Annotated in this window: 56 protein-coding genes and 1 pseudogene; 32 read left to right on the forward strand and 25 right to left on the reverse strand. The window is 73.6% G+C overall.

Annotation, left to right across the window (positions count from 1 at the left end; genetic code table 11):
* The 5 genes and pseudogenes from ACGFX4_RS36175 to ACGFX4_RS36195 all read right to left on the reverse strand — a co-directional run.
* Nucleotides 1-539: PAS domain-containing protein (locus ACGFX4_RS36175; protein WP_393084088.1), on the reverse strand; the 539-nt coding region annotated here is incomplete at its 3' end.
* A gap of 179 nt (nt 540-718) precedes the next feature.
* Nucleotides 719-2,377, reverse strand: a complete 1,659-nt coding sequence (locus ACGFX4_RS36180) for a penicillin-binding transpeptidase domain-containing protein (RefSeq protein ID WP_393084091.1) — start codon at nt 2,375-2,377, stop codon at nt 719-721.
* A 253-nt stretch (nt 2,378-2,630) separates the two neighbouring features.
* Nucleotides 2,631-3,077: a prealbumin-like fold domain-containing protein gene (locus ACGFX4_RS36185; protein ID WP_393084094.1), complete on the reverse strand. Its 447-nt coding sequence runs from the start codon at nt 3,075-3,077 to the stop codon at nt 2,631-2,633.
* Nucleotides 3,066-3,209, reverse strand: a pseudogene (locus ACGFX4_RS36190) (prealbumin-like fold domain-containing protein); the annotation flags it as partial. The gene ACGFX4_RS36185 and the pseudogene ACGFX4_RS36190, both read right to left, overlap by 12 nt.
* A 24-nt stretch (nt 3,210-3,233) precedes the next feature.
* Nucleotides 3,234-4,226: a HEAT repeat domain-containing protein gene (locus ACGFX4_RS36195; protein WP_393084096.1), complete on the reverse strand. Its 993-nt coding sequence runs from the start codon at nt 4,224-4,226 to the stop codon at nt 3,234-3,236.
* Between the two features lie 336 nt (nt 4,227-4,562).
* Between ACGFX4_RS36195 and ACGFX4_RS36200 the strand changes: the two genes are divergently transcribed.
* Entirely contained in the window at nt 4,563-5,225 is a 663-nt protein-coding gene (locus ACGFX4_RS36200) for a DUF6000 family protein (RefSeq protein WP_393084099.1), read from the forward strand.
* On the opposite strand, the gene ACGFX4_RS36205 is transcribed toward ACGFX4_RS36200, so the two are convergent.
* The 4 genes from ACGFX4_RS36205 to ACGFX4_RS36220 form a co-directional block, all read right to left on the reverse strand.
* Nucleotides 5,203-5,649, reverse strand: a complete 447-nt coding sequence (locus tag ACGFX4_RS36205; RefSeq protein ID WP_393084102.1) for a hypothetical protein — start codon at nt 5,647-5,649, stop codon at nt 5,203-5,205. The two genes, ACGFX4_RS36200 and ACGFX4_RS36205, sit on opposite strands and share 23 nt — an antisense overlap.
* A 320-nt stretch (nt 5,650-5,969) precedes the next feature.
* On the reverse strand, nt 5,970-6,494 hold the full coding sequence (locus ACGFX4_RS36210; protein WP_393084105.1) for an SMI1/KNR4 family protein: 525 nt from the start codon (nt 6,492-6,494) through the stop codon (nt 5,970-5,972).
* Between the two features lie 33 nt (nt 6,495-6,527).
* On the reverse strand, nt 6,528-6,992 hold the full coding sequence (locus tag ACGFX4_RS36215; protein ID WP_393084248.1) for a nuclear transport factor 2 family protein: 465 nt from the start codon (nt 6,990-6,992) through the stop codon (nt 6,528-6,530).
* A gap of 48 nt (nt 6,993-7,040) precedes the next feature.
* On the reverse strand, nt 7,041-7,685 hold the full coding sequence (locus tag ACGFX4_RS36220; RefSeq protein ID WP_393084108.1) for a hypothetical protein: 645 nt from the start codon (nt 7,683-7,685) through the stop codon (nt 7,041-7,043).
* A 173-nt stretch (nt 7,686-7,858) separates the two neighbouring features.
* Here ACGFX4_RS36220 and ACGFX4_RS36225 point away from each other — a divergent pair, with 173 nt between their 5' ends.
* The 3 genes from ACGFX4_RS36225 (at nt 7,859) to ACGFX4_RS36235 (ending at nt 10,254) form a co-directional block, all read left to right on the forward strand.
* Nucleotides 7,859-8,254, forward strand: coding sequence for a hypothetical protein (locus tag ACGFX4_RS36225; protein ID WP_393084111.1), 396 nt, complete (start codon nt 7,859-7,861; stop codon nt 8,252-8,254).
* Complete coding sequence (locus tag ACGFX4_RS36230) at nt 8,251-9,477, forward strand: hypothetical protein (protein WP_393084114.1); 1,227 nt, start codon at nt 8,251-8,253, stop codon at nt 9,475-9,477. Before ACGFX4_RS36225 ends, ACGFX4_RS36230 begins: the two co-directional genes overlap by 4 nt.
* A 198-nt stretch (nt 9,478-9,675) precedes the next feature.
* On the forward strand, nt 9,676-10,254 hold the full coding sequence (locus tag ACGFX4_RS36235; RefSeq protein ID WP_393084117.1) for a hypothetical protein: 579 nt from the start codon (nt 9,676-9,678) through the stop codon (nt 10,252-10,254).
* Between the two features lie 48 nt (nt 10,255-10,302).
* Here the strand turns inward: ACGFX4_RS36235 and ACGFX4_RS36240 are convergent, their stop codons facing one another.
* Nucleotides 10,303-11,064 (reverse strand): DeoR/GlpR family DNA-binding transcription regulator, encoded by a 762-nt coding sequence (locus ACGFX4_RS36240; protein WP_393084120.1) that lies wholly within the window; start codon nt 11,062-11,064, stop codon nt 10,303-10,305.
* An 89-nt stretch (nt 11,065-11,153) separates the two neighbouring features.
* On the opposite strand from ACGFX4_RS36240, the gene ACGFX4_RS36245 reads away from it, so the two are divergent.
* Nucleotides 11,154-12,419, forward strand: a complete 1,266-nt coding sequence (locus ACGFX4_RS36245) for an MFS transporter (protein ID WP_393084123.1) — start codon at nt 11,154-11,156, stop codon at nt 12,417-12,419.
* Here the strand turns inward: ACGFX4_RS36245 and ACGFX4_RS36250 are convergent.
* On the reverse strand, nt 12,406-13,272 hold the full coding sequence (locus ACGFX4_RS36250) for a DUF697 domain-containing protein (RefSeq protein ID WP_393084126.1): 867 nt from the start codon (nt 13,270-13,272) through the stop codon (nt 12,406-12,408). The two genes, ACGFX4_RS36245 and ACGFX4_RS36250, sit on opposite strands and share 14 nt — an antisense overlap.
* A 204-nt stretch (nt 13,273-13,476) precedes the next feature.
* Here ACGFX4_RS36250 and ACGFX4_RS36255 point away from each other — a divergent pair, with 204 nt between their 5' ends.
* Entirely contained in the window at nt 13,477-13,944 is a 468-nt protein-coding gene (locus ACGFX4_RS36255) for a MarR family transcriptional regulator (RefSeq protein WP_393084129.1), read from the forward strand.
* Between the two features lie 23 nt (nt 13,945-13,967).
* On the opposite strand, the gene ACGFX4_RS36260 is transcribed toward ACGFX4_RS36255, so the two are convergent.
* On the reverse strand, nt 13,968-14,945 hold the full coding sequence (locus tag ACGFX4_RS36260; RefSeq protein WP_393084132.1) for a hypothetical protein: 978 nt from the start codon (nt 14,943-14,945) through the stop codon (nt 13,968-13,970).
* A gap of 183 nt (nt 14,946-15,128) precedes the next feature.
* Between ACGFX4_RS36260 and ACGFX4_RS36265 the strand changes: the two genes are divergently transcribed.
* Both ACGFX4_RS36265 and ACGFX4_RS36270 read left to right on the forward strand, forming a co-directional pair.
* The gene (locus ACGFX4_RS36265) at nt 15,129-15,743 is read left to right on the forward strand and encodes a hypothetical protein (RefSeq protein WP_393084135.1); all 615 of its coding nucleotides are present in this window, start codon (nt 15,129-15,131) and stop codon (nt 15,741-15,743) included.
* A 53-nt stretch (nt 15,744-15,796) separates the two neighbouring features.
* Complete coding sequence (locus ACGFX4_RS36270; protein ID WP_393084137.1) at nt 15,797-16,486, forward strand: hypothetical protein; 690 nt, start codon at nt 15,797-15,799, stop codon at nt 16,484-16,486.
* 27 nt (nt 16,487-16,513) lie between these two features.
* Here the strand turns inward: ACGFX4_RS36270 and ACGFX4_RS36275 are convergent, their stop codons facing one another.
* Entirely contained in the window at nt 16,514-17,062 is a 549-nt protein-coding gene (locus ACGFX4_RS36275) for a GNAT family N-acetyltransferase (RefSeq protein WP_393084140.1), read from the reverse strand.
* Between the two features lie 130 nt (nt 17,063-17,192).
* On the opposite strand from ACGFX4_RS36275, the gene ACGFX4_RS36280 reads away from it, so the two are divergent.
* Nucleotides 17,193-17,654: a cupin domain-containing protein gene (locus ACGFX4_RS36280; RefSeq protein WP_393084143.1), complete on the forward strand. Its 462-nt coding sequence runs from the start codon at nt 17,193-17,195 to the stop codon at nt 17,652-17,654.
* Between the two features lie 141 nt (nt 17,655-17,795).
* Nucleotides 17,796-18,353 carry a DUF3291 domain-containing protein gene (locus ACGFX4_RS36285; protein ID WP_393084146.1) on the forward strand — a complete coding sequence of 186 codons (558 nt, stop codon included), beginning with the start codon at nt 17,796-17,798 and terminating at the stop codon, nt 18,351-18,353.
* 27 nt (nt 18,354-18,380) lie between these two features.
* Here ACGFX4_RS36285 and ACGFX4_RS36290 read toward each other — a convergent pair whose 3' ends face one another.
* Nucleotides 18,381-19,232 (reverse strand): SDR family NAD(P)-dependent oxidoreductase, encoded by an 852-nt coding sequence (locus tag ACGFX4_RS36290; RefSeq protein ID WP_393084149.1) that lies wholly within the window; start codon nt 19,230-19,232, stop codon nt 18,381-18,383.
* Nucleotides 19,233-19,336: 104 nt separating this feature from the next.
* On the opposite strand from ACGFX4_RS36290, the gene ACGFX4_RS36295 reads away from it, so the two are divergent.
* The 5 genes from ACGFX4_RS36295 (at nt 19,337) to ACGFX4_RS36315 (ending at nt 24,813) form a co-directional block, all read left to right on the forward strand.
* Complete coding sequence (locus tag ACGFX4_RS36295; protein ID WP_393084152.1) at nt 19,337-19,951, forward strand: CGNR zinc finger domain-containing protein; 615 nt, start codon at nt 19,337-19,339, stop codon at nt 19,949-19,951.
* Nucleotides 19,952-20,012: 61 nt separating this feature from the next.
* Entirely contained in the window at nt 20,013-20,285 is a 273-nt protein-coding gene (locus tag ACGFX4_RS36300) for a hypothetical protein (RefSeq protein WP_393084155.1), read from the forward strand.
* A 127-nt stretch (nt 20,286-20,412) separates the two neighbouring features.
* Nucleotides 20,413-20,937, forward strand: coding sequence for a hypothetical protein (locus tag ACGFX4_RS36305; RefSeq protein ID WP_393084158.1), 525 nt, complete (start codon nt 20,413-20,415; stop codon nt 20,935-20,937).
* A 159-nt stretch (nt 20,938-21,096) separates the two neighbouring features.
* Nucleotides 21,097-22,473, forward strand: coding sequence for a S8 family serine peptidase (locus ACGFX4_RS36310; protein WP_393084160.1), 1,377 nt, complete (start codon nt 21,097-21,099; stop codon nt 22,471-22,473).
* A 192-nt stretch (nt 22,474-22,665) separates the two neighbouring features.
* Complete coding sequence (locus ACGFX4_RS36315) at nt 22,666-24,813, forward strand: SpoIIE family protein phosphatase (protein ID WP_393084163.1); 2,148 nt, start codon at nt 22,666-22,668, stop codon at nt 24,811-24,813.
* Nucleotides 24,814-24,873: 60 nt separating this feature from the next.
* Here ACGFX4_RS36315 and ACGFX4_RS36320 read toward each other — a convergent pair whose 3' ends face one another.
* Both ACGFX4_RS36320 and ACGFX4_RS36325 read right to left on the reverse strand, forming a co-directional pair.
* The gene (locus ACGFX4_RS36320) at nt 24,874-25,326 is read right to left on the reverse strand and encodes a heme-degrading domain-containing protein (RefSeq protein WP_393084166.1); all 453 of its coding nucleotides are present in this window, start codon (nt 25,324-25,326) and stop codon (nt 24,874-24,876) included.
* On the reverse strand, nt 25,323-26,396 hold the full coding sequence (locus ACGFX4_RS36325) for a Gfo/Idh/MocA family oxidoreductase (protein WP_393084169.1): 1,074 nt from the start codon (nt 26,394-26,396) through the stop codon (nt 25,323-25,325). Before ACGFX4_RS36325 ends, ACGFX4_RS36320 begins: the two co-directional genes overlap by 4 nt.
* Nucleotides 26,397-26,451: 55 nt before the next feature.
* On the opposite strand from ACGFX4_RS36325, the gene ACGFX4_RS36330 reads away from it, so the two are divergent.
* Together ACGFX4_RS36330 and ACGFX4_RS36335 are read left to right on the forward strand one after the other, a co-directional pair.
* Entirely contained in the window at nt 26,452-27,528 is a 1,077-nt protein-coding gene (locus ACGFX4_RS36330) for an ROK family protein (RefSeq protein ID WP_393084172.1), read from the forward strand.
* Between the two features lie 125 nt (nt 27,529-27,653).
* Nucleotides 27,654-28,538: a dioxygenase gene (locus ACGFX4_RS36335; RefSeq protein ID WP_393084175.1), complete on the forward strand. Its 885-nt coding sequence runs from the start codon at nt 27,654-27,656 to the stop codon at nt 28,536-28,538.
* An 18-nt stretch (nt 28,539-28,556) separates the two neighbouring features.
* Here ACGFX4_RS36335 and ACGFX4_RS36340 read toward each other — a convergent pair whose 3' ends face one another.
* From ACGFX4_RS36340 to ACGFX4_RS36360, 5 genes are all read right to left on the reverse strand, one after another.
* Nucleotides 28,557-30,314 (reverse strand): alpha/beta fold hydrolase, encoded by a 1,758-nt coding sequence (locus ACGFX4_RS36340; RefSeq protein ID WP_393084178.1) that lies wholly within the window; start codon nt 30,312-30,314, stop codon nt 28,557-28,559.
* A 214-nt stretch (nt 30,315-30,528) separates the two neighbouring features.
* Nucleotides 30,529-31,776 (reverse strand): peptidase S8, encoded by a 1,248-nt coding sequence (locus tag ACGFX4_RS36345; RefSeq protein WP_393084181.1) that lies wholly within the window; start codon nt 31,774-31,776, stop codon nt 30,529-30,531.
* Between the two features lie 339 nt (nt 31,777-32,115).
* Entirely contained in the window at nt 32,116-32,550 is a 435-nt protein-coding gene (locus ACGFX4_RS36350) for a YdeI/OmpD-associated family protein (protein WP_393084184.1), read from the reverse strand.
* Between the two features lie 63 nt (nt 32,551-32,613).
* A complete protein-coding gene (locus tag ACGFX4_RS36355; protein ID WP_393084187.1) occupies nt 32,614-33,027 on the reverse strand; it encodes a VOC family protein in 414 nt (137 codons plus the stop codon).
* 133 nt (nt 33,028-33,160) lie between these two features.
* Nucleotides 33,161-33,751 carry a TetR/AcrR family transcriptional regulator gene (locus ACGFX4_RS36360; RefSeq protein ID WP_393084190.1) on the reverse strand — a complete coding sequence of 197 codons (591 nt, stop codon included), beginning with the start codon at nt 33,749-33,751 and terminating at the stop codon, nt 33,161-33,163.
* A gap of 104 nt (nt 33,752-33,855) precedes the next feature.
* On the opposite strand from ACGFX4_RS36360, the gene ACGFX4_RS36365 reads away from it, so the two are divergent.
* Both ACGFX4_RS36365 and ACGFX4_RS36370 read left to right on the forward strand, forming a co-directional pair.
* Nucleotides 33,856-34,737, forward strand: a complete 882-nt coding sequence (locus ACGFX4_RS36365; protein ID WP_393084193.1) for an NAD(P)H-binding protein — start codon at nt 33,856-33,858, stop codon at nt 34,735-34,737.
* 138 nt (nt 34,738-34,875) lie between these two features.
* Nucleotides 34,876-35,073 (forward strand): hypothetical protein, encoded by a 198-nt coding sequence (locus tag ACGFX4_RS36370; RefSeq protein ID WP_393084195.1) that lies wholly within the window; start codon nt 34,876-34,878, stop codon nt 35,071-35,073.
* A 6-nt stretch (nt 35,074-35,079) separates the two neighbouring features.
* On the opposite strand, the gene ACGFX4_RS36375 is transcribed toward ACGFX4_RS36370, so the two are convergent.
* Nucleotides 35,080-35,916, reverse strand: a complete 837-nt coding sequence (locus ACGFX4_RS36375; protein ID WP_393084198.1) for a glycerophosphodiester phosphodiesterase — start codon at nt 35,914-35,916, stop codon at nt 35,080-35,082.
* Nucleotides 35,917-36,112: 196 nt separating this feature from the next.
* On the opposite strand from ACGFX4_RS36375, the gene ACGFX4_RS36380 reads away from it, so the two are divergent.
* Entirely contained in the window at nt 36,113-37,012 is a 900-nt protein-coding gene (locus tag ACGFX4_RS36380) for a CAP domain-containing protein (RefSeq protein WP_393084202.1), read from the forward strand.
* 191 nt (nt 37,013-37,203) lie between these two features.
* Here ACGFX4_RS36380 and ACGFX4_RS36385 read toward each other — a convergent pair whose 3' ends face one another.
* Nucleotides 37,204-38,025 (reverse strand): class I SAM-dependent methyltransferase, encoded by an 822-nt coding sequence (locus ACGFX4_RS36385; protein WP_393084205.1) that lies wholly within the window; start codon nt 38,023-38,025, stop codon nt 37,204-37,206.
* The gene (locus ACGFX4_RS36390) at nt 38,022-39,038 is read right to left on the reverse strand and encodes a tellurite resistance/C4-dicarboxylate transporter family protein (protein ID WP_393084209.1); all 1,017 of its coding nucleotides are present in this window, start codon (nt 39,036-39,038) and stop codon (nt 38,022-38,024) included. The genes ACGFX4_RS36385 and ACGFX4_RS36390 overlap by 4 nt, the downstream gene beginning before the upstream one ends.
* 119 nt (nt 39,039-39,157) lie before the next feature.
* On the opposite strand from ACGFX4_RS36390, the gene ACGFX4_RS36395 reads away from it, so the two are divergent.
* The 3 genes from ACGFX4_RS36395 to ACGFX4_RS36405 are packed head-to-tail and all read left to right on the forward strand — an operon-like array spanning nt 39,158 to nt 40,677.
* Nucleotides 39,158-39,598 (forward strand): hypothetical protein, encoded by a 441-nt coding sequence (locus ACGFX4_RS36395; protein WP_393084211.1) that lies wholly within the window; start codon nt 39,158-39,160, stop codon nt 39,596-39,598.
* Between the two features lie 39 nt (nt 39,599-39,637).
* A complete protein-coding gene (locus tag ACGFX4_RS36400) occupies nt 39,638-40,270 on the forward strand; it encodes a GNAT family N-acetyltransferase (RefSeq protein WP_393084213.1) in 633 nt (210 codons plus the stop codon).
* Nucleotides 40,270-40,677, forward strand: a complete 408-nt coding sequence (locus ACGFX4_RS36405) for a DUF6193 family natural product biosynthesis protein (RefSeq protein ID WP_393084216.1) — start codon at nt 40,270-40,272, stop codon at nt 40,675-40,677. The genes ACGFX4_RS36400 and ACGFX4_RS36405 overlap by 1 nt, the downstream gene beginning before the upstream one ends.
* A gap of 17 nt (nt 40,678-40,694) precedes the next feature.
* Here ACGFX4_RS36405 and ACGFX4_RS36410 read toward each other — a convergent pair whose 3' ends face one another.
* The gene (locus tag ACGFX4_RS36410) at nt 40,695-41,189 is read right to left on the reverse strand and encodes a MarR family winged helix-turn-helix transcriptional regulator (RefSeq protein WP_393084219.1); all 495 of its coding nucleotides are present in this window, start codon (nt 41,187-41,189) and stop codon (nt 40,695-40,697) included.
* Between the two features lie 83 nt (nt 41,190-41,272).
* Here ACGFX4_RS36410 and ACGFX4_RS36415 point away from each other — a divergent pair, with 83 nt between their 5' ends.
* The 9 genes from ACGFX4_RS36415 to ACGFX4_RS36455 all read left to right on the forward strand — a co-directional run bounded on the left by ACGFX4_RS36415 (nt 41,273) and on the right by ACGFX4_RS36455 (nt 52,228).
* Entirely contained in the window at nt 41,273-41,773 is a 501-nt protein-coding gene (locus ACGFX4_RS36415) for a cupin domain-containing protein (RefSeq protein ID WP_393084222.1), read from the forward strand.
* A 159-nt stretch (nt 41,774-41,932) separates the two neighbouring features.
* The gene (locus tag ACGFX4_RS36420; RefSeq protein WP_393084225.1) at nt 41,933-42,535 is read left to right on the forward strand and encodes an SUKH-4 family immunity protein; all 603 of its coding nucleotides are present in this window, start codon (nt 41,933-41,935) and stop codon (nt 42,533-42,535) included.
* An 83-nt stretch (nt 42,536-42,618) separates the two neighbouring features.
* Nucleotides 42,619-43,641, forward strand: coding sequence for a LacI family DNA-binding transcriptional regulator (locus tag ACGFX4_RS36425; protein WP_393084228.1), 1,023 nt, complete (start codon nt 42,619-42,621; stop codon nt 43,639-43,641).
* A gap of 191 nt (nt 43,642-43,832) precedes the next feature.
* Complete coding sequence (locus ACGFX4_RS36430; protein ID WP_393084231.1) at nt 43,833-45,197, forward strand: ABC transporter substrate-binding protein; 1,365 nt, start codon at nt 43,833-43,835, stop codon at nt 45,195-45,197.
* A 117-nt stretch (nt 45,198-45,314) separates the two neighbouring features.
* Complete coding sequence (locus tag ACGFX4_RS36435) at nt 45,315-46,274, forward strand: carbohydrate ABC transporter permease (RefSeq protein ID WP_393084234.1); 960 nt, start codon at nt 45,315-45,317, stop codon at nt 46,272-46,274.
* Between the two features lie 12 nt (nt 46,275-46,286).
* Complete coding sequence (locus tag ACGFX4_RS36440) at nt 46,287-47,177, forward strand: carbohydrate ABC transporter permease (RefSeq protein WP_393084237.1); 891 nt, start codon at nt 46,287-46,289, stop codon at nt 47,175-47,177.
* Between the two features lie 185 nt (nt 47,178-47,362).
* Nucleotides 47,363-49,930 (forward strand): carbohydrate-binding protein, encoded by a 2,568-nt coding sequence (locus ACGFX4_RS36445; RefSeq protein ID WP_393084240.1) that lies wholly within the window; start codon nt 47,363-47,365, stop codon nt 49,928-49,930.
* Between the two features lie 140 nt (nt 49,931-50,070).
* A complete protein-coding gene (locus tag ACGFX4_RS36450; RefSeq protein ID WP_393084243.1) occupies nt 50,071-51,720 on the forward strand; it encodes a glycoside hydrolase family 13 protein in 1,650 nt (549 codons plus the stop codon).
* A gap of 70 nt (nt 51,721-51,790) precedes the next feature.
* Entirely contained in the window at nt 51,791-52,228 is a 438-nt protein-coding gene (locus ACGFX4_RS36455; protein ID WP_393084245.1) for a VOC family protein, read from the forward strand.
* Nucleotides 52,229-52,371: the final 143 nt, after the last annotated feature.

Below are 52,371 nucleotides of genomic sequence, written 5' to 3' on the forward strand. Positions count from 1 at the left end.
CCCCCCCCCCCCCGCCCCCCCCGCCGGCGCGCCGGGGCCCCCCCCCCCCCCCCCCCCCCCCCCGCCCCCCCCCCCCCCCCCCCCCCCCCCCCCCCCCCCCCCGGTGCGTGGTTGCTCCGCAGCACGGCCAGGTCGGTGTCGCGCAGGACGAACCCGATCCGGTCCTGGTCGAGCAGGGCCCGCAGCAGGGCGGTGCCGTCCGCGGCCTCGTCGGCCCGGTCGGCGGGGACGGCCAGGACGACGGAGCGGGCGGGCGAGGCCGTGGGTACGACGCGGTACCGCACGGTGACGGCGCCGCCCGAGCCGTGGGTCAGCCGTGCCGTGCCGTCGAGGGGCGGTCCGTCCGGCGTCGGGAGGGCCGGTATCCGGGCGTCACGGTCGGTGACCAGCCGCAGGACCGACCGGCCGCGGACCTCGGCGGCGGAGCGGCCGAGCAGCTCCGCGGCGGTCGCGGACCACGAGACCACGATCCCCCGGGCGTCGATCAGCGCGGTGGCGACGTCGGCGAGGACACCGTCTCCGGACGGGGAGGAACCCATGTGATGATCACCGCCTGGGCGAGGCTGCACCGCTCCTGCTTCTCATGATGCCCGGTGTGGTGCGGGCGCCGCCCCCGCGGTGGTCGGTTCAGGCGCTCGATGACCATGCCCTGGCCGCCGCCGGATGCCCTTCGCCGCGCAGTCCGCCCTCCTCGGCGGCCGCGCCCTGAACCGTCAGGTCAGCTGTTGCCGATCCGCAGCAGCTTGGCGACCGCCGGACCGGCGGACTCGGCGCCGTGCAGGCCGCCCTCGACCTCGGCGGCCACGGCGAGGTTGCCGCGGTAGGCGGTGAACCAGCTGTTGGTGGGCTTGCCGCCGTCGACCTCGGCGGTGCCGGTCTTCGCCGCGGCGCCGGGGATGCCGGCCATCGGCTCGGCGGCGGTGCCGCTCTTCGCGGTCTGGGTCATCAGGGCGCGCAGGTTGGTCAGGACGTCGTTGGAGAGCTGCCGGGCGGCGGGCTTCTGTTCCATGCCGGGGACCAGGATCGGCATCTTGAAGACGCCGCTCTGCACGGTGGCGGCGACCGAGGCCATGCCGAGCGGGTTGGTCTGCACCTTGCCCTGGCCGATGAACTCGGTGGCGGCGCCGGCCATGTTCGACTCGGTCGGGATCTTGGTGTCGAAGTTGGACAGGCCGGTCTTCCACTCCAGGCCGAGGCCGAAGACGTCCTTGGCGATCTTCGGCAGGGTGTCCGGCTTCAGTACCGCGGCGCCCTTCTCGATGAAGGCGGTGTTGCAGGACTCGGTGAAGTCGTCGGCGAAGGTGTTGTTCGGGTGGGCGTCGGGGAAGTCGTTGGCGACCGGGCGGCCGGTGACCATGGTGGTGGACGGGCAGGGCACCGGGGTGGACGGGGTGACCCCAGCCTCCAGCAGGGCGGCTCCGGTGACCACCTTCATGGTGGAGCCGGGCGCGGTGGCGCCGGAGAAGGCCCGGTTCTGGCCGGTGGAGGGGGAGAAGGCGAAGGCCAGGATGTAGCCGGTGCTGGGCTCGATGGCGACCAGCGAGGCGGGTCGGGTGCCGCCCTTGGACTGCTCCGCGACGGCGGCCTCGGCGGCGGCCTGGAGGGTGGCGTCCAGGGTGAGTTTCAGCGCGGGGACCGGCTTGGGCTCCTTGATGGTGAAGAGCTTCTCCGACGTGCCGTCGTAGGTCTTGGTGATCAGCACGGCGGTGCCGGCGTCCTCGGAGGCGCCCTGCGGGGCGTCGCCCTTGAAACGGTCCAGGACGCCGAGGAGCGAGGGAAAGCCGGTCAACGGACTGCCCTTGCGGTCGGTGATGCCGGCGGGAGTACCGAAGACGGGCTTCACGGCGATGGTCTCGCCCGCGCCGAGGTGCGGGTGGATCACGGCCGGCGTCCAGTGCACGGCGGCCTTGCCGTCGCTCATCTTCACCAGGCCGAGCACGCCGTCGTAGGCCCACGGGGTGCCGCTCTCGGCGAACTCCATGCTGGCCTTGAAGGACAGCGGCAGCCCGGTCGGCGCGGCCCCGGCCGACGCCGATGGAGCGGGCGAGCCGGTCGGTCCGCCCGCGGTCAGGTGGACCGCGCTCGGCTTCACCTTGTCCTGGAAGGCGGTCAGCGCGACCGTCGCCGCGTCCGGCGCGTCGGTCAGCCTGCCGGCTGCCATCACGTCGCCCTTGGCCCAGGCGTCCAGGAAGTCCTTGGCGGCGCCCGCCGCCTGCTCGGCGGTCGGCGGCTCGGCCACCACCGTCCGCGGCTTGGCGGCGGCCGCCCGGTCCGACGAGTCGGTCAAGGCCGAGGCGATGTTGTACGCGCCGTAGCCGCCCACGGCCAGCATGGCCGTGGCGACACCGGCGATGCCGATCTTCGCGCCCTTGTGCACGGTGCTCTTCCCCCCACAGATCCGTCCGGCGAGGAATCCCCCCGGCGGCCCCGATCCGGGCCCCCCGGCCCTCCGCCGGAATCCGTCGCCATGTACACACGGCGACGGACCGGGAAAGGTTACACAGCACGGCCGACAGACGCGGTGTCAGACGGCGCCGCCCGCCGTCGCGGGCGGTGCGCTCCCGTACGCGGCGAGGTGCCCCGGTCCGTGCGGGCCGGGGCACCTCGGTGGAGCGTGCCGTGACTACCCGTCAGTGCTCGCGGAGCTGGGTCCACGGCTTGTCCGAGCCGTGGTCACCCTTGGGCGGGCACGGCTTCGGCTGGCAGGGCTTGGGCGGGCACAGGCGGGTGTCCCGCACCGTGACCTCCACGTACGGGCAGTCCTTGGTGAGCACGACCTTGCTCACCGGGTCGCCCGGGAGGGCGTAGCCGTCCGGCGCCGACACCTCCTGCCAGTAGTAGGTGCCGAGCGGGAGGTCGTGCGCCTCGCAGACGCCGTCCTCGCCGGTGGTGCAGGGCTCGCCGACCTTGGTGTCGGCGTTGTTGCCGAAGGTCTGCAGGCCCGGGCGGCCGTTGGTCTCGCGCCACAGCTGGAACACCGCGCCCGCCAGCGGCCGGCCGGTCGCCGCGTCCAGCTTGGTGATGCGGGTGGACGCCGTCCGGTCGGGCGTCTTGCGGTCCCGCACGGTCACCGGCACGTTCTGCCCGTCGGTGACCAGGACGACCGTCGTCGTGCGCTGGAGCGGCAGGTCGTATCCGGGCGGGGCCGCGGTCTCCTGCCAGTAGTACGTGCCCAGGGGCAGGCCGGTGGCGGAACACTGGCCGTTGGCCGGGGTGGTGCAGGGGTCGCCAAATCAGTACAGGTCGGCGATCCAGGCGTAGTCGTCCGGGTTGCGCATCTGGGTGAGGGCGGTGCGCAGCCCGTCCGTCTCCGCGAGGTCCCGGAGCCAGGGGACCGGACCGAGGAGCGTGACGAGGCGGTCGGTGGCCTCGGCGTCGAGGAAGGTGTCGAGGTCCGCGGGGACGGGGTCGTCGACCAGGCAGAGCCAGGCCAGGACCGCGCCCATCCGGACCTCGGCGGGGCGGGCCGGGTCCTGCCACCAGGCGCGGAGGCGCGCGGTGGTGGCGGCATCGCGTTCCTCCCACGCCAGTTCGCCGATCGCCAGGACCAGGCTCGCCCGCGTCACCGGGTCGTCCTCGGCGTCGAGGCGCGCATGCAGGGCGGCCGCGATCCGGTCCCGGGCCGGGGCGGACACGGCCGCGAGGGCGTGGGCGACGGCGGTCCGGACGGTCGGGGCGGTGTGGTCGAGCAGGGGCAGCAGCAGGCCGACGTCCGCGGTGAGAGCCTGCCGTGCGGCCTCGGCGGACCAGCTGCCCACGTAACCGCTGGGCTCGAAGACGAGGCTGCCCGCGGGGGTAGCGGTGCGCAGGAGCCCGGTACGGGTGCCGTCCTGGAGATGCGGACGGCGGGCCAGGGCTGCGACCAGGAGGAGAAGACGGGGGTGGGGACGGGTGAGCGCGATCCGGATCAGGAAGGGGAGCGCGAGGGCCCCGGCCGCGGACGGGGTGCCCTGGTGGCAGACCATGTCCCAGAGGGCTTCCAGCTCCCGGTCGGCCTCCCGCGCGGTGCCGCACCGGATCCGGGTCAGACTCCCCGGCACGTCGCTGCCGGGGCCGAACGCGTGGTGGAACCTCTCCCACGGCACCATGTCGTAGTCAGGGCCGTCCTTGACCTCGGGGGTCATCGCGGCCACGACCACCCGCACGTCCTGCGCCGTGCCCGCGTGGAACTCCGGCCCGCCGTCCGCCCAGATCGCCGGGACACCGTCCCCACCCCGCCAGCTCACCACAACTCCCCTCGCCGCCTGTCGCCCAGCCCGTGCACGACCGCGGACTCCGGGATGCCGGGGGAGAGAAGTGGGAGCGAAACCCCGGTCGGCCTCTCCCCAACCATGACCTGGCCCCGGGGAGAGGCCGTCCCGCACCGACCATCCCACAGCCGACCACACCCGCGTCGCTCCGTCTCAGCATCCGACTCGGCGTCCGACTCGGCGTCCGAAGCGACGCACCGCCGTGGAGCCTCCGACAGCGATGCCGCCGCCCGCCGCCCGGCGCGGACCGGGGAGCGGAACCGCCGGGAAACGTCCTGGTCGCACGGCCCCCGACCAGGACAGGATGTGGCCATGCCTACCGCTCACGAAGACCCCGAGTGGTCCACTCTGGTCCGCCGCTATGTCACGCCCGGCCGGCGCTACCTCAAACTCGGCGGAAGCTGCCTGCGCATGACCGGGCGCGAACGCGCCAGGTTCACCAGGGATCTCGGCAGGGACGCCGGCGACATCACACCCCGAGAACTGTCCGTCCTGCTCGACAGCGGGTGGCGCGAGCGCAAGACCGCCGCCTGGCTCATCACGGTCGCCCGCAGAACCGAGTTCCGCGAACGCCTCGGCGAACTCCTGCTCGCCAGTGAGGTCTGCTACGCGGGCTCGTCCTACTGCGTCACCCTCGCCACCTTCGGCACCCCCGCGGACGCGGACCTGCTGGCGGCCTACCTCGACCACTACCTCCGGCGCCCCGACCTTTACTACGACCAGCCGGCCGCCATGGGCGCACTCCTGCACCTCGACAGCCGGCTCGGCACCGACCGGGCCGCCCGCTTCCTGGCCCCGGACGGCCTCTGGCACCAGTGGATCGGCGGACCGCCCCGCAAGGAGCACCACTCCGCACCGGACAGCTACCGCGAGGCCATGAGCGAGCTCTGCTCCTTCGCCGACGAGAGCTCCGGGCACTGCCGCACCGTCCCGACGCCGCCCGGACGAACCGTCAGGAGCCGGTCCCGCACATGAGCCGGGCGGCCTGCTGCTGGACCTCACCCCGAGGATCGGCGCAGTCCACCAAGCCCGCCACGGGGGACCGGGGCCGGAAGGTGGTGACGGTGCCGACGGCGTCCGCACCGTTGCAGTGGCGGACGAAAGAACTGGTGATCACCCAGTTGAACGCGTACCCGATGAACCGGCCCGGCCGGCTGGTGCTCACGGCCGAGCTCCCTGGGTACGGGCCCAGTGCCCCGCCGAACTCCGGCAGGCCGGGGGTAGGCGACTGGCGGACGAAGGCGTCGTACCCGCGGCGGGCGTCCGACTCGCCCGCGCTCGACGTCGCGGACGCGGTGACCGGCCGGACGGCCAGTGCACCGGGAAGGTTCAGCTGCCCGCCGCCCGCAGCCGTGACGGTGACCGCCGCAGTGACGTGCGTCAGCGTCTCCGTCTCCACCGCCGGGGTGAACTCGTAACGCGGGTTCGCACAGTCGGTCGGCGCCGTGGCCGAGGCCGTAGCCGTGGCCGACGGCGCGGGCAGGGACCGATCGTGATGCGGCGTCGTACAGCCGGCCACCGCCAACACCAGCGCGAAGGCCCCCGCACACCGGACGGCCCGTCCTCGTTCCATCTCTCCCCCTCGTGATGCCAGGTGATCGGTGAGGCATCCTGGCGCTGTGGATGATACTGAGACTGCCTGGCAGTCGTGGCTGTCCGGGAACGACCTCGCGCTCTGGCTCGGTACCTGGACGCACGCTGATTGCAGCTTGTCCGACTTCAGGACAGAGGCTCGTAGAACGGGCGGTCGGGCGCCAGGTTGCGTGAACACACCGTCACGTCCTCGCCCCTGAGATAGGCCAGCAGCCATTCGCCGAACGTCATCTCATGGAGCGTCCACGCCGGACTGTCGAACTCCTGGACCACGACGCGCCAGGGCGACGAGGGCTCATCAGGAACGCGAAGGAAGACCGCCTCGCCCGTCGTGGCCGTCGCCACCGGCATCAACTCCCCGGGGTTCGCCCCTGCCGGGCTGGGCAGGAACTCGACCATGTCCTCCTCCCGCCACATCTCCAGCTCTGCCCGGATCCTCGGTACCAGACTGTGCAGCAGATGGCCGGCGGGGTGCTTCAGGTACAGCTGTCGATTGATCACGATCGAGCCGTAGGCGTTCACGATCTCCCGGAAGTCGGCAGGGAATTCGATACCGAATTCCCGCTCCATCTCGACCCATGGCGCCGGATCCGTCCAGGCGAACCGGGGTTCACCCAAGAGGGATCGGATCTCCGAAAGGGTTGCCACCATTGCGTCCTTTCCGCCCTGCTCGACCTGGGGAGCCTAGGCGGCGGGGAGTCGTTCCGTGTCGGCGCCGAAGGGGAGGAAGACGGTGCGGCCGGTGAGGAGCCAGGCGCCGCCGACCTTGCGGAAGGTGTCCTCGTAGTGGCCGACGTTGACGGGGAGTCTGGGCTCGATCATTCCGCCCGTGTAGCCGTCGACGCGGTACGTCGTCATGTACGAGACGGCCCGCGCCGTGGTGCCGGATTCGACCGTGACCAGGATGTTGGTCATCAGGCGGCGTGACAGCCGGTCGGCCGGGCGGGACGCGAAGTAGTGGCGAAGGGCCTCGCGTCCCTCGATGCGCCGGTCACCGTGGGGCCAGTGCCAGTAGCCGTCCGGGGTGAAGAGGTCGGCCACCGAGCTCGGGTCGCCGAGGTCGAGGCGGTGGATGAAGTCCACGATGAGGCGTTCGCAGGCGCGTTCCGCGAGCATCCGTTCGACCGGGGGCATGATCTCGTCGTCCATGCCCTCTTCTATCAGCACCAGCGGGCGTCGGGACAAGGGGTTTTCCGCTCAGTCGAGCCAGTCGAGGTCCTGGATCTCCAGGCCGTCCGCCCCGAGTTCGGTGTTCTCCGCGTGTTCGCGCATCCGGTCGCCGTACACCGGGTGGTCGCTCAGCCCGGTGTAGGTGTCGAAGTCGAGGTCGATCACGTCGGCGAGGTCGGCGAGGTACACGTCCAGGCCCGGGTACATGACGGCCACGTACGGCAGGTCGTCGATGTCGGTCACCAGGACCGGGTACTCGCCGGTGGAGTCGGGCGAGCCCAGGTACAGCAGGCGCCGGGAGTCGCTTCCGCCCACCAGTGGCAGGCAGGGGGAGGGCAGCAGCCGCTCGAAGTCGGCGAACATCCCGACCATCACCCCGCCCGGGCCGTACATCCGCTCGGCGGTCTCGCCGAGCGCCCGGGCGTCGAACACCGGCTCCCGCTCGTCCTCGTACCACTCCAGGTCGGCCAGCCACGAGCCGTCGAACTCCAGCCACCGTCGCAGGCTCGGCGGCAACGGCCGGTCGCCGGGGAGCCGCAGACGCTCCAGCACCTCGGGAGCCAATGGCTTCGGCTCGTCCAGGTCCGGTGCGTCCGCCGTCGGCCAGCCGCTCTGCCGCACCCGCTCGATCACGCGGTCGATCAGCGCCGCGCCGTGCATGTCCTCGTTCACGTGCGCACTCTTGCACGCGCCACCGACACCGGTCGTCCCGAGGGGTGGACCGGGTCCGTGAATCCCCTGCCGTCCTGTCGTGGCCCGCTTTGCGGTTCTCGCCCTGCTTTGCGGTTTCCGCCGCGGGGCGGGGTCTGTCCTGCCATGCTGGAACGGTGAGTTGGACGGGCTTGGTGTTCCATGTGCTTCCGGACGGCGGGGACGTGCGGGGGAGCAGCTTCTCCCTGCCGGACACGTGGCTGCAGGCTGTCGCCGGTTTCCTGGACGTGCACGCGACGACGCTGGTGCCCGGGGGAGTGCGGGGCAACCACTACCACCTGAGCGGTCGCGAGTTGCTGCTGGTGCTGCACCGGGAGTCGTGGTCGGCCCACTGGGACACCGGCGAGGGCACACCCGTCTCCAGTCGGACGTTCCCGGGGCCGGGCGCGGTGCTGGTGGAGGTGGCGCTCGGGTGCTCCCACGCCGTGCGCAACGACGGTTCGACGGACCTGCAGATCATCGGCTTCAGGGACCGGCCCTTCGACCCGGCGGATCCTGACGCGCATCCACGAGAGGTCGTCCCCGTATGACGGTTCAGGCACCGGAGTTCCCGACGTTCTGCCACATCAGTGAGCTCGGCGCGGCAGGCTATGCCGACCTGCACGCCATGGTGGCCGTCAGCCGGCCGCTGAACCTGTGGGCTCCCTCCAGCGTGCTGTTGAGTTCCCCGGAGTGCCGCATCACGCCCGGGGAGTTCGTCGGGCTCGTCGACGCCGGTCACATCCGGGTCGTCGCCCGCGAGGAGTGGCTCGTCGACCGGGGCTTCCGTGACAACCGCCCGTGGTCCGGGGCCCGGTGGGAACCCGAGGTGGACTCCGCCCTCAAGACCATCATGGAGGACGATCTCGCCGAGCCGGACGTCCGGCGACGGCGCGTGCTGGCCGTCGGGCCGGAGTCCGGGCGCGCGTCGGCCGAGCGCATGCTTGCCGCAGATCCGGTCCAACTCCGCTACTGGACGGAGATGTTGGGGTCCGCCGAGGCGGACCGGGTGATCCCGGCCGGCGTGCTGGAGAACGCCCGGCGTCGCGGTGGCACCGACCTGGAGAAGCAGGCAGTGGAGATCGTCCGGGACGCCTGGAACCACGGGGACGCCATGGTGGAGTGCGGCGCCGACATCCCCTTTCTCATGCGTGCCGAGGACCGCGCCTTCGCCGACCTGCTGGCCCGCGTGCCGACACTGCCGCACCAGGCGGGCGGCCCTGTCCCCGGCGAGGAGCAGGCCGTGCGCGAGCGTCCGGCGCAGGAGGTTCCGCTGGCCGAGGTCACCGGACAGATGCTGGAGGCGTTGCGGCGGGTCGAGATGGACCGCACCGACATCGTGGCCTTCACCCGCAGCGCGGGGCACGCCGCCCTCGTCGCCTGGTTCGCGGCGATCTGCGCACGCATCCGCGCCGACGGCGTGGCCGACACCGACGTCGACGTGCGGGCGGAGCTGGTACGACAGTTGACGCAGGACGGCTTCCCCGGCCTGAGCCTGGACGCGCTGCGTCGGCCCACCATGACGGAGGGCGTCGAGTCGGTCACCCTGGGGATCGATCTGCAGCAGCTGCTGTCGGGCACGGCGGGCATCGGGACGTTCCTGACGATGTCGGCCGCGACCTTCTCGGTCGGAAGGGGCCTGGCCCGACGCCTGGGCTGGGTGCCGGGCATGTACCGCGGCGACGAGTGGCCCTACCTCTACGCGGGCAAGAGGGTCACGGCCGCCCAGCAGCGGGCCCTGCTCGGCCGGCTGCAGGCCGACGAACCCCGCTGATCCGAAGACGGACGAGGGGCGCGCGGGCCGGCCACCCCGGGGGCCGGTGCGGGCGTCGTTGCCGCGCGCCACGTGCGCACGGTCTCGCGCCCGAAATTGCCTGACGACTGTTCGGACACCTGTGCTTCAATCCCCTGTCACACCGTCCGCCCCGCCCGACTCGCACGGGCGACCTCAGAACGGGAACAGCGCCGGCCGATGAACGTCGAATGCCCCCACTGCTCGGAGTCCGACCAGACCGTAGGCGTGCCGCACGCGCTCAGCGACGCCGCTCACCCCCTCGGGCCGGTGGAGCACGGCGCGCTGTTGCCGCCGCCGGCTCCGGCGCCGCCGAAGGTGGCCCACAGCAAGGTCGCCAACGTGCTCTACACCGTGGCCGGGCTGGTCGGCGCGATGATGGTGATGAACCTGGGCAACGGCCTCCCGGATCCGGAGGAGACCACCGCCGCGTACCGCGCCGGCTATGTGTTCGGCCCGCTGATCCTTGCCGTGCCGCTGGCGCTGGCCGGGCTGGCCGTGCAGCTCGCGACGAAGCAGCGGCGGGCCGAGGCCGTCAGGGAGAGCGCGCAGGTGCAGCACGCGCTGTGGGGGCGGCGGCACTGGGTCTGGCAGGCGGTGTGGCTGTGCCGGCGGTGCCGGGTGTGCTTCGTTCCGGAGGGTGCGCTGGGCCCCGGGTCGGCGGCCTCGCCGGCCATCGCGGTGGCGCAGCTTCCGATGTGGGTGACGGCGACCGCGGACCGGGCGCCCGGCGTGCCGGGGGTGAGCGCCACCCGCTGAGGTCCCGCAGGGGTTCCGGCCGTCGCCGGGACGGTGTTCGACGGCGCGTCAGACGCTTGCGACGGTCGTCCCGGCGGCCTCGAACGCGGTGATCTCCTCGGCGGGGGCCGCGGTGTCGGTGACCAGGCTGTGCAGGCGGTCGGCCGGGGCCACGTGGGCGAAGGCGGTGCGGCCGAGCTTGCCGCTGTCGGTGGCCACGATCGTACGGCGGGCGGCGGCCATGGCGGCCTTCTTCACGGTCGCGTCGTCGAGGTCGTAGGCGGTCAGTCCGTCGGCGGCGCTGAGGCCGCAGCAGCCGAGGACGGCGGTGTCGAAGCGCAGGGCGGAGATCGAGGCCAGGGCGAGCGGGCCGGTGAGGGCGCCCTCGGTGGCGCGGGGCTGTCCGCCGGGGACGAGCAGGGTGGCCGGGCCGGGGGCGTCGCCGAACACGTGGACGGCCGGCAGGGACAGCGGCATCACGGTGACGGGGCGCTCGCGCAGCAGGCGGGCCACCTCCAGGCAGGTGGTGCCGCTGTCGAGGAGCACGGTCTCGCCGTCGGCGATCAGCGCGGACACGGCGGCGGCGATGCGGCGCTTGGCGTCGACGGCGTCGCGGGCGCGCAGTGCGAACGGCGGCTCCTCGCCGCGCAGCAGCAGGGTGCGGGCACCGCCGCGGAAGCGCTCCAGGACGCCCTGGGCGGCGAGGGTGTCGAGGTCGCGCCGGATGGTCATCTCGGAGGCGCCGGTCAGCTCCGCGAGTTCGAGGACGGTGGCGCTGCCCGCGTCCCGGACGGCCTGGGCGATCAGGGTGTGGCGCTCCTGGGTGCTCATACGGAGATTGAACCGCACCTCGCAACGAACAATCAACTTGTTCGATCGGTGGCTTTCGAACATGCAAGATGTTCGTTATGGTCCTTGGTATGGAACGCTCGCTCCGGGCCGCCCGCGTGGCGACCTACGTCTACTTCGTCCTGTGCGGCACCCTGATGGGTGCCTGGGTGGTGCACATCCCCGCCGTCGAAACCCGGGTCGGCATCAGTCACGCCGCGCTCGGCGGCCTGCTCGTGCTGCTCGGCCTCGGCGCCTTCGCCGGCATGCAGGCGGCCGGCCGCATCACCGACCGCCTCGGCGCGCGCACCGTCGTCCCCGCCTCCGGCGCCCTCTGCGCCGCGTCCCTGGTCCTGCCCGGGCTCGCGCCGAACCCGTGGACGCTGGCCGGCGCGCTGGTGGTCTTCGGGTTCGCCAACGGATGCCTGGACGTGGCCATGAACGCCCACGCCGTGCACGTGGAGCAGGCCTACGGGCGTCCCGTCATGTCCGGCTTCCACGCGACCTTCTCGGTCGGCGGCGTGATCGCCGCGCTGGCCGCCGCCGCGGCGACCGCCGTCGGCCTGGGCCCGGCCGCCACCCTCGCCGTCCTCGGCGCGGCCGGCATCGCCACCGCCCTGCTGGCCGCGCGCAGCCTGCTGCCCGGAACCGTTCCGGCGGCCGACCCCGCCGAGGAACACGCCGAAGCCCCCCTGCCCGCCGGCAGCACCGCCGTCCGCCGGCAGATCCGGATCCTCGCCGTCCTGGCACTGATGGTCATGCTGGGCGAGGGCGCGGCCAACGACTGGAGCGCCCTGCACCTCAAGGACGTCCTCGGCACCCCGGCGAGCACCGCTGCCTTCGCGTACGGCACCTACGCCGCCGCGATGACCACCGGCCGGCTGCTCGCCGACCGGACCGTCACCCGCCACGGCTCGACGGCCGTCCTGCGCTGGGGAGCGGCCACCGCCGCCGTCGGCATCACCGTCGCGGCGACGACGCCCTGGGTGTGGGCCGCGTTCGTCGGCTGGGCACTGTTCGGCCTCGGCCTGTCCGGCTGCGTCCCCCAGCTGCTCAGCGCCGCCGGCCACGCCGACCCCGCCGCCGCGGGTGCCAACGTCTCGCGCGTGGCCGGACTCGGCTACCTCGGCATGCTCGCCGGCCCCGCCGTCATCGGCTGGCTCACCCACGTCACCGCCCTCAACCACGCCTTCCTGCTGCTCACCCTGATGTGCGCCGCCACCGCCGCGACCGCCGGCATCCTGCGCACCACCGCCGCCCCCGGCGCTCCCGCCGCTCCCAGCGCCCTGGCCGCCCCGGGCTCGCCGGGCGACGCGGGGGGCCGGGAGGTGCCTGTCAGGCTGCCTAGTTCTCGGTGAGCCATTCGGCGAACTCGTGCCAGTGGTCACGGGTCCACTGGAGCGCCGCCTTGCCGAGCTCCGTGACCGTGGCGCTCCCGGCTCCTCGGGCGAAGCTCTCGACGAGCTTCCCGCGCTTGGCCCGGGCCCGCAGGTCGGCGTTCTCCTTCCGGAGCCCGCGCGCCACGGCCTCGCTCCGCTCGACCCGGCGCTCCACGATCCGGTTCAACTCGGCCTTCTCGGTCTCCAGCCGCTCGACGGCGTCCTGAAGTCCCTTGTTCTCGGCGCGCAGCGTGTCGATCTTCCGCTGGGACAGCGGCTCCCTGACGAGGGTGTCGAGCAGGCTCCAGTAGCCGAGACCGGTGAGCACCGTGATCAGGAGCCTGCCCCGGTCCGACTCGAGGAACGCGTCGAGCTTCTTCAGCTCGTTGTTCGCGGCGTACTCGCACGCCTTGGCCCACGCCTCGCCGAGACCCTTCGTGGCGGCCACCGCCACGGCCGCCGACACGGTCGCGCCCACGGCGGACCCGATGACGGGAACGAACCTGGTGGCCCGCTCGGCCAGGACCTTGACGAGCTGACGGAGCGCCACGTCCGTGACCTTCTCGGCGGCGGCCCGGCTGGCCTTGGCGGTTCCGGCGCCGAGGAGGAGCGACATCGGCGCCACGGCCGCCCGCTCGCACTCGGGCAGGCCGTAGGCGTCCGCGATCGCCCTGACCATCCTGATCTGGACCGGGGCGACCAGGGCGACATCGACGAACGGGACGGGCAGTGCGCCCGCTGCGCCGCCGACCAGGCCCGCGGTCGTGACGGCCTTCTTGATCTCGGCCTTCGCCTGCTGCTTCGGATCGGCTGTGGGTGGGAGATTCGACATCTTCGGCCCCCTGCTGGCTCGTGTACCGCACGGCTGTCGGCACCTACCCAGCCCCCGCGGCCCGCGCACGGGGACGCAGTCACGATTGGGTGTCGGAGGGCGTCGGGACTGCGCTTGACCTCAACCGCGCTTCAAGTCCTACGGTCGCCGTGGGCCTGTGCGGCGCGCAGGCCCCGAACCCGAAGTGTCAGGAAGGGACTTGCCATGACCGCCCAGCAGACCGCCGACGCCGAACTCGCCGGCCAGCCCGCCGCCTACTGGACCGGTGTCGCCTACGAGGCGCTCATCGCGTACACCCGGGCCCAGCAGGCCGAACGGGGCTACACCCAGCCGCAGTTCTGGCTGCTGCGGAACCTGTCGAAGAACGACATCTCGCCCGACGGCGAGGGGATGACCGTGTCCGAGCTGCGGGAGGCGATGGCCTCCTACATCCGGCCGGAGGACGACCTGGCAGCGGAGGCCGAGGTGCTCGTCGAGCGCGGCTGGTTGACCTCGGACGGCGACAACCGGTTGTGGCTCACCGAGGAGGGGGAGCAGGCCCGCGTCCGCCTCGCGCGCGATGCCCCCGCGATCCGCGCCGCGCTCCACGAGGGCATCGACGACGCGGACTACGTCGTCACGGTGAAAGTGCTCCAGCGGCTGATCCGCAACGCGGGCGGGAAGGCCGCCTGACCGGAACCCGTGGGGAGGGGCGGTCAGTCGGCGTCCGCCTCCGCGGCCAGGGCGTCCAGGACCCTGCCGAGCGCGGCGAGTTCGGCCGGGGTGGGGTCAGCCGGGTTGTGGGGGACCAGGGCGGCGGGGTTCACCACCGCGACGGCGCCCTCCGGGCCGGGGGCCCGCGTGGCGAGGGCGAGCAGGGCGTTCGGGTCCGGCGGCGGGGTGCCGAGGCCGTGACCGAGCCGCCGCAGGCCGACGGCGAGCGAGGGCCGTGGGAAGGGATAGTCCGCCGGGAGCAGCTCGGCCTGCCGGGTGTGGTCGTCGCCGCGGAAGTCCAGGGTCCAGCCTTCCCAGCCCGGCCGTGGCCAACGGTGGATGCCCGTCACGGCCTGGACCGCCCAGACGGAGACCGTGCGGGCCCGCGGGTCGTAGTGGATGCCGCCGTACGGCATCTCGGTGGGCACGGGGGTGCCGGGCGCGGCCGCGAGCAGGTCGGCCAGTCCGGGGCCGTCGGCGAGGAGATCGACGGGCTCGTTGCAGCTGCCCCAGGCGCGGACGCTTCCGTCGGGCAGGCGCAGGGAGAGGACGGTCCAGGGGTCGGTCTCGTCGGTCTCCGAGTACCAGGCCGGTTCGTGGGCCTCGAGCGGTTCCGGCACCCGGGTCAGGTCCCGGCCCAGGCCGAGGTGGTGGGTGAGGTCGCCGACGGCGTCGTGCGCGAAGCGGACGTCCCAGCCCGGCCAGGTCCTGGCCAGTACGGCCCGGGCGGCGCGGTGTTCGGCCCAGGTGTCCAGGAAGGTGAACCAGAGCAGGACCTTGCGGTCGTGGTCGACCAGCGCGGCACCCTCGCACCACACGTCGTCGAGCCATTCCTCGGCCTCACGGTTGGCGCGGAAGCAGCGCGTCGCCGCGTCCGGACCGGGCAGCAGATCGCCCACCACCCGCTGGGCGCCCCAGTGCGAGTAGTACCGCTGCCACCTGCCGTTCTCCACCACCACGTACTGCGCTCGTGCTCCCATGACCGGCGAGGCTAGTGCCGCCGGACGGCAGGCGGCGAACGCTTTTCGGACACCGCGAGGGGCGGCCGGCGTTCCGTCAGGGAAGCTGCCGGCGTTTGAGAAGCGGCAAACGGGTCACCCGAAGCGGCGAGCGAACCGAACAGGGCGGCTCCGAGCGGGCGCCCCCGGGTGAGGAGGCAGAGCATGTCCAGCGGTCTGATGGTGGCGATCGTCGTGGTCGCCGTGGTGGTGGCGGTGCTCGGTGCTCTCGCCGGCCGCCGCCACCAGCAGCAGCACCCGAGCCTGAGCCGCCGCTTCGGCCCGGAGTACGAGCGCACCCTCGCCCGTCACGGTGGCGACACCGCCGCCGCCGAGCGCGAGCTCACCGGGCGCGTCGAGCGCCACCGGGAACTGACGCTGACCCCGCTGAGCAGCGCCGAGCGCGCCCGGGCCGAGCAGCAGTGGGCACAGGTGAAGGCACGCTTCGTCGACGACCCCCCGCAGGCCCTGGCCGAGGCGGACGCGCTGCTGGCCCGGGTGGCGCGCGACCGCGGCTACCCCGACTCCGACGTGGACGCGCAGATCGACATGGTCTCGGTCGACCACGGCGAGCACGTGGAGTCCTACCGGGCGCTGCACGCGATCGCCCGGCCGGACGCCGCCGGTCGGACCGCGCCCGACACCGAGGAGCAGCGCGCGGCCCTGGTCCGGGCCCGGGGGCTGTTCGTCGCGCTGGTCGGCGCGGACGGCGAGCCGGAGCGCGTCCCCGCCGAGGCCTTGACCAAGGCGCGGGTACCGGCGCCGCGCCAGGCGCGGTAGCTGCCGCGTGCCCCAACCACCCCCGCCATCATCACGCTTCCGAGGAGGACAGCATGACCACCAGTGACTACGGCCGGCGCACCGACTCCCCCGACGCCGACGCCGACGCCGACGCCCGCGGCGTCCCGCGGAGCGGTGCACCGGGCCGGTTCGTGACGACCGCCGAGGCGCCGCGCGGCGCAGGGCACACCCGGCCCGCGACCGGCGGCGCCCCGCGCACCGCGCCGGACGACGGCGCCTCCCGCCCCGTGGTGGCCGTCGGCCCGGGGCCCGCCGCGCCCACGCGTCCCGCCCCGGCCGCTGCGGCCGCCCCGGCCGGTCCGGTCACCGGCGAACGCACCGGCCCGGGCGCCGCCGACCCGGCGAAGGCCGAGGCCCACGACCGTGCGCAGCCCGACATGCGACCCGATGCCGGACGTGCGGGTACGGCGGACGGTGCCGGCGCCCACGCGCTCCTCCCGTCGGACCTGACCCAGCAGTTGACGCACCGGCTGGACCACGCGGTAGGCACCTTCGTGGACGACCCGCGCCAGGCCGTGCAGGAGGCCGACGAGGCGCTGGACGAGACGGTGCGGCGGCTGACCGACGGCCTGCGCGAGCGCCGTACGGCGCTGCACGACGCCTGGCACGCCGACACCGCCGGCGAGCACCGGGGCGCGGCGGACGGCGCCTCCCGGACCGAGGACCTGCGCCTCCTGCTCCGCGAGTACCGCGATCTGGTCCAGCACCTCCTCGCGGTCTGACCGCCGCCGGGGCCCGCCGACCGGTGGTCAGACCGCGCCCGTGACCGGGGGCCGCAGTCCGAGCCACTGGTCGGCGTCCCAGGCCCGGAAGCGCTCCGCCTCGGTGAACCCCAGCTTTGCCGCGAGGCGCATCGAGCGGTGGTTGGCGGTCTGGGTGGCGAGCACCACCGGCTCGTCGGGAAGGACGCCGGCGAGCCAGTCGAGTGCCGCCGCGCACGCCTCGGCGGCGTACCCGTGCCCCCACGCCCGCGGCAGGAACAGGTAGCCGAGGTCGGTCTTCCCGGCAGCGGCCGGGCGGTGGTGCGCCGGTGCCTTCCTGAGCAGGATCTGGCCGATCATCGATCCGTCGAGCTCGACGACGAAGCTCCCCGGCCAACGCTCGGGCACCTCGGGTAGCGCGCGCTCCAGCTCGTCACGCGTCCGGGGGCCGCCGAGGTAGGTGTGCACCTCCGGTGAGGCGAGCAGTTCGACGAACCCGGCACGGTCCCGCGCCTCGGGCGCGCGGAGCACGAGGCGCTCGGTCGTGATCGGGGCCGGTGGCCAGGCGAAGGAGTGCGCTGCGGTCTCGTCCGGCACGGAACGGCTCCTGATCCTCTCGGCCGTACGATCCGACCTCGTACGGCCACGCTGGAACGATACCCGGGTGATATCGGCGCTGCGGAACGGGTCTTGGACACCGACGGCCGGCCGGCGGTGCACTGGTGGCATGACCGAAGAAGCGAAGACCGCCGTCTCGGTGGTGCGTCCCGGGGACGGCGAGACGATCGTTCTGGGCACCACGCACCTGCGCGTCCTGGAGGACGGCAGCCACACCGGGCACCGCCTCGCGATCGCCGAGTCCGTTCTCGCCCCGCACACCCAGGGGCCGCCGCAGCACCGCCACGCCCGGCACGACGAGGGCTTCTACATCCTGTCCGGCACCGTGCGGTTCACCGTCGGGGACGAGGACCACGACGCCGGTGCGGGCACGCTCGTGATGGTTCCGCCCGGTGTCCCGCACACCTTCGCCAACCCGACCGACCGGCCCGCCGTCATGCTCAGCACGTTCACCCCCGACCTGTACGTGCAGTACTTCCGGGACCTGCGGGACGAACTCGCCGCGGGCCGGCCGCCGACGCCGCAGGCCACCGTCGAGGTGATGGGCCGCTACGCCACCGACCCCGCCTGAAGCCGCCCCGCAGCGGGACGAACGGCCCAAGAGGCCATACGGGCAGGGGATTTGCAACTTCGACGGGGTCGCGGCGGGCGGCTACCTTCATCCGGGTTGTCGGCGACCGGCCACGGTCGCGCCCCGACCAGGGAGGGACGTATGCCCCGTCTTGCGCTGTACACCTTCGGCATCCTGAAGTCGCCGCTGGTCGACACCGGGCCGCTCACCCGCGAGTTCTACGCGAGTGGTGAGGCGGTCTACCGGAGGATCGGTCGGCAGCCCGGGTACCTCGCGCACGCCGAGGCGGCGGACGCTGCCCGGGGCGGCCTCTTCGAGGCGGACTGGGGCGCGTGGGGCGATTTCGCCGTGCCGGCCTGGTACGACAGGGGCCGTACGGCGGAGAGCGCCGCCCTGGCGGCGACGCTCTCGCTCTGGACCGACCTGGGCCCCGCCTTCGAGGCCGTCTACACCGGTTCGCACCGTGAGGCGCTGAACCGGCGGTACGACTGGTTCGAGAGGACGGGGCACCCGACCCACGTGTCCTGGTGGGTCTCCGACGGTGCGACACCCGCCTGGCGGGACGGGGTGTCCAGGTTGGAGCGCCTCCACGAGGGCGGCTCCGGGCCGCACGCCTTCACCTTCCACGAGGCGTTCGCGCCCGACGGAACTCCGGCCAGGGTCAAGGGCACCGGGTCGGCGGGCGACCGGGCTCGCTGACCCGGGGCTCCCGGCCGGGTCCGGGGCTCACGGTCGGTCGACGGCGTCGGTCACCTGCTGCCAGCCGTCCAGGTCGGCGATCCGGGCCGCCAGGGCGGGGCGCATGGCCGTCGCGCTGGCCGCGCCGAGGGCGAGGCGCAGCGGGGGGTTGGGGCTGTCGACCGCGGCCCGGATGCCTGCGGCGATCCGCGCCGGGGTGGAGAACGCGGAGGCCGGCAGCTCCCCGATGCCCTTCTGGACCTCGCGGACGGTCGGGTCGTAGTCGTCCAGGGCGGCTGCGACGTCGAGGTTGGCGAGGAAGGGGGTCGCGGTCATCCCGGGCTGGATGATCGTGACCTTGATGCCGAGTGGTGCGACCTCGGCGGCGAGTGCGTCCGACAGCCCTTCGACCGCGTACTTGGTGGCGGCGAGCAGTCCCACGCCGGGGTGGGCGGACTGCCCGTAGACGGAGGAGCCCTGGAGGACGTGCCCGGACCGCTGGGCGCGGAGGACCGGCAGCGTTGCGCGGAGCACGTTGAGGACGCCGAAGACGTTGGTGTCGAACACGGCTCGGGCCTGGAGGTCGGAGGCCTCCTCGACGGCTCCGAACAGCCCGTAGCCCGCGTTGTTGGCCACGACGTCGATCCGGCCGAAGCGGGCGAGCGTGCCGTCCACCGCGTCCTGGACGGCTCGCTCGTCGCGTACGTCCGTCGTGACGGGAAGCAGGCGGTCGCCGTGGGCGCGGGCCAGGTCGTCCAGGGGGGAGGTGTCGCGGGCGAGGGCTGCGACGGTGTCGCCGTTCTCCAGTGCCTGGAGCGTCAGTTCGCGGCCGATGCCGGAGGTCGCGCCGGTGATCAGCCAGGTGCGGGGGTGGGCCAGGTGCTTGGGTGTCTCGTTCATGTTGCGACCGTAAGCGTTTAGCTCGCAACAAGTCAACGCCGAATCTGGGCGTCGGTTGCTCACTAGTCGGATTAGCGCAGCTCGCGCTGCTGTACTGTGGGGGAATGGTCACTGCGTCAGCCGGATCCCCCGAACCCAGCCCGCGCACCGTCGCGCCGACGGTGGAGACCGTGCTCGCGTTCGTGAACACGCGCGCCGACGGATCGGGCCGCCGAGAGCTCTTCGCGGACGGGGAATCGTTCGCGGCGTGGCTGGCGGAGCACGACGCGTTCGGCGGCGAAACCGTGGTGACCGACGCCGATGCCGCGGTCGCGCGCGAGCTGCGCGACGCCCTGGTCACCCTGCTGCTCGCGCACTCGGGTGACGAGGAGAGCCTGGGTGAGCCGCTGCTGTGCGCCGAGCGTCACCTGCGGCGGGTGGGCCCGCTCTACCCGCTCGCGACGGTGGTCACGGCCGGCGGTGTCGAGCTGGCCTCCCCGCAGGCGGGGGTGCCGCGCGTGTTCGGGACGGTGCTGGCCGCGGTGACCACGTTCGCGCAGAGCGGCGACTGGGGGCGGATCAAGGCCTGCCGGAATCCCCCGTGCCACTTCGGTTTCCTCGACCGCACCCGCAACGGCGGAGGGCTGTACTGCAGCACCGGCTGCGGCTCCCAGGTGTCGATGCGCAAGCACCGCCGGCGGCAGCGCGAGGGCTCCGCAGGACAGACGCCGGAGGCGTGAAGCCGCCCGCCCCCGGGGCGGGACCGCGTCCGTGTCGGTGCCGGGTGCAAGGCTGGCGGGCATGGACGACGAGGCGCTGATGCGGGGCCGGGTCTACGGGGCCGACCACGACGACCCCGACCCCGGCCCGCGGCCCGGCCGCGCCTACCGGGAGCTGTGCGGCGGGCCGCTGGACGGCCTACTCCTGGACGTCACCGGCTGGAGCGCCGAGGACCTCGCCGACGGCGCCGCGCTGCCCACCGAAATCGGCCGGTACGGCGCGGGCGGCCGGGCCCACTACGAGCCGCGCTCCGCCGACCCGAGCCGCTGGGACTGGACCGGCGACAGCCGATGACCCCCCGACCGGCGCCCCCCTCGACGGTGCCGCGGGTGATCGGCGGGCGGTCCCGGAGCGCGAGGAGGCGGTGGGCCGCCTCCACGACCTCGCAGGGCTGTCGGCGGTGCGCCGTAGGGTGGCGGCCATGTCCCTCCTCGAAGCGATCCGCGCCAACGACGGCGCCGCCGAATACCTGGCCTGGCCGGGCGAGTTCGACCCCTCCCGCTGCTACGGGCACGTGGAGGAGGTGGTGCTGGCCTCCGGCGCGGAGCTGGAGGTGGTGGCCAAGGACGGCGCGGGCGGCACCTACTTCCTGTGCGGCGCGGGCGGCGAGGAGCGGCCCGTGCTGTACGCCGACTCCGAGGGCGGCGCGGCCCTGCTCGCGGTGGGGGTGCCGGAGCTGGTCCGGCTGCTGCTGGCCGTCCCGTGGTGGCGGGACTGCCCGGGGCTGACGGTGGAGGAGAGCGCGGCGGCGGCCGAGGAGTACCTGGAGGAGGAGCCCGGCCTGTACGCCGACCGGGACGCGGCCGCGGCCGCGCTCGGCCTCGAAGTCCCGACGGCGGCCGAGGCGTTGGCCCGGCTGCGGGAGGTCGCGTTCGGCCTCGGGGCGTCGTACGCGCTGCTCAACGCCGAGGAGGGCGGCGCGTACCGGCAGCTGCTCGCGCCCTAGCCTCGGGTTTTGCCGGGGGCGGGGGTGGGCTTTACCCGTTCGCGTGGCCGACCGGGGCCATGACGCACCCCCGCTCGGTCTATGGATCATGCGCGCCGGGGCGGGTGGGATGGAGGGCGCCGGCCGCCGAGGCCGGGTTCCGTCTTCCGAGGAGTCTCATTGGGCATCAGCCCCGCCACCGCGGGTCCCCGACGCTCCACCACCGTCCGCGCGTTGGCGCTGCTCGCCGTCGGGGCCACCGCCCTGAGCGGTGCGACGGCCACCGCGCAGACGATCGGCGCGCACCGTGCGCCGGCGTTCCACCTGCGTCCGGCGTCCGCCGGGCACATCAACGCGGCGGCCCGGACGGCGCCGATATCGACGTCCGACTGCGTGTCGCAGATCGGCATCCACTGCTACTCGCCGCTGCAGTACCGGGCCGCGTACAACCTGGACCCGCTGTACCGGCAGGGCGTCACGGGCAAGGGCCGGACGATCGTCATCGTCGACTCCTTCGGCTCGCCGACCGTCCAGCACGACCTGGAGGTCTTCGACAAGCAGTGGGGCATCCCGGACACCCAGGTCGAGGTGGTCAAGTGGGGCGACGTGCCGCCCTTCGACCCGGCCAACCCGGACCACACGGGCTGGGCCGGCGAGACCACGCTCGACGTGGAGTACGCGCACGCCGTCGCGCCGGACGCGCACATCGTGCTGGTGGAGACGGGCGTCGCCGAGACCGAGGGCGTCACCGGCCTGCCGGAGATGATGGACGCCGAGCAGGCGATGATCAAGGCCGGCAAGGGTGATGTCATTTCGCAGAGCTTCGGCGCGACCGAGAACACCTTCCCGGGCTTCGACAAGGGCGACTTCAAGTCCGTCGAGGGCCTGCGGTACGCCTTCAAGTACGCCGCCGCCAAGGACGTGACCGTGCTGGCCGCGTCCGGCGACAACGGCGCGACCGACGCGATGGAGAACGGCAGCGACCTGTACCCGTTCAAGGTGAACTCCTGGCCGTCCTCGGACCCGCTGGTCACCTCGGTCGGCGGCACCCAGCTCACCCTGGACAACGACGGCAGGCGCACCGCGCCCGACAAGGCGTGGCACGACGACTACGGCGCGGCCGGCGGCGGCGTGTCCGGCGTCTTCGACCGCCCGTGGTACCAGGCCGGGGTGGCGAAGGTGACCGGCAATCACCGCGGCACGCCGGACATCAGCATGAGCGCGGCGGTCGACGGCGCGGCGTGGACGTACGAGTCCTACGACCCGACCCGGGTCGGCTGGCACCTGACCGGCGGCACCAGCGAGGCCACGCCGATCCTGTCGGGCGTGGTCGCGCTCGCCGACCAGCTCGCCGGGCACCGCCTGGGGCAGCTCAACTGGCGGATGTACGCGCTCGCCGGCCTGCCGTCCCAGTGGAGCGGCATCACCGACGTCACCGCGGGCGACAACTCGTGGGACAAGGTGACCGGCTACCAGGCCGTCAAGGGTTACGACCTGGCCACCGGCCTCGGCACGATCGACGGCACCCGCTTCGTCCACGCCCTCGCGGGGCGCTGAGCCCGTTCGGTGACGCAGGGCGCGGCTCCCCGGGAGCCGCGCCCTGTCGTTCCCGCCCCTGTCGTTCCCGCCCCTGTCGTTCCCGCCCCTGTCGTTCCCGCCCCTGTCGTTCCCGCCCCTGACGGTGCCGAACCCGCGGCGCCGGACGTGGCGGAATCGGGGACATAAACGGAGATCCGTTACATTCGGTGCATGGAGATCGACGTCGACGCCGTGCTGCGTGAGGTCGCGCTCCGGCTCAAGCCGCACACCCGCCGGCTGGCCACGCGGCTGGTGGTACGGGTGCGCGAGGCGGTGCCCACGGTGTGGACGCACGAGGACCTCGCCGAGCTCGCCACGCTCTCCGTCCAGCAGCACCTCGACAACGTGCTGGACGTCATCGAGTACGGCCGGGACGCCGCCGCCGTCGAGGCGCCACCGGCCGCCATCGACTTCGCGACCCGCCTGGCCGAGTACGGCGGCGACATCAGCGAGCTGCTGCGCAGCTACCGGCTGGGCCACGTCGCCGCGCTCGGCCTGTTCCGCGAGGAGGTGGCGCACTCCAGCGCCGACCCGCAGCTCCCCGGCGCGGTGGCCGGCGCGCTGATCGAACTGTCCTTCGCGTACGTCGACCGCACCTCCGGGCAGGCGGTGGCCGCGTACCAGGACGCCCGCGACCGCCGGCTCCAGCGGCGGCTGATGGTGGTCAACGAGGCGGGCCGCCGGATCGGCACCAGCCTGGACATCACCCGCACCGCGCAGGAGCTCGCCGAGGTGGGCGTCGAGAACCTGGCCGACTTCGTGGTCGTCGACCTCCTCGACGCGGTGCTCGGCGCGGAGGACCCGCCGCTCGACCACGACGCCCTGACGCTGCGCCGGATCGCCCAGCACTCCGTCCTGGAGGGCTACCCGGAGGCCGTGGTGCCGACCGGGCACACCCACACCTACCCGCCCGGCTCCGGCCCCGCCGAGGCCGTGCGCACCGGACACCCCTCCCGCTACCGGATCGCCGCCGACGGCATCCCGCTGTGGGCCGCGCACTCCGAGCCGCACCGGCACTCCGTCGAGAACTTCGGCATCCACGAGGCGCTGATGACCCCGCTCTGGGCCCGCGGCGTCCCGCTCGGCATCGCGCAGTTCTTCCGCCACCGGGACGCCACGCCGTTCGACGACGACGACCTGCTGCTGGCCCAGGAGATCGCGTCCCGGGCCGCCGTCCACATCGACAACGCCCGCCGGTACACCCACCAGCGCACCACCGCGCTCGCCCTCCAGCAGAACCTGCTCCCCAGCCTGGTCACCCGGCACGGCGCCGTCGACACGGCCGTCCGCTACCTGCCCTCCGGCGCGCGGTCCGGCGTGGCGGGCGACTGGTACGACGTGATCCCGCTGTCCGGCGCCCGGATCGCCCTGGTCGTCGGCGACGTCGTCGGACGCGGCCTGTACGCCTCCGCCACGATGGGCCGGCTGCGCACCGCGGTGCGCACCCTCGCCGACGTCGACCTGATGCCGGACGAGCTGCTCACCCACCTCGACGACGTGGTCATCCGGATGCAGCACGAGGAGGGCCGGCTCCCGGACGAGACCAGCGCCACCTGCCTGTACGCCGTGTACGACCCGGTCACCCGGGTCTGCTCGCTGGCCAGCGCGGGGCACGTCCTGCCGGCGGTGGTCGAGGGCGGCGGGTCCGGGCAGGCGCACTTCGTGGAGGCGCGGGTCGGGCCGCCGCTGGGGCTCGGAGGCCTCCCCTTCGAGACCACTCAGTGCGAACTGCCGGCGGGGAGCCTGCTCGCACTGTTCACCGACGGCCTCGTCCAGGGCGCCGCCCGCAATCCGGTCGGCGGACTGGCCGACCTGCGCAGGCTGCTGGGCCGGCCCGGCCCGTCGCTGGAGGCGGTCTGCGACCGGATCGTGGCCGGCCTGCTGCCGGGGCGGCCCGCCGACGACGCCGTCCTCCTGCTGGCCCGCACCCGCGCCCTGGACGCCGACCACGTCACCACCCTGGACCTGTCGGCGGACCCGTCGTCGGTCTCGCTCGCGCGGACCTTCACCACCGACCGGCTCGCCGCCTGGGGGCTGGACGACCTGGCCTTCAGCACCGAACTCATCGTCAGCGAGCTCGTCACCAACGTCATCCGCTACGGGCGCCAGCCCGCGACGCTGCGGCTGATCCTCCAGTCGACGCTGATCTGCGAGGTCGCGGACGCCGCCAACACCTCGCCCCACCTGCGGCGGGCCCGGGTCTACGACGAGGGCGGCCGCGGCCTGTTCCTGGTCGCCCAGCTGTCCAAGAACTGGGGCACGCGACACACCCGCGACGGCAAGGTGATCTGGGCGGAGCAGTCCCTCCCGGAGTCCTGACCGGGCCCACCGGCGGGCGCACCGGCGGGCGGGGCGGCCGCGCGGCGTCGGCGGGCGGTCCTAGCGCTCCGTCAGGTAGCGGGCCAGGCACGCGGTGACCAGGAGGTGGTCCTCGACCTGCGGCAGGCCGGAGACGGTGACCGTTCCCACCATGCCCGTGCCGCGCACCAGCAGGGGGAAGGAGCCGCCGTGCGCGGCGTAGCGCGTCGGGTCGAGGTCGAAGGCCCGCCCCTTGGCCCGGTAGCGCTCGCCCACCAGGTACGAGGCCTCGCCGAACCGGCGGACCACCGCGGCCTTGCGGCGGATCCAGTCGTCGTTGTCGGCGCTCGTGCCCGGCAGCGCGGCGTGGAAGACCTGCTGCTCGCCGTGCTGGATGTCGACGGTGACCGCGAGGCCCCGCTGCCGGGCCTCGGCGACGATCAGGGAGCCCAGCCGCCAGGCGTCGTCCAGGTCGGCGGTGGGGAGCTGCAGTTCGCGGTGCTGGCGTTCCAGCTCGGCGATGTCCGGGGTCACAGGGTCACCGCCGTGCCGTCGCGGGCGGAGCGCTGGGCGGCCTCCAGGACGCGCAGCGCCTCGACGGCGTCGCCCGCCGCGACCGGGACGGGCCCGCGCCCGTGCAGTGCCTCGACCAGGCCCGCGTAGTAGTCCTGGTAGGTGCCGGGCAGGGTGGCCACCGGTTCGACGGTGTCGCCGGCGCGCAGGGAGCCCCAGCGCTCGCGGGGGAAGACGCCCCAGTCGGGGTCGGCGGGGGTGCGGCCGCGGCGCAGCGCGTCCTCCTGGCCGTCGAGGCCGTGGGTGACGTACGCGCCCTGCGAGCCGAGGACCCGGAAGCGGGGGCCGAGGTCGCCGGCGGTGGCGCTCATCCACAGGTGGGAGCGGGTGCCGTCGGCGTGGGTGAGGGCGACGAAGCTGTCGTCGTCGGTGGCGGCGCCGGTGCGGCGGGCGTCGAGTTCGGCGTAGACCCGGGTCGCGGGGCCGAAGAGCTGCAGCGCCTGGTCGACGAGGTGGGAGCCGAGGTCGAAGAGCAGGCCGCCGGCCTCGGCCGGGTCGCCGAGTTCCCGCCAGGCGCCGCTGAGTTCGGGGCGCCAGCGTTCGAAGCGCGACTCGAACCGGTTGACCCGGCCGAGCCGGCCGGAGGCGATCAGCTGCCGGACGGTGCGGAAGTCGCCGTCCCAGCGGCGGTTCTGGAAGACGCTGAGCAGCAGGCCCCGCTCGGCGGCCAGGGCGGCCAGCTTCTCGGCCTCGGCGGAGGTGGCGGCGAGCGGCTTGTCGACGACGACCGGCAGCCCGGCCTCCAGGGCGGCGGTGGCCAGCGGGATGTGGGTGCGGTTGGGGGAGGCGACCACGACCAGGTCCAGGCCCAGCTCGGGGGCCGCCGCCCAGAGCGCGTCGGCGTCCGGGAGCAGCGCGGCCTGCGGGTGGCTGCGGGCGGCCTGCTCGCGGCGGGCCGGGTCGGAGGTCACCACGGCGGCGAGGCGCAGGCCCGGCGTGGTGCTGATCAGGGGCGCGTGGAAGACCGCACCGGCGATGCCGTAGCCGATGAGTCCCACGTTGAGGGGCGGGAGGTCCGTGCTGAGGTCCATGCCCCAAGTTAAACAACAGTGTGGACTAACCGGCAAGCTCCCATAAAATCGACAGGTGAGCACCGACCCCGCCCCCCACGGCGCCCTCAACCTCGCCCTGCTGCGCGACCGGAACGACAGCGCGGTCCTGCGGGCCGTACGCGCCGCGGCCGACAACGGCACCAGCCGGGTCGAACTGGCCACCCGCACCGGCCTCACCGCCCAGGCCATCAGCAAGATCACCGCGCGCCTGCTCGACGACGGCCTGCTCACCGAGGCCGGCCGGGAACGCGTCGCCGGCCAGAGCGGCAAGCCCCGCACCCTGCTGCGCCTGGTCCCCGGCTCCCGCTGCGCCCTCGGCGTCGAGATCGGCCGCCGCGACCTGCGCCTGCTCCGGGTCGACCTCACCGGCACCGTCACCGCGCAGGCCGGGGCGCCGGTCGACCCCGACGGCGAACCCGGCCCGACCCTCGACCTGATCGCCGCCGCGGTCCGCGACCTGACGGCGGACTCCGCGCCGGGCCACGTGCTGGGCCTGGGCGTGGCCTGCCCGGGGCCGCTCGACACCCGCGACGGCGTCCTGCACCAGGTCACCGGCATGCCCAGCTGGCACGGCCTGCACCTGCGCGAGGCCCTGGAGACCCGCACCGGGCTGCCGGTCCTGGTGGAGAAGAACACCACCGCCGGCGTCCTCGGCGGCCTGGGCCCCGACAACCGCGCCTTCGTCTACCTCGGCGACGGCCTCGGGGCCGGCCTGGTCCTCGGCGGGCACGTCCAGCGCGGCGCGCGGACCAACGCCGGCGAGTTCGGCCACCAGTGCATCGACCCGGCCGGCCCGCCGTGCGCCTGCGGCGCCCGGGGGTGCCTGGAGGCCGTCTGCCTCGATGCCCTGCGCGCCGGCCGCACCGCGGACGCCGCGACCGCGCTCGCCATCGGCGTCGCCAACCTGGTCCGGCTGCTCGACGTCGAGGAGGTGGTCCTCGGCGGCGCCGCGCTCCTCGCGGACCCCGCGCCGTACGAGGCCGCGATCCGGGCCGAGCTCGGCGACCGCCTGCCCGACCCGCACTGGCAGCACGTCACCCTCGGCCGCGCCACCGGCCTCGCCGTCCCCCAGGGCGCTGCCGGACTCGCGCTGGCCCGCCTCTTCGGCTGACGGCCGCGGCCGCCGGGAGCCGGGAGCCGAAGAGGCGGCGGGGCACTCGCGTCCTCGCGTGACGGACGGCGCGGTCAACCGTTTGACCGGTGGAGGAGTGGTTCCGCCGCCTGCAGGGAGAACACATGACGATCGAGCACCCCGTCGCCGCGGACCCGGAGCAGGCGGTGACCGACCGCGTGCTCGCGAGCTTCGACGGCGCCCCCGACCCGAGGCTGCGCGAGGTGATGCGGAGCCTGGTCCGGCACCTGCACGCCTTCGCCCGGGAGGTGCGGCTCAGCGAGGCGGAGTGGGAGGGCGCGGTCGGCTTCCTCGCCCGGGCCGGCCGGATCACCGACGAGCGTCGGCAGGAGTTCGTCATGCTGTCCGACGTGCTCGGGCTGTCCATGCTCACCGTCGCCATCAACGAGCACGGTGCGCCGGGGGCGACCGAGGCGACCGTGCTGGGGCCGTTCTTCGCCGAGGACGCGCCCGAGATCCCGCTCGGCGGGGACCTCGGGCGCGGGGCCGCCGGGCCGCCGTGCTTCGTCTCGGGCCGGGTGCGGTCCCTGGACGGCACGCCCGTCGGTGGCGCGCGCGTGGACGTCTGGGGCGCCGACGCCGACGGCTTCTACGACGTCCAGTACGCCGGCGACCGCTCGGCGGGCCGCGGCCGGCTGGCGACGGACCCCGACGGCGGGTACCGCTTCTGGACCGTCCTGCCCGCGGCGTACCCGATCCCGTGCGACGGCCCGGTCGGCGACCTCCTCGCCGCCGCCGGCCGGCGTCCGATGCGCCCGGCCCACCTGCACTTCCGGGCCGCCGCACCGGGCCACCGGACCCTGGTCACCCACGTCTTCGTGGCGGGCGACCCGTACCTCGCGGACGACGTGGTGTTCGGTGTCAGGGACAGCCTCGTCGTCGACGCCGAACACCACCCCGCCGGCCCCGCCCCCGACGGGACGCACCGCCGGACGCCGTGGACGAGCATGGCCTTCGACCTGGTGCTCGTCCCCGACGACCGGTCCTGACCGCCCGGGGGCGGTGGGTCAGCCGAGCGGCAGGTCGAGGCGGGACTCGCGGCCGGCGGGGGAGTCGAGGTCGAGGGCGGCGAGGGGCGGGTTGGCGTCGGAGTAGAGCTTGTCCTTGGCGTTGACCACCAGCATCACCCTGTGGTCGGCGGCGACGTCGTAGGCGGCGCCCTGGAGGTCCCACTCGACGGTGGTGGGCTTGCCCGCCTCGGCCCCGGTGAGCGTGTACGGCTCGTGGGTGATGATGCGGGCGCTGCCGTCCGGGGCGAGGTCGAACAGGTAGGCCACCAGCGTCGCCGACTCGGCGGCGGGGGTGACGGTCAGCCGGACGCGCGGGACGCCGCGCACCTTGCGCGCCCCGGCGGGGGAGACCCAGGTGGCGAGGTAACGGCGGTCGAACTTCCCGGTCGCGTACGACTTCGGATTGCCCTTCCACTCCTGCTGGCCGGTGGTCAGCAGCTCGTCCACGGCCTTGGCCTCGGTGAGCTGGCCGGTGGTGAACGACACCTGCCAGCCGGCGGCGGGCGCCGTGCCGAGCACGCCGTCCTGGCCGCCGGCCGCCGCACCCAGGTACAGCTGCTCGGTGCGCTCGGTCACCTCGGCCCAACTCGCGCTGTCCTCACGGACGGTGGGGGCGAACATCAGCTGGCTGCGGACCGGCTTCCAGCCGGGCGCCTCGTTGGCCTTGCCCAGGACGTGGTGGTCGAGCCAGGCGAGCGCCTCGTCCACCGGGACGTTCTCGCCGGGCATGATCAGCCCGTTGCCCTCGGGTGCGGCGTGGTCGCCGATCCACAGGTTCAGGTGCTTGGGGCCGGTCAGCGCCTCGAACACGGCCAGCGCGCCGTTGACCGGGAACAGCGTCTCGTGCCAGGTGTTGGAGAAGAAGGTCGGGACGGAGCGGGCGTTGGTCTCGGCGAGGTAGGTGCGCGGCGAGCGCTCCCGCATCCAGTCGCGGACGTCGTCGAGGTTCTCGCCCTCGCGGAAGTCCTTGAGCAGCTGCCGGGTGGCCGGGTCGAACTTGTGCTCCTCCGGCCCGCCGGTGAACGCGGCGAGCGCCTCGACGGCGGCCAGGTGCCGGGTGTCGTTGCCGAGCAGGGCCGCCTCCAGGTCGCCCCAGGTGCTCAGCGCCACCACGGCGCTGACCCGGGCCGCCGGGTCGTTGGCCGCCACCAGCTGGCTGATGCCCGAACCGTAGGACTCGCCGAAGAACGCGATCGAGCTCGGCTCGAAGTACTGCTGCGCGTAGTCGATCACCGTGGAGCCGTCGCGCCAGTCGTTCGGCCCGGCCACGTCCACGAAGCCCTTGGAGGTGAACGGGGCGTCGAGGTACCGGTCGTCGGAGAGCGGGAGGGTCAGGCCGATGCCGCGCGGGGAGTACGCGATCACGTGGTAGCCGCGCAGGGCCAGCCGCAGGTAGAGGTACTCGAACAGCACCCAGCCGAACGGCGTCCACCCGGACGGGACGACGACCACCGGGTGCGGCTTGCCGTCGTTGATCCGGATGGTGTGCGCGGAGAGCCGGACGCCGTCGTGCGCGGTGATGTACGGCCAGTCGAAGGTGGCGATCTGCTGCACGTCGCCCACCAGTTGCTGCAGCTCGGGCGTCAGCAGCGGCTGCTCGGCGGAGCCGTTCAGCGTGGCGACCAGCGCCTCGCCCACCCCGGCGGCCTCGGGCGAGACGGTGGTGGCCGAGGACCAGAGCCCCGAACTCTGCACCTTCGCCAGCTGGTTCGGGGTGATCGGGGTGGGTGCGCCGTCGGCCATGGGGTCGCTCATGGGATGCCGCCTTTCGCGGGAACCAGGGATGGTGGTTCGTGTGCACCCATGCTCTCGGCCGGATCCGTTGGTGTACGGAAGCCCCGCGCGGCGTTCACCGGAAATGGTGGCGCCGGCCCGGTGGGTTGACGTGTGAACTCCTTTCGCGCGGCAGGCCCGAGCGGCCGCCACCGGCCAGGGGTGGCGGCCGCCCGGGCTGCGGTCGGTGGGGGCGTCAGCCCTTGAAGGCCGCGGTGCCGTTCGGCGTGCCGAGGCCGGTCGGGCCGTCGTAGCCGGCGCCGGCCTTGCAGAGGTAGGCCGGCGAGCAGCTGCCGTTGGAGCCGGTGGTCACGTCGAACAGGGCGGTGGTGTGGGCGTACGGGAAGGACGCCGGGGCGGAACCGCTGGACGGGGTGCCGCCCAGCGCGTACACGCCGGCGATGATCGGCGCGGAGGCGCTGGTGCCGCCGTACACCGCCCAGCCGCTGCCGCCGTAGGTCTGGTACACCGCGACACCGGTGGCCGGGTCGGCGACGGCGGACACGTCGGCGACGGTGCGCTTGGCGCAGCCGGTGTCCTTCTGCCAGGTGGGCTTGGCGTCGTACTTGGAGCAGCCCGAGCCGGTGCCCTCGGTGGAGTTGGTGAGCCAGACGCTCTCCGTCCAGCCGCGGGCGGTGGAGGAGGACCGCTTGAGGGCGGTGCCGCCGACCGCGGTCACGTACCGGGAGGCGGCCGGGTACTCCGCGCCGTACGCGGAGTCGCCGGAGGAGACGGTGATGGCGACCCCCGGGTGGTTGAAGTACGAGGAGTCGTAGGAGGTGTCGGCGGAGGACTCGCCGCCGCCGTAGCTGTTGGAGACGAACCTCGCGCCGAGGCCGACCGCGGTGTTCACCGAGGTGCCGAGGTTGGCCATGGTCGCGCTGCTCGCCTCGACCAGGACGATCTTCGCGTTGGGGGCGATCGCCGAGACCATGTCGAGGTCGAGCGAGATCTCGCCCGCCCAGCCGGTGTTGTTCGCCGGGAGGCTGCTGCCGCCGGTCTGGTTGACCTGCCGGAAGCAGCCGCTGGCCTTGGTGCAGGCGGGCAGGCCGTACTGGGAGCGGTAGACCGCCATGTCCGACTCGGCGTTGGGGTCGTTGTAGGCGTCCACGATCGCGACGGTCGTCCCGGCGCCGCCGTTCGCGGGCAGCTTGTACGCGCTCAGCAGGTCGCCCGGGCCGTAGCCGGACGGGACGGCGCTCGGGGTGACGCCCAGGGCGTCGACGTGCTCCACCGCGCTGGTCACGCGCAGCGCGTGGCAGGCCATGGTGTCGCCGTGGGCGAGGGTGTCGCACGCCCTGACCCAGGACGTGCCGTCCTTGGAGTACACCTGCGGGTCGGCGGCCGCGCCCGCCGGGGCGGCGGTCGCGAAGGCGGAGAGGGCGAGGGCGGCGGCGCCCGTGACGGCGAGGGCCGTGCGGCGGGCTGCGGCGGGAGTGCGCATGCGGACGTGCCTCCTGTGGCTGGGGTGACCGGAAGCGGTGCGCGCCGGGCCGCGCGGACGGAGGGTGTCCGGGCGCGCGGCGGGGCGGGGGTCGACGGCGGGCGTGGGGCCGCCGTCGAACCCGGTGCGCCCCCGGGAATCCGGGGGTCGGCGTCCGACGCTAGAGGGGCATGCTCATGTCGAACAAGGAGGGCGGGGCACATCCGAACCGGCCCTTTACCTCCGGCCCCTGAGTCTTTGTCAGCCGACGCCGAACCGCCTGGGGACGGTTTGCCTCCGCATCCGGCCGGTGGCGCGCGGCCGCCGGCCCGCGCGCCACCGGGTGCACCCGGGCCGAGGTCAGCCCCGCAGGGCGGCGATCGCCTTCTCGATCCGCCGCTGCCGCGTCTCCGGCTTCTTCGCGCTCTCGACGGCGCGCACGTGCTCGCGCCGGTGGCTGAACGAGAGCCCGTCGTACGCGGCCCGGGCCGCCGGGTCGGCGTCCAGGGCCCGGGCGAAGTCGTCCGGTTCGACGACGACGCGCGGCTCGGTGTCCAGCTCCACCTCCACCTCGACCTCCTCGCCGATCTCGACACCCGCGGCGTGGCGGTTGGCGTTGCTGAGGCCGAGCAGGTGGCGTCCGCGCAGGATCGCGACCCGGCTCTTCCACACATGTCCGTTGACCGTGATCGTCACCGGCGGCCGCGCGCCCCCGCCGAGGGCCTCGACCACCTCGGGCGGAACCTCCAGGCCCCGCATGGGCTCGGGCGGCTCGACATGGGCCAGAAACTTCATGATCTCTTCTCCTGTGGCTGGACGTGTCGCCGGGCCGGGCGCCGGACCGCCGCTGCTCGGCTGCTACTCGGCGTAGGGCTGGTCGACACCCGCGTCGCTGTAGCCGAGGCTCCAGATGTAGCCGTCCGGGTCGGCGAAGGTGCCGCCGTACCCGCCCCACGGCAGCGCGCCGGCGGGCTTGACGACCGTGGCGCCGGCCGCCGAGGCCTCCGCCATGATCTCGTCGACCCGCGCCTCGCTGCGGACGACGTACGTCAGGACCAGCCCGCTGAAGCCGCTGCCCTCCGCGTCCGTACCCACCTGGGCGGCCAGGCCCTTGCGGTCGTAGAAGCCGACCGGCGAGGCGCCGTCCGACTCGAAGAACACCGAGATGCCGAAGTCGTTCTGGATCTTCCAGCCGAGGCCCTCGCTGTAGAACCGCTTGGCCCGGTCCAGGTCCCGGACACCGAGCAGGATCGAGCTGACGTGCGCCTTCATGTGCCTTGCTCCTTGGGCTGCGACTGTCGCACCGGCGCGTGTTCGCCGGCCTACCGGTATGACGCGTCGGGAGCGGAGAATGTGACGGACCGTCGGACGGAACTTGTCGGGCGGCGCACATCCGGGCCGGCGGTCAGGGGCCGGTGGGGGTGTCCTGCGGCTGGTGGGCGGGGGAGGTGAGGATACCGGCCAGGGTGAGGTCGAGCAGGCGGTCGGCCTGGGCGGGGGTGTCGTGTTCGCGGGTCCAGGCGGCGGCGTTCATCAGGGTGAAGACGTCGGCGCCGGTGGTGTCGCCGCGGAGGGCTCCGGCGGCGCGGGCGCGGTCGGTGAGGCGGTCGCCGATGGCGGTCATCCGCAGGCAGGAGTCGTGGAGTTCGTCCGCCCCGGAGGCGAGCTGTGCGGCGAGGCCCTGGTAGGCGGCCGCGTGCCGGACGACGGAGCGGATCCATTCGGCCAGGGCGGCCGCCGGGTCGGGGTGGTGGGTGAGCTCGTCGCCGTGCGCGAAGAGGGCCTGGTTGCGCTCGTCCAGCAGGGCGGCGATCAGCGCTGTGCGGGTGGGGAAGTGCCCGTAGAGGGTGCCGATGGCGACGCCGGCGCGGCGGGCGACGGCCTCCAGGGAGGCCCCGGTGCCTTCGCTGCGGAAGGTGGCGTCGGCCTCGGCGAGCAGGCGCTCCCGGTTGCGCCGGGCGTCGGCGCGCGGCCGGCGTCGGGGGGTGTCGGGCATGGGGGTCTCCCTTGCGCTCCCGGATAAGTCGAGGCATCCTCGACTTACTCACTTTATCTGAGGGTGCCTCAGTTTACTGGGGCGGGACCAGTGGAGGGCGCGTCGTGATCCTGGTTACCGGAGCCACCGGCTCCATCGGGCGTCACCTGGTACGCCGACTCGGCGACCGGAAGGCCGAGTTCCGAGCCCTGGTGCGGGACGCGGCCAAGGGGCAGGCCCTCGGCTGTGACTGGGTGGTGGGCGACTTCGACGACCCGGGTTCGCTCACCGCCGCGTTCGCGGGCGTGGACCGGCTCTTCCTCAACGGGCCCGGCGCCCAGGCGGTGGAGGGGGAACAGCCGATGGTCCGCCGGCTCTCCGCCGTGATCGACGCCGCGCGGGCGGCGGGCGTGGAGCGGGTGGTCAAGGTGTCCGTCTGGCACGCCAAGGCCGGGGGGAAGCTCGCCGAGGGCGCGCACTGGGAGCTCGACCGGCGCCTGGCGCGGTCAGGCCTGCCCTGGACCGTCCTCCAGCCGTCCGGCTTCCTGCAGAACCTGCTCGGCCCGGGCGCGTTCACCCCCGACGGGCGGCTGATCGGCCGCTACGGCGACGCCCCGGTCTCCCACATCGACTGCCGGGACATCGCCGACTGCGCCGAGGTCCTGCTCACCGGCCCGCCGCGCCCGGGGGAGACCTTCGTCCTGACCGGGCCGCAGGCCCTCACCGACGCCCGCCTCGCCGAGCGGATCTCCGCCGCGCTGGGCCGCCCGGTCGGACGGGTCGAACTCTCCCCCGACGACCTCGCCGCCTCCCTCGCCGGGCAGGGCGTGCCGGACGGCTTCGCCGACGACCTGGCCCACCTGCTGCGCGAGGTCGCCGCGGGCTCCCTGAACGAGGTCACCACCGCCGTCCCCGACCTGCTGGGCCGTCCCGCCCGCACCGTCGACGCGTTCCTCGCCGACAATCTGCCCGCGCTGCGCGCGGCGGCCTCGCCGCCGACCGCCTGAACCGTACTCACGGCGCGGGGCCGCCCGGTGCCGTGACGAGCGCGCCGTGCCCGGTCGCCGTGCGGGCCGGAGCTCGTCCTGGACGGGCTCCGGCCGCGGACGTAGTGTTCGGGGCTGCCGGACACACGGGGGAAGATCTTGAAGCGGTGGCAGCGCGGTGCGGTGATCGTCTGGGCGGTGCTGATGGCCGGCGGGTCGGCGGTGACGCTGCTCCTCGGGCAGGGGGAGGAGCCGTCGGCGGCGGTGCCGCGGAGCGTCCGCCCGTCGCCGACCCCGTCGTCCCCCTGCCAGGGTGCGAACGTGCTGTGCGCCGCGACCTTCGGGAGTGCCCGCTGACCGCGGCTACGCGCTCCCCCCGCAGGCGGTCGGCTGCTGGTCGCGCCAGGCGCGGGCGGCCCCGGGGTTGTCGGTGATGAGCGCGTCCACGCCGTTGGCCCGCAGGGTCTGCCAGGTGCCGCTGTCGTTGGCGATCCAGCCGTAGACGGCCCGGCCGGCGGCGTGTTCGGCCCTGGTGCGCTCGGGGGTCGCGAGGACGTGCTCGACGGCGATGGCGGTCAGCGGCAGTCCCTCCGGGTCGCGGGCGTACCAGGAGCCCTGGATCAGCGTCAGCGGGAGGTCGGGCGCGGCCGCGTGCGCGGTCCTGAGGTGCTCGGGGTAGAAGGACGTGATCTCGATGTCGGCGCCGCTGGCGGCGGCGAGCCGGCCGATGGTCGTGGCGTCCTCCGGGCGGCCGATCTCCTTGATCTCCAGCAGCAGGTGGACACCGGACGCGCGCACCCAGTCCAGCAGGTCGGTCAGGTGCGGGATCGGCTGGGGGTCGCCGGGCCCGACCGTGATCCGGAGGCGGTCCAGTTCGGCGACGGTGAGGTCGGCGACCCGTCCATTGGTGCCGGTGAGCCGTTCGAGCGTCGAATCGTGGAGGATCACCGGGACGCCGTCCTTGCTGACCAGGACGTCCGTCTCCAGCCAGTCCGCTCCGTCCCGGACGGCCGCCGCGAACGAGGCCATCGTGTTCTCCGGCGCGGTGGCGGGCGAGCCGCGGTGCCCGACCACGGTCGTCTGCGGGCAGGCGGGCGCCGCCAGTGCGGGCCCCGAACCGACCAGAGGCCACACCGCCGCAGTGAACAGCGCTGCGAGGGCGAGCGGCGACGCGAGAAACTCACCACGGATCCGTCCCATGGACCAGTGATAACCGGGCCGCGAGCCGTACGTATGCCAATAACGCGAGTCCGCCGAGCCGACCAACCGATTGGCGGACAGCACGCCCGCCCGGAAGTGCCCCGGCAGCTTCTGTGAACATTCGCGCGATTTTCGTTATCCTCCGCCCCGGTGGGGGTCTCCTGTTGCGTAGAGCAGTTGACCTGAGGAGTGCGGAATGGCGGAGTACGCGACCGAGGACCAGGCGGGCCGGGGCGCCGCGCCCGGACGCGGGACGGGCGGCGGATCGCACCGGCGGGCCGGCAACGGCCGGCACCGGGCGAGAACCCGGTCCGCCGCGAAGCCGCTGCTCACCGTGGTCGCGGTCGCGGCGACGGCAGCGAGCGCGGTGGTCGGGAGCAAGGTGCTGTTCACCTCCGGCCCGCAGGACGGCCGGACGGCCGCCGCCCCCGACCCCTCCCTCCCCAACGGCGACGTACCGCTCGCCTCCAGCCAGACCGCCCTGCCGCCGGTGGCCCCCTCCCCGCAGAACTCGGCGAGCCCGACCAGCCTGCCGAGCGGATCGGCCAGCACCCTCGCCGTCCAGCAGTCGAGCACCCCCACCGCCGCCCCGAGCACCCCGCGGACCACCGCTCCGTCCACCCCGCGGGCCACCCAGGCACCCACCGGCAAGCCCGGCACCGGCGCCGACCTCGACGCCGCGGCCAACCAGGTGCTCGCCCTGATCAACCAGGCCCGCGCCGCCCAGGGCGTCGCCCCGCTGCAGATGCTCGTCGGCCTGCAGACCAGCGCGGACGCGCACAACCACACCATGGCGGCCGGCTGCGGCCTGTCCCACCAGTGCCCCGGCGAGCCCGCCTTCGGCGACCGCGAACGCGCCGCCGGCGTCAAGTGGGGCACCGCGGGCGAGAACATCGGCGACGGCGGCCCGGTCGCCAACACCACCGACGCGATAGCCAAGATGGCCCTCGGCCTCACCAACAGCATGCTCGCCGAGCAGCCGCCGAACGACGGCCACCGCCGCAACATCCTCAACCCGGCGTTCCACCACGTCGGCATCGAGCTGCTGCGCGACGCCTCCGGCACGGTCTGGATGACCCAGGACTTCTCGGACTGAGACCGCGGGCGGCGCCGGGTGCGGGGCCGTTCCCGGCGCCGCCTCCCGGTGTCCCGTGACGGCCGCGCCCTCCGCACCTCGCCGGTGAGCGGCTGCCGGCAGTTCGCACAGATGAATCGGGCCGTCCGGCCATCAGACCGTCCCCGCCCACCGCCCCTGCCCGCCGGGGGCCGTCGCGGTGGGGGAGCCGCTCACCGCAGGCGCGCCGTCGCGAGGTGGACCTTGAAGCCGCAGGGGACGTGTCCGTCCGGCGTCGTCAGGTCCTGCACCTCGGCGAGGAACGCCTCGCGCAGCCGCCCCACGGTCGCGGGATCGAGCGGGCCGAGATCGTAGAGGCCGGCGACCGCGGCCCAGACCTGCGCCACCGGTCCGCCGAGGTCGATGGGAACGGTCTCCCAGGTCACCGCCGTGAAACCGGCCGGCCCGAGGACCTCGTCGAGCCCCTCGCGGCTGCGGGTCCTGCGGTCCCCCAGCGCCGGGATGCGCTGCGAGGCAGGCGCCTGCTCGATCGTGCGCCGCAACAGGGTGAGGAACCGTTCGAACGCCTCGCCGCCGACGGCCCCGCCTCCCACCACGCAGGCCAGGAGCCCGCCGGGAGCCAGCACCCGGGCCACCTCGGCCGCGACCTGCTCGATCTCGCCCATCAGCATCAGGGCCAGGTGGGAGACACAGGCGTCGAAGCTGTCGTCGCCGAAGGGGAGTTGCTGAGCCCGGCCCTCTTCCAACCGCGCTCCGGCGAGCGCCGGTCGACGTCGTGCCAGCGCCAGGGAGTGCGAGGAGAGGTCCACCCCCGCGAGGTGCCTCCCGCCCTCCCCGGCCAGCAGTTCGAGCAGGTGGCCGTCGCCGCAGCCGAGGTCCAGCACCCGCGTGCTCCCGGCGACCCGGTCGCGGAGGATCTCGTAGCTGGACCGGCCGTCCGGAGCCCGGCCGCCGCCGAACGCCTCGGTGGTCGCTGCCGGGTACTCGGCGTGGAACGCCTGCAGGAATGCCTCGTTCGGTGCGGTGGTCGTCACCCGCCCAACCTACGCCCCGTCGGCTGGCCGACGGACACCTTCTCGGGCGGGGCTTCGCGCCGGAGGACGGTGTCGGCGACGAGCAGGGCCGCGGTGAGCAGCCACGCGGCGACGGCGATCCAGAGCAGGACCTGGCCGACCGGGCGCAGCCAGGCGATGTGCGCGGCGGTGGAGGTGGAGAGGGTGGCGACCGCGGTCATGCCGAGCGGGAAGACGGTGGCCCAGCGGCGGATGTTGTAGTGCAGCCGGGGGTGGCGGATCTCCGCGGTGAACAGCACGAGGTACCAGGCGAGGTCGAGAGTCAGCAGGACGAGGGTGGTCGTGCGCAGGGCGGTGTGGGCGGCTCCGGTCCAGGACGGCCAGGCGGTGAGCTTGGTGGCGGCGAGGGCGCAGATGGCGAGGGCGCCGCCGGCGATCCAGTGGTCGCCCGGTCCGGTGGTGACCTGGCGGAGGTCGAAGCGGGTCAGCGCGGCGACGTACAGGCCGATCCCGAGGACGAACGCGACCAGGGCCGGCCAGATCAGCCAGGTGCCGTGGTGGGCGAGGGCGAGGGTGCCGGAGAGGACGGCGAGGCCCTCGGTGGCGACGCAGACCAGGAAGGCCGCGCCGGGCATGTGGTGGTGCCAGTGCCGGAGGACCGCGGCCAGCAGCCCGGGCCACGCCGCGGCGGCGATCACCAGCAGGGCGGCCGCGACGCCCTGCCAGCCGAACAGCGACAGCCGGGTGCCGAGGACGGCGGTGGCGGCGACGGCGGTCAGTGCGGGCGGGGTGTCGGCGTGGGCGGTCCACTGCTTGCGGTCGCGGAGGAAGGTGAGCGCGAACGCGGTGGCGAGCAGGATCCACACGGCGGCGGCGACCACGAGCAGGATCCCGGAGAGGACCGACCGTCCGACCAGGTGCAGGCCGACGGACACGATGCCGGTGGCCATCACGGTCGATCCGGCGGCGGGTGGCAGGCGGGCCCACCAGCCCGGGGGTGCGGGGGTGTCACCGGACGGTGCCGTAGCGATCATGTGCACCATCTCAGCGTCCGCCCGGCTCCCGCGCCCGCCGGTGTGCGTCCGTCCGGGCGACGGGTGCGTGACCGGGTGGGGGGACGGGCGGTTGGGTGTTGCGGTGAGAGGAGGCTGCTGTGCTGACCAGTCCGTCCGGGTGGGTGGCCGTGTTCCAGAACGAGCAGGAGAAGGATGCGAACCAGCCGGGCCGGAAGCAGCCGGTGGTGCGGTGGGACGACTCCGGTGACGCGCTGGTGGTGAACGAGCACATCGGAGTGCTGGAGCCCGCGCGGCACCGGTCGGACTTTCTGAAGCTGCTGGAGGTCGACAGCCCGGTCGTGGCGGCGCTTCCCGGCATGGGCTGGCGGGCCGTCATCCCCCGGGACGGCGGTGGGCCGGACGTCGTGGCGGACGTGCTGGGCTGGGTCGTCCGCGCCGACGGGTTCGCGACGCCGCTGGTCGTCGACGTCGAGCTGATGTCCGCCGACCGGGTCGACACCACGCACGGCGCCCGGCTCGTCCCGCCCGCTCCGCCGGAGCACCCGCATCCGGTGAACCCGGGCCCGCCGGTGCCGTAGCCTCGGCGTGAATCGACGGGCGTGACGCGGGGGTGGCTGATGTCGGAGACCGGACGGTCGTGGGCGGCGGGGTGGGCGGTGTCCCGGCGGGTGCCCGCGCCGGTGGAGGTGCCGTGGGGGCTGCGGATCGAGGTCGGGCAGCCGACACAGGTGGTCCGGCACATCGTGCTCGACACCGGGGAGGGCGTGGCCCGCGGGCTGGTCGGGTCGGTCACCGAGCCGACCACCTGCGTCAAGGCGTTCGTCCCGGAGGAGGAGATGGCGCCGTGGTTCCCGTCCGGGTGGGAGCCCCTCGACCCGTGCTTCCTGATGGCCGTCGACCTGCGGCCCTCGCGCGTGCACGCGCCGGACGGGTACACGGCCGCGGTGCAGACCGCGGACGGTGTCGCGTCGGTTCGCGTCCTGGGCCCCGACGGGGACCTCGCGGCGTGCGGCCAGGCCGGTCTGACCGACGCCGCGTGCGTCTTCGACCAGATCGTCACCGAGCCGGCCCACCGGCGGCGCGGCCTCGGGACGGTGGTGATGGGCGCGCTGACGGACGCCGCCGTCGAGCGCGGGGTGACCACGGGCATCCTGGGCGCGACCGTGGAGGGCCGGGCGCTCTACGCGACGCTGGGCTGGAAGGTCCTCGCGCCGCTGACCGGATTCGTCTACCGGCCGGTCGCGGCGTGATGGGCGGACCTGTCGAAGCGGCCTGGCGCGGGATCCTCGCCGCGGCCGACGAGCCCGCCCCGCCGGGGCGCTCGCCGCTGCTGGCGCCGTTCGCCGAGCTGGTGCGGGTGGCACACGCCGAGCCGCTGCTGCGGCAGCTCCACCCCTGGACCGGCATGTGGGAGCTGCACTTCAGCAGGTGTACGGAGATCCGCTACACCTGGGACATTCCCTACATCGGCACCCTCCGCGACGGCCGGTACTACGTCGAGGGGCCGAGCCGGACCAGTCCGCGGATCGCCGAGACCGGCAGCGCGCAGCTGGCCGTCGCGATGGTCGTCGAGCGCCTGCCGCGACCCTGCGGTCCGGCCTTCCTGGGCAACGCCGAGGAGCTGGCCGCCCACGAGGCCGGCCGAGGCCGCGGGTAGCGGCACCACGGCCGGGTTCAGGGGCGTTCGGGTTCGACCGCGGCGAGGAGCTTGCGCAGGATCGCGTCGAGGGCGGCGTGTTCGGCGTCGGTGAGCGGGGCGAGCAGTCGGGCCTCGTCGGCGGCGTGGTCGGTCATCGCGGCGTCGACCGTGGTCGTGCCCTCGTCGGTGAGGGCGACCAGGAAGCTGCGGCGGTCGGCGGGGTCGAGCCGCCGCTCGACCAGGCCGGCGGCCTCCAGGCGGTCGAGGCGGCTGGTCATGCCGGCCCGGGACATCATCAGCGACGCCGCCAGCACGGACGGGATCAGCTCGTAGGGCGGGCCGGACCGGCGCAGTGCGGCGAGGACATCGAACTCCCCGCGCTGCAGGCCGTGTTGCTTGAAGCCGTCGTCGACGACCCGCCCCGCGAGCATCGCGAACCGGCCGAACCGCCCGGCGGTGCCGACGGCGGCGAGGTCCAGTTCGGGGCGCTCGCGCTGCCACTGCTCCACGATCACGTCGACTTCGTCCATGCCGGAATGCTATTCGATGGGAGATAGTCAGACGCAGTACTGTCGCTCGTGGAATCGACGGTACGAGGGGACGGGGATCCACCATGTCGTTGATGGGGCACAAGGCCGTACTGGTGCGCAGCGAGGAGGCCGAGACCTTCGGCCTGGGCGGGAGCACCATGCGGCTGCTCGCCGACGCGAGCGCCACCGGCGGGGCGCTGAGCACCGTCCGGGTCACCCTGGCGCGCGGCGCGGACGGGGCGACGCCGCACTTCCACACGGGCTCGTCCGAGCTGTTCTACGTCACCGAGGGCGAACTGCAGGTGCTGGTCGGCGAGGACGTGGTCACCGCGCACGCCGGCGACCTGCTGGTGGTGCCGCCGCACCTCCCGCACGCCTTCGCGGCGCCGCGGTCCTCCGGGGCGGACCTGCTGATCGTGATCGCCCCGGGTGTCGAGCGCTTCGAGTACTTCCGCACCCTGGAGCGGCTGCGCCGCGGCGAGGCGACCGTGGAGGAGCTGCTGGCGAGCCAGGAGCGCTTCGACAACCACTTCCTGGAGGCCCCGACCTGGCGGCAGGCCCGCGAGGCGGAGTCGTCCGGCTGACGCCGCCCGCCGTCTCGGAGCCCGCGGCCCGGAATCGTGCGCACGCGTCCCTCTTCGAGGTGACGGAACGACGGGAGGTCCGTCGCACCGTGGACGCGGCCCGGTGTGGCACGGTTGCAGCCGCACGGGTACGCGGGTCTCGGCAGTGGGGGAGTGGGCATGGACGTGGTGGACGCGCCGGGTGGGGTTCCGGACGCCGGGTGGGTGGAGCGGGTGTTCGGCGCGGGCGGCGTGTGGCGGCCGACGGCGGAGCAGCTGCCGCCGGCGCTGACCCACGGGCCGACGAGGGCGTTCCTCACCGAGGTCGGGCTGCCGTGCGCGAAGGTCGGGCGGATCGGGCTGGACTCGCTCTTCCTGCGGGAGGAGGGGCTGTGGGCGCAGGACGTGGACGGGCTGTACGGGGCGTCGCGGCCGACCGGTGACGGCGCGGTCTCCGACAGCTGCTTCAAGGTGATGGAGCACACCGACGCGGTGTTCGTGCTGGACGCCGGCAGCGGTGCGGTCGACCTGTTCAGCCCCGACGGGTGGGACTGGGGCCGCGGCTACGGCGGCCGGTACGCGCCCTCGCTGCCGCTGTTCGTCCGCGTCCTCGGCCTGGCGGCGCAGACCGTCGCGCGGGTGGACGGGATCGGCCGGGACGAGGCGATCGAGGAGTTCGACGCCCGGCTGGACGGCCTGGGCCTGCTGGAGGCCCACCCGAACCTGTGGGCCCAGGTCTTCGAGTACATCGACGAGTACGTCGACGACTTCCCGGCGTACTGAGTCACGCACAGCCTGACGGCATCGCTTTCGTTGACTTTCATAGCTCAGTCGTTTTTTTGCGCGAAGCTCTGTACGCTTCGCGCATGACGAAGAAGCTTGACGAGGTGGCCCGGTTCGCCGGGGTGAGCACGGCGACGGTGAGCCGGGTGCTGCGCAACCGGCCGGGGGTGGCGCGGGAGACGCGGGAGTCGGTGCTGACGGCCCTGGACGTCATGGGGTTCGAGCGCCCCTCGGCGTTCCGCTCGGAGCGGGCGCCGCTGGTCGGGCTCGTGGTGCCTGACCTGCAGAATCCCGTCTTCCCCGGGTTCTGCGAGATGCTGGCCGGCTCGCTGAGCAAGCAGGGGCTGATGCCGGTGCTGTGCACCCGAACCTCGGACGGGGTGTCGGAGGCGAACTACATCGAGATGCTGCTGCGGCAGAACGTGGCCGGCATCGTGTTCGTGGGGGCCAGCTATGCGGACGCCGGGCCCGAGCAGGGCCGGGCGCTGCGCGAGCGCGAGGTGCCGGTGGTGCTGATCAACGCGGCGGACGGGCACCGCGGGGCGGCGCTGATCGCGGTGGACGACGCGGCCGCCGTCGAGCAGGCGCTGGCCCACCTGGAGGCGCTCGGCCACGAGCGGATCGGACTGCTCCTCGGCCCGGCGGGACACGTACCGTCCGTGCGCAAACTTGAGGCGTTCGCGAAGCACCTGCGCCGGCGCGGACGGGCGGGGGAGCTGGGCCGGCTGGTGGCGCACGCGATGTTCTCGATGGACGGCGGCGCGGCCGCGGTTCCGAAGCTGGTGGAGGCCGGGGCGACCGCCGTGGTGTGTGCGAGCGACGCGCTGGCACTGGGGGCGATCCGGCGGCTGCGCCGGGAGGGGCTGGTCGTTCCACGGGACGTCTCGGTGGTGGGGTTCGACGACTCTCCGTTCATGATCGCGACCGATCCGCCGCTCACCACGGTGCGCCAGCCGATCGTGGCGATGGCCGCCGCGGCGACGAAAGCGCTGGTGGAGCAGATAGAGGGTCGCGGAGTGCAGGCCGAGGAGGTGCTGTTCGAGCCGGAGCTGATTGTGCGCGGGTCGACGTGCACGGCACCCAGGGTGACCGCTACCCGGAGGTAGGTCACGAAACCATAGAGCAGCGTAAGGATGTTGCGTTACAGCGTTGACCTTTTGCGTTCACAATGTCAGTGTTCGGTTCATCGACGAGAGCCCGATGCAACCGAGCCGGGCCTCTTCATCCGTCACACCGCTTGCAGGAGATCCATGTCTGCGTGCAAGCGGTTGCAGGATCCACGGAAGGTCCGATCAGCATGGGCAGCAACAGAATCCGCCGTGTCTCCGCCGTGGCCCTGGCCGCGGCCGTCGCGCTCGTGGCCAGTGCCTGCGGCAGTGGCGGCAGCGGCGGGGGCGCGGGTGACACCGGGGGCGTGGTCACCATCTCCGTCAACGGCCTTCCCCCGGCCACCCAGACCGTGGACCGCAAGAACTTCGAGGACGACGTCAAGGCCTTCGAGGCCGGTCACCCGAACATCAGGATCGACGCGCACGAGGGCCTGATGGACCCGAAGACCTTCGCCGCGAAGCTCGCCGGCGGGCAGCTGGAGGACGTCTTCTACGTCTACTTCACCGACCCCGCCGGCCTCGTCCAGCGCCACCAGGCCGCCGACATCACGCCCTACCTGAAGGACGTCCCGGCGCTCGCGGACCTCAAGCCCGGCCTGCAGAGCGTCTTCCAGGGCAAGGACGGCAAGGTCTACGGCATCCCCACCGGCAACTACTCGATGGGCCTGCTCTACAACCGCGAGCTGTTCGCGAAGGCGGGCCTGGACCCGAACACGCCGCCGAAGACCTGGGACGAGGTCCGCACCGCCGCGCAGAGGATCACCGCGCTGGGCGACGGCATCACCGGCTACGCCGACTTCAGCAAGAACAACCAGGGCGGCTGGCACCTGACGTCCTGGATCTACTCGCTCGGCGGCGACGTCGCCACCCAGGACGACGCGGGCAAGTGGAAGGCCGCGTTCAACTCCGACGCCGGCCGCAAGGCCCTGCAGTACCTGCACGACATGCGGTGGACCGACACCAGCATGGGCAGCCGCCAGCTGCTGGAGATCCCCGACGTCCAGAAGATGATGGGCGCGGGCAAGCTCGGCATGTACCTCGCGGGCCCCGACAACATCCCCACCATCGTCAAGCAGTTCGAGCGCAAGTACGACGAGTACGGCCTGGCCGCGATGCCCGGCACCGCGACCCTCGGCGGCGGCGACGGCTTCATGTTCAACCCCAAGGACACCCCGGCCAAGATCAAGGCCGGCCTCGCCTGGATCCAGTGGAAGTACCTCAACCCGGAGCGCCAGGAAGAGATCGACAAGAAGTCCGCCGGCTCCGACATCCCGATCGGCCTGCCCCAGCCGGACCTGTTCGACGGGAAGAGCGGCGAGACCGTCAAGGCGGCCCACGCCAAGTACGCGAACGTGCCGCAGCAGAACTACAAGCCGTTCGTCGACCGCTCCGCCGAGGTGAAGGTCAAGGTCGAGCCGCCGAACGCGCAGCAGATCTACACCGTGCTGGACGGCGTCATGCAGGCGGTGCTGACCAAGCAGGACGCCGACCTGGACGGCCTGCTGGCGGACGCGCAGAAGAAGGTCGACGCGATCCTCGCCACCGCGCAGTGAGCCCGGGGCGCGGTCGGCCCACCCCTCCCGCCGCCGACCGCGCCCCGCCCGTCCGCCCGTCCGCCCGTCCGTTCAGTCCGGTCCCGTCCGGCCCGCCCGAGCCGAAAGCCACCCGCCATGAAGGCCGAAACCGCCGTCGCCCCGCGCCGGCCCGCGACACGGGCGCCCGCCGCCCACCCCGCAGAGTCCCCCTCCCCGCGCCGGGCGGGACTGCGGCGCCGCGTCGCCGACAACCTCGTCGCCCACCTGTTCCTCGGCGCCGGCGTCCTCGCCTTCGCGCTGTTCTCCTGGTACCCGATCGTCCGCGGGTTCCTGCTGAGCTTCCAGCAGGTCGACTTCGCCCGGCCGGCGACCTGGGTCGGCCTCGACAACTTCCGGCGACTCTTCGACGACCCGCTGTTCCTCACCGCCTGGCGCAACACGCTCTGGTTCACCGTGCTGGCCCTGGTGTTCGGCTTCGCCGCGCCGTTCGTCACCGCGGTCGTCCTCAACGAGCTGCGCCACGGCCGGGCGTACCTGCGGATGACGGTCTACCTGCCGGTGATGCTGCCGCCGATCGTCACCGTGCTGCTGTGGCGCTGGTTCTACGACCCGGGCCCGGGCCTGTTCAACCAGGCCCTGGCGGTGCTGCACCTGCCGGCGCAGCAGTGGCTGGAGTCGGAGAACCTGTCGATGCTGTCGCTGGTCCTGGTCTCCACCTGGGCCAACATGGGCACCACCACGCTGATCTACCTCGCCGCGCTGCAGGGCGTGCCCGGCGAACTGTACGAGGCCGCGCAGCTGGACGGCGCCTCGATCCGGCAGCGGCTGTGGCACGTGACGATCCCGCAGATGCGCTTCATCCTGCTGATCACCCTGCTGCTGCAGGTGATCGGGACCATGCAGGTGTTCATCGAGCCGTTCGTGCTCACCGGCGGCGGGCCGAACGACGCCACCGTCACCGTCCTGCTGCTGCTGTACCGGTACGCCTTCGTCTACAACGACTTCGGCCTGGCCAGCGCGATGAGCACCGTCCTGTTCGTCGTCCTCGGCGCGTTCGCCGGCCTGTACCTGCGCCTGACCCGCTCCAAGGGCTGAGAGGAACCCGCCATGGCCACCGCCGAATCCCCGGTCCGTACCCTCGTCGCCCCCGCCGAGATCGACCGTCCGCTCGGGCGCGTGCTGTACCGGACCGTGCTGGGCACCGTCCTGGTCACCTTCACCGCCGCGTTCGTCCTCCCGCTGTACTGGATGATCACCGGCGCGCTGAAGTCCTCGGCCGAACTCGCCGAGCCCGACCCGACGCTGATCCCGCAGAGCTTCCACCCCGAGAGCTACGGCCTGGCGTGGAGCAGCACCGGGCTCGGACGCTACTTCCTCAACACCCTGCTGCTGGCGGCCGGCGCCCTGCTGTTCCAGCTGGTGGTCGACGTCTGCGCGGCGTACGCGCTGTCGAAGCTGCGGCCGGTGCTGGGCAACGTCGTGCTGGCGATGATGCTGGCCACCCTGATGCTGCCGGTCTCCGCGCTGCTGGTGCCCACCTACCTGACCGTGGTGGACATCCCGCTGATCCACGTGAACCTGATCAACACGCCGTTCGCGATCTGGCTGCCGGCCTGCGCCAACGCCTTCAACATCTTCGTCCTGAAGCGGTTCTTCGACCAGATCCCGGAGGAGCTGGTGGACGCCGCCCGGATCGACGGCGCGGGCCCGCTGCGGATCCTGGTCCACATCGTGCTGCCGCTGGCCCGGCCCGTCCTCGCCGTGGTGTCCATCTTCGCGGTGGTCGGCGTGTGGAAGGACTTCCTCTGGCCGATGCTGACGCTGCCCGACCCCAAGGGGCAGCCGATCACCGTCGCCCTCAACACCCTCGCCAACGACATGCCCGCCAACCAGCTGCTGGCCGGCATGGCGATGGCCAGCATCCCGCTGCTGGTGATCTTCCTGGTGTTCCAGCGGCACATCATGGCCGGCCTGACCGCCGGCAGCCTCAAGGGCTGACCCCCACGGCCTCGTCGAGGCCGGCCCCCGCGGGCCGCCGCCCCCGGTGACGTACCCCCGGGGGCGGGCCCGCCCCTCGGACCCGGCGCCGGCCGGCCGCAGCCGTGACAGGCCGCCGGCGCCGCACCACCCCCACCCACCCCCACACCGGAGCCGCCGTGCCCCGGTCACCTTCGGGAGCCCACGTGTACCCAGCACCCGGCACGTCCCGCACCATCAAGGCCACCGCCCTGGCCGCCGCCGCGTCGATCGTCGCGGGTCTCGCCCTGTGGTCGCTCGCCCCCGGCGCGCAGGCCGCCTCCGTCGTCCTGGAGGCCGAGTCCGCCGCCAACTCCGGCGGAGCCGTGGTCGCCACCGACCACACCGGGTACACCGGGACCGGCTTCGTCGGCGGCTTCACCGACGGCAACAAGGGCGCGGCGACCACCGCCTTCACCGTGCAGGCCCCCGCGGCCGGTGCCGCCGCCGTGGCCGTCCGGTACGCCAACGGCACCGGCTCCGCGCAGACCCTGAGCCTGCTGGTCAACGGCACCAAGGTCCGGCAGATCACGCTCCCCGCCACCGCGAACTGGGACACCTGGGCGAGCAGCGAGCAGACCGTCACCCTCGCCGCCGGGGCGAACACCGTCGCCCTCGCCTTCACCGCCGCAGACAGCGGCAACGTCAACCTCGACAACCTGACCGCCACCACCGGCACCACCGCGCCGGGCGCCGCCCTGCAGGCCGAGTCCGCCGCGCTCTCCGGCGGTGCCGTGGTCGCCACCGACCACACCGGGTACACCGGGACCGGCTTCGTCGGCGGCTACACCGACGGCAACAAGGGCAACGCCACCACCACCTTCGCCGTCACCTCCGGCCAGGCCGGCGCCGGCAGCGTCGCGATCCGGTACGCCAACGGCACCGGCTCCGCCAAGACCCTCACCCTGCTGGTCAACGGCGCCTCCGCCGGCCAGGTGACCCTGCCGGCCACCGCCGGCTGGGACAGCTGGGCCACCGTCGAGCAGCCCGTCGCCCTCGCCGCGGGCGCCAACACCGTCGCGCTGAAGTTCACCGCCGCCGACAGCGGCAACGTCAACCTCGACAGCCTCACCCCCACCACCCCGAGCGGCAGCAGCAGCCCCAGCCCCAGCCCGTCGCCGACCGCAACGACGACGCCCGACCCGGTCGGCGTGGGCGCCACCCTCCCCTTCACCACCTACGAGGCCGAGGCCGGCACCACCAACGGCACCGTCCTCACGCCCGACCGCACCTACCTCACCCTCGCCTCCGAGGCCTCCGGCCGCAGCGCCGTCACGCTGTCGCAGACCGGGCAGTACGTCGAGATCCGGCTCACCAAGGCCGCCAACGCCGTCAACCTGCGCTACTCCCTCCCGGACAGCGCCGACGGCAAGGGCGCCGACGCCACCCTCAGCGCCTACGCCAACGGCCAGGCCCTGCCCGACCTGCAGCTGACCTCCCGGTACGCCTGGGTCTACGGCGCCTACCCCTACACCAACAACCCGGGCGAGGGGCAGGCCCACCGCTTCTTCGACGAGACCCGCGCCACCTTCGGGCAGACCCTGCCGGCCGGCACCGTGCTGCGCCTCCAGAAGGACGCCGGGGACACCGCCGCCTCCTACACCCTCGACCTGGTCGAGGCGGAGGAGACCGGCGCCGCCGAGACCCTGCCCAGCGGCTACCTGTCCGCCCAGGCCCTCGGCGTCACCCCGGGCGGCCAGGACGTCACCGCCGCCCTGAACAGCGCGCTCACCACGGCCAAGAACCAGGGCAAGGGCCTGTTCCTCCCGGCCGGCACGTACACCGTCTCCGACCACGTCAACCTCAACGGCGTGAAGCTGCGCGGCGCGGGCGTCTGGTACACCGTGCTGCGCGGCACCGGCCTCAAGGGCGGGCTGTACGGCCAGGGCGGCACCAGCACCGTCGAGAACCTGATGATCGACGGCCAGAACACCGTCCGCGACGACGCCGGCGGCCAGGCCGGCATCGAGGGCGACTTCGGCACCGGATCCGTGATCAGGAACGTCTGGATCCAGCACACCAAGGTCGGCCTGTGGATCAACGCCCCGACCACCGGCCTCCAGGCGAGCAGCCTGCGCATCCGCAACACCTACGCCGACGGGGTCAACCTGCACGGCGCGGTACGCGGCGCCGTGGTCTCCCACAGCAGCATCCGCGGCACTGGCGACGACGCGCTCGCCATGTGGTCGGACGGCGCGGCGGTGACCGACAGCGCGTTCCGCAACAACACCGTGCAGCTCCCCACCCTCGCCAACGGTGCCGCCGTCTACGGCGGCAGCGGCAACAGCGTCGAGAACAACCTGATCTCCGACACCGTCACCGCCGCGGCCGGCATCGCCGTCTCCACCCGCTTCGGCCAGCCGTTCAGCGGCACCACCACCGTCTCCGGCAACGTCCTGCGCCGCACCGGCAGCATGGAGGTCAACTGGAACGCCAAGCTCGGCGCCCTGTGGGTGTACGCCGACCAGAGCGACATCACCCAGCCCGTCGTCCTGCGGAACAACACCGTCGAGGACTCCACCTACAGCGGGCTCCTGATCTCCTGGCAGAAGCAGATCGCCGACCTGCGCGTCGACGGACTGGCCATCACCAAGGCCGGCAACAACGGCATCGAGGGCAACGCCACCGGCAGGGGCACCTTCTCGAACACCGTGGTCGCCCAGACCGCGGGCGCCCCGCTGAACATGACCGGCGGCTTCACCATCGAGCGCGGCACCGGCAACAGCGGCTGGTAGCCCCGCCGAGCCCCGCCCCGCCGCGCCCCGCATCCCGCGCCCCGCATCCCGCGCCCCGCGGCACCCGCACCCCTGTACCCCGTCCCCCGGTCCGCACCAGGACCGGGGCCCGGGCCCGTCCACGAACAGGAAGACACCCCGTGACCCAGCCCAACCACCGCCCCACGCCGGCCTGGTGGCGCACTGCCTCCATCTACCAGGTCTACGTGCGCAGCTTCGCCGACGGCAACGGCGACGGCGTCGGTGACCTCGCGGGCGTGCGCAGCCGCCTGCCGTACCTGCGCGACCTCGGCGTGGACGCCCTCTGGTTCAACCCCTGGTACCTGTCGCCGATGGCCGACGGCGGCTACGACGTCGCCGACTACCGCGACATCGACCCGCTGTTCGGCACCCTCGCCGAGGCCCAGGACCTGATCGTCGAGGCCCACGACCACGGCCTGCGGGTCATCGTCGACCTGGTGCCCAACCACTGCTCCGACCGGCACCCCTGGTTCCAGGAGGCCCTCGCCGCCGGGCCCGGATCCGCCGAACGGGAACGCTTCTGGTTCGCGCCCGGCCGCGGCACCGACGGCGAACTGCCGCCCAACGACTGGCAGTCGTACTTCGGCGGCAACGCCTGGACCCGCACCACCGACCCGGACGGCACCCCGGGCGACTGGTACCTGCACCTGTTCGCCCCCGAGCAGCCCGACCTCAACTGGGAACACCCGGAGGTCCGTAGCGAGTTCGAGTCCGTCCTGCGGTTCTGGCTCGACCGCGGCGTCGACGGCTTCCGCATCGACGTCGCCCACGGCCTCGCCAAGAAGCCCGGCCTGCCCGACGCCGGACCCGACCCCGACGTCACCGACCTGCCCTACCAGGACGTCGACGCCGTCCACGACATCTACCGCTCCTGGCGGAAGATCACCGACAGCTACCCGGGCGACCGGGTCTTCGTCGGTGAGGTCTGGCTCCCCACCCCCCAGCAGTTCGCCCGCTACCTGCGCCCGGACGAACTGCACTCCGCGTTCAACTTCGAATTCCTGTGCTGCGCCTGGGAGCAGGAGGCGGTCCGGGCGGTCGTCGACCACACCCTCGCCGCCCACGCCGAGGTCGGCGCCCCGCCCACCTGGGTGCTCTCCAACCACGACACCATCCGCCACGTCACCCGCTACGGCCGCGAGGACACCTCCTTCGACATGGGCGACAAGCGGCTCGGCGCCCCCACCGACCGGGCCCTCGGGCTGCGCCGCGCCCGCGCCGCCGCCCTGCTCACCATGGCGCTGCCCGGCGGCGTGTACGTCTACCAGGGCGACGAACTCGCCCTCGGCGAGGTCGAGGACATCCCCGACCACCTGCTCCAGGACCCGACGTTCGTCCGCTCCGGCGGCACCGACCGCGGCCGCGACGGCTGCCGCGTCCCGCTGCCCTGGACCCCCGACGGCGGCTCGCTCGGCTTCTCCCCGGACGGCTCCGCCGACCCGTGGCTCCCGCAGCCCGCCGACTGGTCCGCCCTGAGCGCCGCCGCCCAGGCCGCCGACCCGCACTCGCCGCTCAACCTCTACCGCGCCGCCCTGCGCCTGCGCCGCACCCGCCTGGTGGACCTGCCCGAGGCCCTCGGCTGGCTGCCCTCCGACCCGGGCGTCCTCGCCTTCACCCGCGACGGCTCCTTCGCCTGCCTGGTGAACTTCACCGACCGCCCCACCGCCCTCCCGCCGGGCGCCACCCTCCTGCTCGCCAGCGCCGACCTCGACGCCGGCCTGCTGCCGCCCGACGCCTGCGCCTGGCTGCTGCTGCCCTCGGCCGGCTGAGGGCGCGGACGGCCGGCCAGGGGTGCAGGATGGCGGGGACGCAGCCGACGTGCCCGAGGAGGCCCCCAGCATGGCGATCCAGCGGATGGACAATGTCCTCATCGTGGTCGAGGACCTCGACGCGGTCATCGCGTTCCTCGTCGAGCTCGGGATGGAGCTGGAGGGGAAGGGACCGCTGGACTGGCCCGGTGCGGAGCGGGTGATCGGGCTGGAGGACGTCCGGCAGGACATCGCGATGCTGCGGGTGCCGAACGGGCACGGCCGGGTCGAGCTGGCGCGGTTCCACCGGCCGGCGGCGATCGCCCCCGAGCCGCGGGAGGCACCGGCGAACACCCTGGGCCTGCGGCGGATCATGTTCGCCGTCGACGACATCGAGGACGTGACCGCGAGGCTGCTGGCGATCGGCGGTGAACTGGTCGGCGAGATCGTGCAGTACGAGAACATCTACCGGCTCTGCTACGTCCGCGGCCCCGAGGGCATCGTGATCGGACTGGCCGAGCAGCTCTGAGCGGCGCCGGTGGGGTGGGGGGGCCCCCGGCCCCCCCCCCCCCCGGGGGGCGCCGGGGCGCCCCCCCCCCCCCCCTATGGGGGCGCGGCCCGTGGCGTCCCACACCAGCAGGCCGGGGGCGGTGGCGGGGGCGGCGCGCGGGG

It is taken from the genome of Kitasatospora sp. NPDC048365 (assembly GCF_043200835.1).
Taxonomy (GTDB): domain Bacteria; phylum Actinomycetota; class Actinomycetes; order Streptomycetales; family Streptomycetaceae; genus Kitasatospora; species Kitasatospora terrestris.

Bases quoted from the DNA above. Each gene is read 5' to 3' on its own strand.
- ACGFX4_RS36215 (WP_393084248.1), bottom strand. From the start codon at position 6,992: ATGGACGACGAGATCATGCCCCCGGTCGAACGGATGCTCGCGGAACGC.
- ACGFX4_RS36345 (WP_393084181.1), bottom strand. From the start codon at position 31,776: ATGCGCACTCCCGCCGCAGCCCGCCGCACGGCCCTCGCCGTCACGGGC.
- ACGFX4_RS36235 (WP_393084117.1), top strand. From the start codon at position 9,676: ATGAACGTCGAATGCCCCCACTGCTCGGAGTCCGACCAGACCGTAGGC.
- ACGFX4_RS36340 (WP_393084178.1), bottom strand. From the start codon at position 30,314: ATGAGCGACCCCATGGCCGACGGCGCACCCACCCCGATCACCCCGAAC.
- ACGFX4_RS36290 (WP_393084149.1), bottom strand. From the start codon at position 19,232: ATGAACGAGACACCCAAGCACCTGGCCCACCCCCGCACCTGGCTGATC.
- ACGFX4_RS36210 (WP_393084105.1), bottom strand. From the start codon at position 6,494: ATGGTGGCAACCCTTTCGGAGATCCGATCCCTCTTGGGTGAACCCCGG.
- ACGFX4_RS36390 (WP_393084209.1), bottom strand. From the start codon at position 39,038: ATGATCGCTACGGCACCGTCCGGTGACACCCCCGCACCCCCGGGCTGG.
- ACGFX4_RS36230 (WP_393084114.1), top strand. From the start codon at position 8,251: ATGACGGTTCAGGCACCGGAGTTCCCGACGTTCTGCCACATCAGTGAG.
- ACGFX4_RS36325 (WP_393084169.1), bottom strand. From the start codon at position 26,396: ATGGACCTCAGCACGGACCTCCCGCCCCTCAACGTGGGACTCATCGGC.
- ACGFX4_RS36315 (WP_393084163.1), top strand. From the start codon at position 22,666: ATGGAGATCGACGTCGACGCCGTGCTGCGTGAGGTCGCGCTCCGGCTC.
- ACGFX4_RS36240 (WP_393084120.1), bottom strand. From the start codon at position 11,064: ATGAGCACCCAGGAGCGCCACACCCTGATCGCCCAGGCCGTCCGGGAC.
- ACGFX4_RS36360 (WP_393084190.1), bottom strand. From the start codon at position 33,751: ATGCCCGACACCCCCCGACGCCGGCCGCGCGCCGACGCCCGGCGCAAC.
- ACGFX4_RS36250 (WP_393084126.1), bottom strand. From the start codon at position 13,272: ATGTCGAATCTCCCACCCACAGCCGATCCGAAGCAGCAGGCGAAGGCC.
- ACGFX4_RS36380 (WP_393084202.1), top strand. From the start codon at position 36,113: ATGGCGGAGTACGCGACCGAGGACCAGGCGGGCCGGGGCGCCGCGCCC.
- ACGFX4_RS36400 (WP_393084213.1), top strand. From the start codon at position 39,638: ATGTCGGAGACCGGACGGTCGTGGGCGGCGGGGTGGGCGGTGTCCCGG.
- ACGFX4_RS36375 (WP_393084198.1), bottom strand. From the start codon at position 35,916: ATGGGACGGATCCGTGGTGAGTTTCTCGCGTCGCCGCTCGCCCTCGCA.
- ACGFX4_RS36260 (WP_393084132.1), bottom strand. From the start codon at position 14,945: ATGGGAGCACGAGCGCAGTACGTGGTGGTGGAGAACGGCAGGTGGCAG.
- ACGFX4_RS36410 (WP_393084219.1), bottom strand. From the start codon at position 41,189: ATGGACGAAGTCGACGTGATCGTGGAGCAGTGGCAGCGCGAGCGCCCC.
- ACGFX4_RS36245 (WP_393084123.1), top strand. From the start codon at position 11,154: ATGGAACGCTCGCTCCGGGCCGCCCGCGTGGCGACCTACGTCTACTTC.
- ACGFX4_RS36295 (WP_393084152.1), top strand. From the start codon at position 19,337: ATGGTCACTGCGTCAGCCGGATCCCCCGAACCCAGCCCGCGCACCGTC.
- ACGFX4_RS36200 (WP_393084099.1), top strand. From the start codon at position 4,563: ATGCCTACCGCTCACGAAGACCCCGAGTGGTCCACTCTGGTCCGCCGC.
- ACGFX4_RS36265 (WP_393084135.1), top strand. From the start codon at position 15,129: ATGTCCAGCGGTCTGATGGTGGCGATCGTCGTGGTCGCCGTGGTGGTG.
- ACGFX4_RS36270 (WP_393084137.1), top strand. From the start codon at position 15,797: ATGACCACCAGTGACTACGGCCGGCGCACCGACTCCCCCGACGCCGAC.
- ACGFX4_RS36335 (WP_393084175.1), top strand. From the start codon at position 27,654: ATGACGATCGAGCACCCCGTCGCCGCGGACCCGGAGCAGGCGGTGACC.
- ACGFX4_RS36305 (WP_393084158.1), top strand. From the start codon at position 20,413: ATGTCCCTCCTCGAAGCGATCCGCGCCAACGACGGCGCCGCCGAATAC.
- ACGFX4_RS36350 (WP_393084184.1), bottom strand. From the start codon at position 32,550: ATGAAGTTTCTGGCCCATGTCGAGCCGCCCGAGCCCATGCGGGGCCTG.
- ACGFX4_RS36280 (WP_393084143.1), top strand. From the start codon at position 17,193: ATGACCGAAGAAGCGAAGACCGCCGTCTCGGTGGTGCGTCCCGGGGAC.
- ACGFX4_RS36355 (WP_393084187.1), bottom strand. From the start codon at position 33,027: ATGAAGGCGCACGTCAGCTCGATCCTGCTCGGTGTCCGGGACCTGGAC.
- ACGFX4_RS36255 (WP_393084129.1), top strand. From the start codon at position 13,477: ATGACCGCCCAGCAGACCGCCGACGCCGAACTCGCCGGCCAGCCCGCC.
- ACGFX4_RS36440 (WP_393084237.1), top strand. From the start codon at position 46,287: ATGGCCACCGCCGAATCCCCGGTCCGTACCCTCGTCGCCCCCGCCGAG.
- ACGFX4_RS36415 (WP_393084222.1), top strand. From the start codon at position 41,273: ATGTCGTTGATGGGGCACAAGGCCGTACTGGTGCGCAGCGAGGAGGCC.
- ACGFX4_RS36455 (WP_393084245.1), top strand. From the start codon at position 51,791: ATGGCGATCCAGCGGATGGACAATGTCCTCATCGTGGTCGAGGACCTC.
- ACGFX4_RS36300 (WP_393084155.1), top strand. From the start codon at position 20,013: ATGGACGACGAGGCGCTGATGCGGGGCCGGGTCTACGGGGCCGACCAC.
- ACGFX4_RS36435 (WP_393084234.1), top strand. From the start codon at position 45,315: ATGAAGGCCGAAACCGCCGTCGCCCCGCGCCGGCCCGCGACACGGGCG.
- ACGFX4_RS36425 (WP_393084228.1), top strand. From the start codon at position 42,619: ATGACGAAGAAGCTTGACGAGGTGGCCCGGTTCGCCGGGGTGAGCACG.
- ACGFX4_RS36405 (WP_393084216.1), top strand. From the start codon at position 40,270: ATGGGCGGACCTGTCGAAGCGGCCTGGCGCGGGATCCTCGCCGCGGCC.
- ACGFX4_RS36430 (WP_393084231.1), top strand. From the start codon at position 43,833: ATGGGCAGCAACAGAATCCGCCGTGTCTCCGCCGTGGCCCTGGCCGCG.
- ACGFX4_RS36285 (WP_393084146.1), top strand. From the start codon at position 17,796: ATGCCCCGTCTTGCGCTGTACACCTTCGGCATCCTGAAGTCGCCGCTG.
- ACGFX4_RS36420 (WP_393084225.1), top strand. From the start codon at position 41,933: ATGGACGTGGTGGACGCGCCGGGTGGGGTTCCGGACGCCGGGTGGGTG.